At 40.0% G+C, this 57,671-nt stretch carries 46 protein-coding genes and 1 pseudogene (1 of these 47 running past the window's edge); 14 read left to right on the forward strand and 33 right to left on the reverse strand.

Going from position 1 to position 57,671, the window contains the following annotated elements; genetic code table 11:
* Positions 1-391 precede the first annotated feature (391 nt).
* From HWQ39_RS28000 to HWQ39_RS28025, 6 genes are all read right to left on the reverse strand, one after another.
* On the reverse strand, positions 392-2,170 hold the full coding sequence (locus tag HWQ39_RS28000) for an iron uptake porin (protein ID WP_292852657.1): 1,779 nt from the start codon (positions 2,168-2,170) through the stop codon (positions 392-394).
* A 369-nt stretch (positions 2,171-2,539) separates the two neighbouring features.
* Positions 2,540-4,657, reverse strand: a complete 2,118-nt coding sequence (gene pabB, locus HWQ39_RS28005; protein ID WP_292852659.1) for an aminodeoxychorismate synthase component I — start codon at positions 4,655-4,657, stop codon at positions 2,540-2,542.
* A 175-nt stretch (positions 4,658-4,832) separates the two neighbouring features.
* Complete coding sequence (locus HWQ39_RS28010; protein WP_292852662.1) at positions 4,833-6,293, reverse strand: hypothetical protein; 1,461 nt, start codon at positions 6,291-6,293, stop codon at positions 4,833-4,835.
* 99 nt (positions 6,294-6,392) lie between these two features.
* Positions 6,393-6,647 (reverse strand): hypothetical protein, encoded by a 255-nt coding sequence (locus HWQ39_RS28015; RefSeq protein ID WP_292852665.1) that lies wholly within the window; start codon positions 6,645-6,647, stop codon positions 6,393-6,395.
* A 166-nt stretch (positions 6,648-6,813) separates the two neighbouring features.
* Positions 6,814-7,212, reverse strand: coding sequence for a hypothetical protein (locus HWQ39_RS28020; protein WP_292852668.1), 399 nt, complete (start codon positions 7,210-7,212; stop codon positions 6,814-6,816).
* Between the two features lie 238 nt (positions 7,213-7,450).
* Complete coding sequence (locus tag HWQ39_RS28025) at positions 7,451-7,816, reverse strand: TrkA C-terminal domain-containing protein (RefSeq protein ID WP_292852670.1); 366 nt, start codon at positions 7,814-7,816, stop codon at positions 7,451-7,453.
* 766 nt (positions 7,817-8,582) lie between these two features.
* Here HWQ39_RS28025 and HWQ39_RS28030 point away from each other — a divergent pair.
* Positions 8,583-10,361 (forward strand): calcium-binding protein, encoded by a 1,779-nt coding sequence (locus HWQ39_RS28030; protein ID WP_292852672.1) that lies wholly within the window; start codon positions 8,583-8,585, stop codon positions 10,359-10,361.
* Positions 10,362-10,490: 129 nt separating this feature from the next.
* Here HWQ39_RS28030 and kdpC read toward each other — a convergent pair whose 3' ends face one another.
* From kdpC to HWQ39_RS28095, 13 genes are all read right to left on the reverse strand, one after another.
* Complete coding sequence (kdpC, locus tag HWQ39_RS28035) at positions 10,491-11,129, reverse strand: K(+)-transporting ATPase subunit C (protein ID WP_292852675.1); 639 nt, start codon at positions 11,127-11,129, stop codon at positions 10,491-10,493.
* Positions 11,129-11,398, reverse strand: a complete 270-nt coding sequence (locus HWQ39_RS28040) for a potassium-transporting ATPase subunit F (protein ID WP_292852678.1) — start codon at positions 11,396-11,398, stop codon at positions 11,129-11,131. The genes kdpC and HWQ39_RS28040 overlap by 1 nt, the downstream gene beginning before the upstream one ends.
* A gap of 6 nt (positions 11,399-11,404) precedes the next feature.
* Entirely contained in the window at positions 11,405-13,546 is a 2,142-nt protein-coding gene (kdpB, locus tag HWQ39_RS28045) for a potassium-transporting ATPase subunit KdpB (RefSeq protein WP_292852681.1), read from the reverse strand.
* 106 nt (positions 13,547-13,652) lie between these two features.
* Entirely contained in the window at positions 13,653-15,398 is a 1,746-nt protein-coding gene (gene kdpA, locus HWQ39_RS28050) for a potassium-transporting ATPase subunit KdpA (protein ID WP_292852684.1), read from the reverse strand.
* Positions 15,399-16,056: 658 nt separating this feature from the next.
* On the reverse strand, positions 16,057-17,178 hold the full coding sequence (locus HWQ39_RS28055; protein WP_292852686.1) for a hypothetical protein: 1,122 nt from the start codon (positions 17,176-17,178) through the stop codon (positions 16,057-16,059).
* 51 nt (positions 17,179-17,229) lie between these two features.
* Complete coding sequence (locus tag HWQ39_RS28060; protein ID WP_292852689.1) at positions 17,230-18,192, reverse strand: lysylphosphatidylglycerol synthase transmembrane domain-containing protein; 963 nt, start codon at positions 18,190-18,192, stop codon at positions 17,230-17,232.
* Between the two features lie 68 nt (positions 18,193-18,260).
* Positions 18,261-21,572: a glycosyltransferase family 39 protein gene (locus tag HWQ39_RS28065; protein WP_292852692.1), complete on the reverse strand. Its 3,312-nt coding sequence runs from the start codon at positions 21,570-21,572 to the stop codon at positions 18,261-18,263.
* Positions 21,572-22,930: a hypothetical protein gene (locus HWQ39_RS28070; protein WP_292852694.1), complete on the reverse strand. Its 1,359-nt coding sequence runs from the start codon at positions 22,928-22,930 to the stop codon at positions 21,572-21,574. The genes HWQ39_RS28065 and HWQ39_RS28070 overlap by 1 nt, the downstream gene beginning before the upstream one ends.
* A gap of 13 nt (positions 22,931-22,943) precedes the next feature.
* Entirely contained in the window at positions 22,944-24,467 is a 1,524-nt protein-coding gene (locus HWQ39_RS28075) for an efflux RND transporter periplasmic adaptor subunit (RefSeq protein WP_292852696.1), read from the reverse strand.
* Positions 24,468-24,507: 40 nt separating this feature from the next.
* Positions 24,508-25,734 carry a glycosyltransferase family 4 protein gene (locus tag HWQ39_RS28080; RefSeq protein WP_292852709.1) on the reverse strand — a complete coding sequence of 409 codons (1,227 nt, stop codon included), beginning with the start codon at positions 25,732-25,734 and terminating at the stop codon, positions 24,508-24,510.
* Between the two features lie 110 nt (positions 25,735-25,844).
* Positions 25,845-26,618 (reverse strand): 2OG-Fe(II) oxygenase, encoded by a 774-nt coding sequence (locus HWQ39_RS28085; RefSeq protein ID WP_292852711.1) that lies wholly within the window; start codon positions 26,616-26,618, stop codon positions 25,845-25,847.
* A gap of 263 nt (positions 26,619-26,881) precedes the next feature.
* The gene (locus HWQ39_RS28090; RefSeq protein WP_292852714.1) at positions 26,882-27,715 is read right to left on the reverse strand and encodes a glycosyltransferase family 2 protein; all 834 of its coding nucleotides are present in this window, start codon (positions 27,713-27,715) and stop codon (positions 26,882-26,884) included.
* Between the two features lie 639 nt (positions 27,716-28,354).
* Complete coding sequence (locus tag HWQ39_RS28095; RefSeq protein WP_292852717.1) at positions 28,355-29,335, reverse strand: D-glycerate dehydrogenase; 981 nt, start codon at positions 29,333-29,335, stop codon at positions 28,355-28,357.
* 117 nt (positions 29,336-29,452) lie between these two features.
* Here HWQ39_RS28095 and HWQ39_RS28100 point away from each other — a divergent pair, with 117 nt between their 5' ends.
* From HWQ39_RS28100 to HWQ39_RS28115, 4 genes are all read left to right on the forward strand, one after another.
* On the forward strand, positions 29,453-32,035 hold the full coding sequence (locus HWQ39_RS28100; protein WP_292852971.1) for a BsuBI/PstI family type II restriction endonuclease: 2,583 nt from the start codon (positions 29,453-29,455) through the stop codon (positions 32,033-32,035).
* 163 nt (positions 32,036-32,198) lie between these two features.
* Positions 32,199-33,254, forward strand: coding sequence for a glutathione S-transferase family protein (locus tag HWQ39_RS28105; protein ID WP_292852720.1), 1,056 nt, complete (start codon positions 32,199-32,201; stop codon positions 33,252-33,254).
* 52 nt (positions 33,255-33,306) lie between these two features.
* On the forward strand, positions 33,307-34,191 hold the full coding sequence (locus tag HWQ39_RS28110; protein ID WP_292852723.1) for an aspartoacylase: 885 nt from the start codon (positions 33,307-33,309) through the stop codon (positions 34,189-34,191).
* A gap of 412 nt (positions 34,192-34,603) precedes the next feature.
* Positions 34,604-35,587: a polysaccharide deacetylase family protein gene (locus tag HWQ39_RS28115; protein WP_292852725.1), complete on the forward strand. Its 984-nt coding sequence runs from the start codon at positions 34,604-34,606 to the stop codon at positions 35,585-35,587.
* A 105-nt stretch (positions 35,588-35,692) separates the two neighbouring features.
* On the opposite strand, the gene HWQ39_RS28120 is transcribed toward HWQ39_RS28115, so the two are convergent.
* Both HWQ39_RS28120 and HWQ39_RS28125 read right to left on the reverse strand, forming a co-directional pair.
* Complete coding sequence (locus HWQ39_RS28120; protein ID WP_292852728.1) at positions 35,693-36,097, reverse strand: response regulator; 405 nt, start codon at positions 36,095-36,097, stop codon at positions 35,693-35,695.
* Between the two features lie 381 nt (positions 36,098-36,478).
* Positions 36,479-36,880, reverse strand: a pseudogene (locus HWQ39_RS28125) (PPC domain-containing DNA-binding protein).
* A gap of 135 nt (positions 36,881-37,015) precedes the next feature.
* Here HWQ39_RS28125 and HWQ39_RS28130 point away from each other — a divergent pair.
* From HWQ39_RS28130 to HWQ39_RS28150, 5 genes are all read left to right on the forward strand, one after another.
* Positions 37,016-39,484, forward strand: coding sequence for a dynamin-like GTPase family protein (locus HWQ39_RS28130; RefSeq protein WP_292852731.1), 2,469 nt, complete (start codon positions 37,016-37,018; stop codon positions 39,482-39,484).
* A 188-nt stretch (positions 39,485-39,672) separates the two neighbouring features.
* On the forward strand, positions 39,673-40,698 hold the full coding sequence (locus tag HWQ39_RS28135) for an LD-carboxypeptidase (protein WP_292852974.1): 1,026 nt from the start codon (positions 39,673-39,675) through the stop codon (positions 40,696-40,698).
* Between the two features lie 567 nt (positions 40,699-41,265).
* Positions 41,266-41,721, forward strand: coding sequence for a CAAD domain-containing protein (locus HWQ39_RS28140; RefSeq protein WP_292852734.1), 456 nt, complete (start codon positions 41,266-41,268; stop codon positions 41,719-41,721).
* Between the two features lie 232 nt (positions 41,722-41,953).
* Positions 41,954-42,436, forward strand: a complete 483-nt coding sequence (locus HWQ39_RS28145; RefSeq protein ID WP_292852737.1) for a hypothetical protein — start codon at positions 41,954-41,956, stop codon at positions 42,434-42,436.
* 752 nt (positions 42,437-43,188) lie between these two features.
* Positions 43,189-44,802, forward strand: a complete 1,614-nt coding sequence (locus HWQ39_RS28150) for an NAD(P)/FAD-dependent oxidoreductase (RefSeq protein ID WP_292852740.1) — start codon at positions 43,189-43,191, stop codon at positions 44,800-44,802.
* 48 nt (positions 44,803-44,850) lie between these two features.
* Here the strand turns inward: HWQ39_RS28150 and HWQ39_RS28155 are convergent, their stop codons facing one another.
* The 5 genes from HWQ39_RS28155 to hemW form a co-directional block, all read right to left on the reverse strand.
* Positions 44,851-45,948 (reverse strand): alkene reductase, encoded by a 1,098-nt coding sequence (locus HWQ39_RS28155; RefSeq protein WP_292852743.1) that lies wholly within the window; start codon positions 45,946-45,948, stop codon positions 44,851-44,853.
* Positions 45,949-46,377: 429 nt separating this feature from the next.
* A complete protein-coding gene (locus HWQ39_RS28160; RefSeq protein WP_292852746.1) occupies positions 46,378-46,644 on the reverse strand; it encodes a hypothetical protein in 267 nt (88 codons plus the stop codon).
* A gap of 193 nt (positions 46,645-46,837) precedes the next feature.
* Positions 46,838-47,959 (reverse strand): THUMP domain-containing protein, encoded by a 1,122-nt coding sequence (locus tag HWQ39_RS28165; protein WP_292852749.1) that lies wholly within the window; start codon positions 47,957-47,959, stop codon positions 46,838-46,840.
* A gap of 97 nt (positions 47,960-48,056) precedes the next feature.
* Complete coding sequence (locus HWQ39_RS28170) at positions 48,057-48,944, reverse strand: UTP--glucose-1-phosphate uridylyltransferase (protein WP_292852752.1); 888 nt, start codon at positions 48,942-48,944, stop codon at positions 48,057-48,059.
* 10 nt (positions 48,945-48,954) lie between these two features.
* Positions 48,955-50,136 (reverse strand): radical SAM family heme chaperone HemW, encoded by a 1,182-nt coding sequence (gene hemW / locus HWQ39_RS28175; RefSeq protein WP_292852754.1) that lies wholly within the window; start codon positions 50,134-50,136, stop codon positions 48,955-48,957.
* Between the two features lie 384 nt (positions 50,137-50,520).
* Here hemW and HWQ39_RS28180 point away from each other — a divergent pair, with 384 nt between their 5' ends.
* Entirely contained in the window at positions 50,521-51,597 is a 1,077-nt protein-coding gene (locus HWQ39_RS28180; protein ID WP_179067375.1) for a PIN/TRAM domain-containing protein, read from the forward strand.
* Between the two features lie 332 nt (positions 51,598-51,929).
* On the opposite strand, the gene HWQ39_RS28185 is transcribed toward HWQ39_RS28180, so the two are convergent.
* From HWQ39_RS28185 to HWQ39_RS28200, 5 genes are all read right to left on the reverse strand, one after another.
* Positions 51,930-52,349 (reverse strand): GNAT family N-acetyltransferase, encoded by a 420-nt coding sequence (locus HWQ39_RS28185; RefSeq protein ID WP_366932305.1) that lies wholly within the window; start codon positions 52,347-52,349, stop codon positions 51,930-51,932.
* 50 nt (positions 52,350-52,399) lie between these two features.
* Complete coding sequence (locus HWQ39_RS28190; RefSeq protein WP_292852760.1) at positions 52,400-52,786, reverse strand: VOC family protein; 387 nt, start codon at positions 52,784-52,786, stop codon at positions 52,400-52,402.
* 74 nt (positions 52,787-52,860) lie between these two features.
* Positions 52,861-53,022, reverse strand: a complete 162-nt coding sequence (locus HWQ39_RS34475; RefSeq protein WP_366932306.1) for a hypothetical protein — start codon at positions 53,020-53,022, stop codon at positions 52,861-52,863.
* Positions 53,006-53,266 (reverse strand): hypothetical protein, encoded by a 261-nt coding sequence (locus HWQ39_RS34480; RefSeq protein ID WP_366932307.1) that lies wholly within the window; start codon positions 53,264-53,266, stop codon positions 53,006-53,008. The genes HWQ39_RS34475 and HWQ39_RS34480 overlap by 17 nt, the downstream gene beginning before the upstream one ends.
* The gene (locus HWQ39_RS28200; RefSeq protein WP_292852763.1) at positions 53,256-53,516 is read right to left on the reverse strand and encodes a hypothetical protein; all 261 of its coding nucleotides are present in this window, start codon (positions 53,514-53,516) and stop codon (positions 53,256-53,258) included. The genes HWQ39_RS34480 and HWQ39_RS28200 overlap by 11 nt, the downstream gene beginning before the upstream one ends.
* 176 nt (positions 53,517-53,692) lie before the next feature.
* Between HWQ39_RS28200 and HWQ39_RS28205 the strand changes: the two genes are divergently transcribed.
* Complete coding sequence (locus HWQ39_RS28205; protein ID WP_292852977.1) at positions 53,693-53,899, forward strand: DUF433 domain-containing protein; 207 nt, start codon at positions 53,693-53,695, stop codon at positions 53,897-53,899.
* Between the two features lie 210 nt (positions 53,900-54,109).
* A complete protein-coding gene (locus tag HWQ39_RS28210) occupies positions 54,110-54,751 on the forward strand; it encodes a type I restriction endonuclease subunit R (protein WP_292852765.1) in 642 nt (213 codons plus the stop codon).
* Positions 54,752-54,938: 187 nt separating this feature from the next.
* Here the strand turns inward: HWQ39_RS28210 and HWQ39_RS28215 are convergent, their stop codons facing one another.
* Positions 54,939-56,630: an AAA family ATPase gene (locus HWQ39_RS28215; RefSeq protein WP_292852768.1), complete on the reverse strand. Its 1,692-nt coding sequence runs from the start codon at positions 56,628-56,630 to the stop codon at positions 54,939-54,941.
* A 472-nt stretch (positions 56,631-57,102) separates the two neighbouring features.
* Here HWQ39_RS28215 and HWQ39_RS28220 point away from each other — a divergent pair, with 472 nt between their 5' ends.
* The gene (locus HWQ39_RS28220; protein ID WP_292852770.1) at positions 57,103-57,246 is read left to right on the forward strand and encodes a hypothetical protein; all 144 of its coding nucleotides are present in this window, start codon (positions 57,103-57,105) and stop codon (positions 57,244-57,246) included.
* A gap of 115 nt (positions 57,247-57,361) precedes the next feature.
* Here HWQ39_RS28220 and HWQ39_RS28225 read toward each other — a convergent pair whose 3' ends face one another.
* On the reverse strand, positions 57,362-57,671 hold the 3' portion of the coding sequence (locus HWQ39_RS28225) for a VWA domain-containing protein (RefSeq protein ID WP_292852773.1). Its footprint extends 971 nt past the window's final position; only the last 310 of its 1,281 coding nucleotides appear in the window; the start codon falls outside the window, past its right edge; the stop codon is at positions 57,362-57,364.

Here is a 57,671-nt window from a genome sequence, read left to right on the forward strand (position 1 = left end):
TGGCGATATTTAGTCATCTTCAGATGACTTTAGCTATGAGACGGGAATTTCAATTCCCGGCGGACAAGCGGTTTCACGTTAAGTTGACACCAATGGCAAGATGTCCACCCCACAAGATATTAATAAAATTTTAATAAGCAAATTAGATGTGTTTTAGCTTAGTCTGTCAAGCTGATTTTGAGGGTTTGTAGTCAAGACTTTAGTGTTTAGAAAATAAAGACTAAAGTCCTGACTATGAAATTGCTTACTATCAATTTAAACTTGACAGACTACTAATTGTCTGTCCCAAAAGTTTTGAGAGGTTAGTGGTGTTGAGAACCCCGACTTCTTCAAGAAGTCGGGGTTCTAGCAGCCCCGTAAAATTAGTAGTCCTGTAAATTGTTGTAAACCTTTAGAAGGTGAAGGTAGTTCTCAACGTACCAATAATTGCATCATCGTTAGCGCTGTTTTGACCAGGAGAAGTTAACCAGATAACACCAGGCGTGATTGAGATGTTATCTGACACGCGATACTTGTAGAAGCCTTCAAAGTGATAAGGTATATCATTACCAGTACCAGCAAAACCTGGTCGGTTAAAGGAATAGGGTTCTGCACCTGCAAAAATGCCCAATACGTTACCTTTTTTACCGAAGTCAGGTAAGGCTACCCCAAGACCGTAGCTCCAAGCTTCATAATCATCATTAGCACCAACGCCTGAGATATCGTGGTAAGAAACGAAGCCACTAATTGACAGTTTGTCGCTAGGTCTGAAGGCTGCTTCTATACCATAAGAATTACTGGAAGATGCGTTTAGGAGGGTGTTAGCTTGATTAGTACCTACGATGCGAGCAGTGCTAGTCAAACCACCACCTGCATCAAATAAACCACCAGTTCCAGCACCATTATACCCGTGAACGTAGGTAGCAGCGATCGCCAAGCGATCGCCAACACTAAAGTTCAACTGTCCAAGAGCTGCATAGTTACCTTCTAACAAACCTTGATTTGCGGTAGGATTATTAGCATTTGACGCCAAGTAGCCTATAGTCAGTGAACTTGGTTTGAAAAAACTGCCACCCCTACCAAAGGGTAAAGTCAGTGCTGCACCTGCACCACCACCAATACGATAGATGGGACTTTCAGAAGCAAAGGTAGACAATGCCCCATTACCTCCATCAAAGTCTTCAAAGTAAGGGTTGTTAGTGGCAACATAATCGCTATGAATACCTCCGGTGGCTGCCAAGTAAACTTCAGCTGGGCCTATGGGTACATAATATGCCAGCCAGTCTATATTGACACTGTTATTGTTGCTTCCACCGTTGATTTGAAATGTTTGTGTTCCTTCAGCAGTATTGATAGCACCGCCACCATTCCCTACTTGATTAAAGGCTAGTGCATTACCAGCTGCAAGACGGGTGTGTAAAACGTCTTTACCCGTGAAGCTGGTTTGCAAGTCTAAACGTACCCTATCCTGAAAGACAGTATTATTAGCATCGCCAGTATTACCGCCAAATATATCAGTCACGGCAAAAACAGCTTCACCTACCAATTTTGTGGTAGTAGAAAACTGATTTGCCTCTAGTTCAGCAGTCCGTGCTTCTAGAGAATCTACTCGACCACGCAGAGTTGCTAATTCTGCCGAGAATTCCTCTTGCAAACGCTGGAGAGTAGCCAAATCTTGTTTTGTTACCAAGTCAGCTGTTGCTGTGGCAATCAGTTCATTAACACGATCTAAACAAGCATTCAAACCTGCGGCAAACTCATAACGAGTCAGTGCCCGATTGCCACGATAAGTAGAATTGGGGTATCCCGCTATACAACCGTAGCGTTCAACTAGAGATTGTAAAGCTTGGAATGCCCAGTCAGTCGGTTGTACATCAGAAAATTGAGAAACTGATGTAACTTGAGACAGTGAATTCTGGTTCTTGCCTTCGGTGCTGTAGCGATTAACTTCTTCTAAAACTTTATTATCATCAGTCTTTTGGGCAAACAACTGCTGATTAACTTTTGGTTGCTCTGTTTGAATGAATATTGGAGCAGCAGAAGCTATTGGTGCTTCTGTTTGAGCAGCTTTTGCCTTTGTATCTTCAGAAGAGCTTGTTACTGAAGTAGCTATAGCTCTAGCGGAAACCAATACCGTTACTCCCAAAACTACTGGACTTAGTACCAGAGTTTTCCACAATAGATGAGACATTTTGTATTTTCCTTTCCCAAAAATAACCGAAATCAGTTGGTTCAAGAAAAAGAGAATAAGCGATTATTCTACTTGTTTGAAATCTTATCAGATTGCTGTTACTTCAGCCATACCTAATAAAATTTTAGCTGATGAAGAATCGTAAAGTATTGCAAATGGCTTATTTATCTCAGGTCGTATTTATCCGAGATTTTTGCTCGATTTTGTGCAATTTATAGACTTTAGCTTCTTGTTTTTAACAAGAATTTATGATAAACACTACCCAGTAGTCAGAATTTATAAGAAATATAGAATAATTAGTATATTGATTCATCAAATATTCTTCTTATTCTTTAATTCCTGAATTCTGACTCCTGAATTCTTATTATTTCAAGCAGTTAATTTTTCATTAATATCAGAGGTTCCATACATTGTCAAAACCATAGCGTCGATTAAAGCTTTGGCTTTTAGCAGCGTTTCCTGAAACTCCATCTCCGGCTCAGAAAGGGCTATAATTCCGCCACCAATACCAATGGAGGTTTGATCGGGAGTCAAAACAGCAGTCCGAATCACAATATTCAAATCGGCTGAACCATTTAAGCCCAAAAAACCAATCGCACCTGAATACACTCCTCGCGCCTCTTGTTCTAAGCGATCGATAATCTGCATAGTGCGGATTTTGGGCGCACCAGTCATCGATCCTCCGGGAAATGCAGCCTGTATGCAATCCACCGCTTGTAAATCTGAACGTAACCGCCCGCGTACCGTTGTCACCAACTGATGTACTGTTGGATATGTTTCGACATCCATTAATTTTGGTACGTGAATGCTACCAATTTCACAGACTCGCCCTAAATCATTGCGTAACAAATCCACAATCATCAGATTTTCAGCCCGATCTTTTTCGCTGTTGCGTAGCTTCTCACGGAGGACGAAATCGGCTTCGGGGGTTTCTCCTCGTGCTAGGGTTCCCTTGATGGGTTTAGTTTCTACCCAAGCTTGGCGATCGATGTGTAGAAACCGTTCTGGAGATGAACAGGCGATCGCAATTTCACCAAAGCGCAAAAATGCAGAGTAAGGAGCCGGATTGATTTTACGTAATGTGCGATAGAACGTCAATGGATCGGGGGTTGCATCGGTGTAAAGCTGATTAGTCAGGCAAACTTGATAGGTTTCCCCTTCGTGAATTTCGTCCAAGCATTGGCGAATATCTTGGATATAATTTTGATAACTGCGACTCAAACGGAACTTAACTGGCTGACAATTTTCTTGGGGTATAAGGGAAGAAAGAGGATTTAAAGTTTCGAGTTGTTGTTGGATAATATTAAACCAAGTTTCTACCTGTTCCGTTTGTCCTTTTTTAATCAATTGCAACAAATAAATACACTGTTCTTGATGGTCGATAGCAATCATGCGATCGGCGAGTAAGAAAATTGCATCAGGTAATGGTGAAGAATGCACCAATGAAGATCCACACTCAGCCTTAAGTTCATAGCCAAAATACCCAACAAATCCACAGTTGAAATCAAAAGGTAACTCATCAGATTGACAAAATCGGCAGTTTATTTCTCGCTTCAAATACTTAAAAATACTTTCGGTGCGACGAGTTACGGTATCTGACTGTGTGATGATGATTTCTTGCGTTTGGGTATGGTATCGCACCAATAAACTGTTTATCCCACTTCCATCACCCATAAACGAGAAGCGAGATAGACCAAGTTCTACACGGCTGCTATCTAACCAAAAAGCGTTCGGTGCATTCTCAAACAACTGTACAAATATTTGTTCTGTATTTGGGCAGATATCTAACTTGCGCGTATACAATTCAAATTTTTCTTCCTGTTCTTGGCAGGGTTGAACCATATCAGGAGTAACAGATTCATATCCAATCCAATACTGTTTTTCTGGACTTTTTGACGATTTTTTTGGAAATTGTAGCGTCATATCTCGAAAGTTTGCTAGTAATCTTTGCCCATATTCTGTACAAATAGACTCTGGGTGAAACTGCACACCCCAAAAAGGTAGATGCCGATGACGCAATCCCATCATCAATCCTTCTTCAGTCCAAGCAATTTTTTCTAGACACTCAGGTAGTTCATCAGCAACTAACAACGAGTGATAACGCACCACAGAAAACTGATTAGGAATGCCTTGAAATAATTCTGAATTATTATGATAAATTTTACTGAGTCTACCGTGTCGAACTTCCGGTGCGTGAATCACTTTTCCACCATGTAGGTAGCCAAGTCCTTGATGCCCTAGACAAACTCCTAGCAAAGGTACGTCCACATTCTCAATTATTTGCCGACAGACTCCAAAATCTTCTGCTCTTTCTGGACGACCGGGGCCAGGTGAAATCACAATGTTGTCAAATGCAATTTCTTTCAATTCATCCCAGTTAAGCTGATCGTTATAAATTACTAGAGGTAATTCACCATTTACCTCGGCAATCATCTGGTAAAGATTAAAGGTATAGGAGTCATAGTTATCAATAATTAACGTTTGCATACATAGTCAATTAGCTAGCACATATAGCAATCCTAAATCATTCGTGAAAAATTAGATCCCCAACTTCTTCAAGAAGTCGGGGATCTGGATTAAGTTCTATAGGCGCATCTTTAAAAAGAAAGGATTTAAGAAAATCTTCCCGCATGAATAATGGCTTGTTTGCCAAAGGTCACATTTATACGAGAATTTCGCTCGATTTTGTGCCATTTCTAGATTTTACCTTCTTGTTTTTAACCCTGATTTGTGGTAAGTCTTTTTTGTCTTTGTAAAAGTAGCAGATTTCTACTAGAGTTGGCCATATTTCTAGAGAACCGTGAAATTGGCTAATGACATCATCAATAATTCTGGAAACGTTTTGCTGAAAAAAATCTGGTTCAAATCCATAAAATACTCTTGATAAATTCTCAGCAAATAATTGAAGAGATAGCTTACGTTCTTCATTCTGGGCAGACATTGAGGCTTTGATTACCTGTCTGTGGATAGCAGCGATTTTTTCCAGGATTTCCTCAGAGTCTTGTAATGTTACCTCGCCAGAGTAATCGAACTTGATTCCCAAGTCATCAAGATGATAAACACTGCTTTTAATCTTCCTTTTAAGCAGACTACATATTTCCTCGTTAAAGAGTTCACTAGCGAGAGGATTACGCATATAGTTATTTCTAATATGGTTTTGGACAGCATCAACGTGTGCAGCCATGATGCCCTCTTGCTGTATCCAAATCCTGTAAATATAATCTTCAAATCTGAGTCGAGTTGGAAAAAATGGTGGTAAACCTAGCTGATTGTCATATCCAGCAACTCCACAATCCATTCTCCAGTTCTTATTAGTAATAACAGGTCGAAAATTAGTAAGAATATAAAAATCATTTAGGTCATTTGGACTAATTTGGTTCTCATCATTGAGATACATGTGAATAAAATCAAGTGTATCGATATCATTAGTTCCTGTGCGAAAAGTTTGGGCAATTTTGACGATGGCATTATTTAATACTCTCCCTGGTTGTAATAAGAGGCTGTTCTCTCGAAAGTAACCTTTAGTTGTGTTAGTTTCTAAATCCATTGCTGTATCAACAACCAATTCTCCAGCCTCGAAGTTTTCTGGTACATGGCTAGCTTTTTGACCGAGAACATCACCAAAAGCCGTGAGTAAGTCAAAAGATTTATGGACGTAGCCGCCTTGTTGGTTAGACTTGATTAATTTTCCTCGACATATTTCATCACCTGATAAAGATTCTGGGCTAGTTTCGATTAAGGCATCTGGTCGCATGTCATCATCGGCACTAACCATTAAATGACCAAGGGTATACATCAGCGTGAAGTTGCGATTTCCTCCATAACTAGGTCGGAATAGGTTTTTGACTAGTGATTCTAGCTTGCGATCACGCAGTCTTTCGTTTAAAAATGTAATAAATTGTTCTTTCTCTTGGGGCCCGACATAAAACACGTCATTGACTGTCTTAGTCTGCTCTAAAAGTGGGTAATATTTCTCATGGTTGGCAATACTAGAATCATCAAAAACGATAATTTTTACAGCATGACCATTTGCCCGGAAATTCTCATCATACTTTTCGATAGTCTCTGCTACATCTCTCAGTCGATGAGTCGGGATAACAAATACCGTTTCTTTCTGTTTCATAAAATTTGTTCAGATTTCTCAAGTAAATTTTTAACAATGCAAACTCTATTTCAGAGTTATCAGATTACTAATCGTTGTATCCAGAATTAGGAAACTAAATTAAACCGATAGGTCGCTACCAATTCCCAGCTTATTTTTGCTATCTTCCAACTGTTTCCAGAGTGCTGCAATTTTGCTGAATGCTTCTTCTGGAGATAGTTTTCCACCAGTTTCTAAGCTAGTTATGTAACTAACTCTTTGAGAAAATTCTTGGAGATTGGCATTAAAGACTAAGTTATTTGGCTGAAATTTACCGTGGTAGCGATCGCGGGGATAGAGAAAGCTATTTTTATCGTCATAATTGGGCTGTAACATTAATTTACTCCTGATGAAAAAGCTGAGTTGCTATTAGATAGTTGATTGCAGTGACCAAGTATAAATTTGCTAATACTGTTTCACAGAGATTCATTGTTTTTTGAAGCTGGCAATTGAGGCGGGTATGGTTGCCTGCATGACAGGATAAGCGTAGCGGGAAACTCACCTATTCAGGACTGTAATCAGAGCAATTGAGTGCTTGTTTCGTTAGAGCAATAGCGGGCTGTACTGCACACTTTAGATAACGGTTGTTGTTAAAGAAATGGCAGTTTTCACAGGGATATTGCTGTAAATGTTTGATGGTTACTATTTCGTCTTTCTCTTGTGCCGCATTTTCTGGGGGATCTTCTAGTGCTTTGCAGACAGATGAAACCAGAAAAACGACAATTGCCCAAACAATCATGAAGGAAATATGAGCCAGAAATACTGCTAAAAAAGGAATGTCTCCGTCCTGTGGTTTTATGTCACTATGTGTTGCCTTAGCCAGGTTAGCTTCAACCAGTGTAGATTGATGAACACTTTTTTGGGCGGATACATAAAGTCGGAAAAGCTCCGAAGTATGCATATTAAAAACCTTTAGTTAGTCGAACTCAGATCCAGTAAAATGATGAAAATGTTTAATTTTCATCAACTAGCAATAAACTACTACTTTGCTGATTCTCTTGCAGGCTTTTGCAGAGATTTACCCGGAAACTAAATATCACTAATTTCGTCCTGAAATTGAATTGTAATAGAAGTACCTAAATTTTATAATCATTTTTTGGTTAGGTACATACTCAGAGAATAAGTAAATTTTCATCTGTCTAATAATATGTGGAATTAAAGGCAGTTGGTAAGTCTGAGTAATCTGAATTAATAGATTGGCTGTCTGTTGGTCGAGCTTCTAATAAGCAACTGGTGAGGGAATAGTAAAGAGAATGGATTTTTTTAAGAGTAACTTTGAGAGCGGGAACCATCATGGGATGGGTTGCTATTGCTAAAATGTAGTCTCCAGCAAAAATAATCGGATTATCTGTTGCATAAATAAGTTTGCTTTCTCTTGAAATTCCCAAAAAAGCACATTTATCGGGTAACTGAATTTCAGTTAAATGAATGCTGCAGTAAATACTATTTTCTTGGATTAAAACACCCAATAGGTTCGGTTCTGAAACTTTTTTACTTTCTAACACAAAGTATTTTTATTTATCTCTAATAATATTGTCCAATACTTTAGAGAAAATTTGATTGTTCTCAGATATATTTTGAAGGTATATGAATTATATAGAAATAAATAAAAGATATATTTATTGACTAGTTAAAACGGCATATATTTAGAGATATATTTTTGATATATAGCCCTAATTAATCATTCGATCAAAAGCTTTAACTGCTAACGATAAAATTTTAGTCTGCGCCTGACACCCACTGGCTTAGATTGTTTGTAAATTATAATACCAGTAAATTCTGATCTGATGCTTTACAACAAGTATGACTCAGGTTTCAAAAGGCGATCTATACCTAGTTTTAAAAGCTTGTATAGCAAGGATATCAGCCGTCCATAGGTGTAGTTATACCAAGCATTGCCTTGAAGATAGCGATCGCTCGTCTCAGTAAAAATAATATTGTGTTTAACTAAACAGCACTCAGTAGCTACATCTAAAAAATATATAAATATTCAAATAAGGCAAATAAAAAAATATGGTTCGAGTAGTGACACTTAAGTTTCTACAGATTATAGTGATTAAATTAACTTGGGTTACTCTGTAAGTAGATTCCTGATTACTGCTTGTAAAGCTATATAAAGGCTTGATTCTATTGAAAAGCTAGTTTAGCAAAATACGTAAAAAATTATACTTAGATTTAAAATCTCGGCTAATTTTTTCTGCCTGAAAGCAGCAATACTGACGGGTTAATATCTCAAGTTTCCAAAACAATTAATTTAGGTAGGTAGAACTTATGGCAACTCTCAAGGGTACTAATGCTAATGATGTCCTCAATGGCACCACGAGCAGTGACATCATCTATGGCTTTGAAGGCGATGACTTTCTCAGTGGTGGAGCCGGTAACGACACACTAGATGGTGGTAGTGGTAATGATACATTGAAAGGTGGAGCGGGTAACGATATTTATATCGTTGATAGCACTGAAGATATTGTCAGTGAAGATAACGGCTCCGGTGGCGATGCAGGTGGTATTGATACAGTTAAGTCTTCTGTTAGTTACACCTTGGGTAGCTATATCGAAAACCTCATCTTAACCGGAACAACAGCCATAAATGGCTATGGGAATACACTAAATAATGTGATTACAGGTAATAGTGCCAATAATTACATCTCTGGAGGAGATGGTAATGACACCCTCTATGGTCTTGAGGGAGACGATACTCTCATTGGGGAAGCTGGAAACGACAAACTCTATGGTGGTGAGGGTAATGACAGCCTCTCTGGTGGCGAGGGAGATAACAGCTTATACGGCGATTTAGGTAACGATGTCCTCGATATTACTTCTTCTTCTGGGAAAAACGTCTTAGACGGAGGCTCTGGGAATGATTCATTTTATGCTAACTCTAGCACTGGCAACAACACCCTCAAAGGAGGAAATGGGGATGATAATTTTCGTATTGATTCTTCCTCTGGGAAAAACTTCTTAGACGGAGGCTCTGGGAATGATTCATTTTATGCTAACTCTAGCACTGGCAACAACACCCTCAAAGGAGGAACTGGGAGCGATGGTTTCAATATTTATTATTCTTCTGCAAATAACCTTTTAGACGGTGGCTCTGAGAATGATGCCTTATATGCTTACAATACCACTGGGAACAACACCCTTACGGGAGGAACTGGGGATGATTATCTAGATATTTCTTATTCTTCTGGGAAAAACGTCTTAGACGGAGGCTCTGGGAATGATGTATTATATGCTAACTCTAGCACTGGCAACAACACTCTGAAGGGAGGAACTGGGAGCGATAATTTTAATATTTCTTCTTCTTCTGGGAATAACCTTTTAGATGGCGGCTCTGAGAATGATTCTTTTAATGCTTACTATAGCACTGGCAACAATACCCTCAATGGAGGGGATGACAATGACTCCTTCTCTTTTTATGTCCCCTCTACTGCCCCTTCTTCCTTAGTAACTCAAACGGTAGATGGAGGTGCGGATGACGATTATTTATATCTCAATTTCGGCAATTATAATACCGAGGGAATCGCCTCGACTTTCAATGCAACCACCAAGCAAGGCTCGATTACATCTGGGACATATCGAGTTAGCTACAAGAATATTGAACGATTAGATATCTACGGTACAGCCAACGCTGACACTATTATAGGCAGTAATGGCAACGATAACCTGTATGGGAACGATGGCAATGATCTCCTGAATGGAGGAAAAGGTAATGATGTTCTGTACGGAGGATCTGGCACTGATACCTTTAGCTTTAATACATACAATCAAGGTGTTGATAGTCTTCATGACTTCGACACGACTGGTGAACTTATTCAGGTATCGGCTACTGGTTTTGGTGGTGGGTTAGTAACAGGTACAGTTTCATCTGGTCAGTTTACCATCGGTTCAGGCGCGACAACAGAGGCTCAACGACTTATCTACAACAACAGTACAGGTCAACTTTTCTTTGACAAAGATGGTAGCGGTACTGCGTTTACTCAAGTACAATTCGCACAATTAAACGGTGGACTCTCATTAAGCGAAGCCAATTTCGTTGTTGTTGCTTAATTGTAATATCAAATCTGGGCATTGCAGATTTATAGCGATCGCTAATAGACATCTCCGAAAATTAAATATACATTATCCAGAATCCTTGTAGAGACGTTGCATTGTAACGTCTCTACAAAAGTTTTGAAATCACCCTTTAATCTTATCCAGAGCTAAATTCAGCTTCAAAACATTAACTCCAGGTTCGCCAAAGATGCCGAGAAAGCGACCATCGGTATTTTGGGAAATCAAAGTTTCCAGTTGGTTCGGTTGAACTCCCCGCACCTTGGCTACTCGTGCAATTTGCGCTGTGGCAGCTTCCGGGGTAATGTGGGGGTCAAGGCTGGAAGCAGAGGTGTAGATTAAATCGCCAGTGGGTTGCACACCTGCTTTTTTCAGACGATTCAAGTCACCTTCAATTTTTTTGCTGGGGTCTGGGTCATCTTTACCTTTGATGCGTTCCAGTAATGCGGGATTACTGGGAGCCAAATTACTAGCACCAGAAACTCCGGTTTTCAAAACTCCCCCATCATCTTTTTTGGGATCGGCTGTGCTGTAGCTCGTGGTGCTGGGACGGCTGTTAAAATAGCGATCGCTAGTAAAAGGTTGACCAATCAGGGCAGAACCTACAACTTGACCTGTGGTATTTTTCAGTAGACTACCGTTTGCTTGAAACGGAAACACAATTTGCCCAATGGTAATCATCGCAAAAGGATAAATAATCGCGACTATTACCCAAAGTACCAAGGTAGAACGAATAGCTCTACTAGCTTCGCGTGCAAAACTCATTAGAATTTCTCCGGTACAAACATTACAAAGAATAAATAGATGGAAAGTCCTAGCGTTGTCAGTCCTAACAATCCCAATCCCCAAGATTGACTGCGGGAAAGTTCTTCACCAGTAGCGGCGTAGACCATAGGCGCAACCACTAGGTTGAAACACATCGCCAGGAACAAATACAGTGGTAGCTTTTGTCTACGCCATTGATACCAGATTTCAGTTATTTCTTCTAATACTTGGGATGCAATGATAGTGCGGCGGAGATGAACAGGTTTCATAGTAAATTAAGACAAAGGTAGGATAATATCTATCAGTTTGATGGCAATGAAGGGAGCAATGATACCGCCAAGTCCATAGATCAAGATGTTGCGACGTAGCAGTTGATCTGCTGTTAAAGGTAAGAACTTTACCCCTTTGAGTGCTAGCGGGATTAATGCCGGAATAATCAGGGCGTTGTAAATCAGCGCCGAGACGATCGCAGATTGGGCACTCTTTAATCCCATAATATTCAGTGCGCCGATGCCAGACGCAGCAAAGATCGTGGGAATGATGGCAAAATACTTGGCAATGTCGTTAGCGATGGAGAATGTTGTCAATGCGCCACGAGTAATTAGCAACTGTTTACCTATAGTTACTAAGTCAATTAACTTTGTGGGGTCAGAATCTAAGTCCACCATGTTAGCAGCTTCTTTGGCAGCTTGCGTCCCAGAGTTCATTGCCACACCCACATTTGCTTGAGCGAGGGCAGGTGCATCGTTCGTACCATCTCCGGTCATTGCTACCAGCTTACCCTGAGATTGTTCCGAGCGAATCACCTCAATTTTGTCTTCTGGAGTTGCTTCCGCAATGAAATCATCCACCCCAGCCTCTTCGGCAATTACCGAAGCCGTAATTCGGTTGTCACCTGTAAGCATGACGGTGCGAACACCCATGCGGCGGAGTTGGTCAAACCGTTCCCTCAGTCCGGGTTTGACAATATCTTTGAGGTAGATGACACCATAAATATCGTCATTTTGGCAGACAGCTAAGGGTGTACCTCCTAACCGAGAAACTCGCTCATAAGCTGCGTCTATATCATCAGGAACCTGACCGCCACGAGAACGGACAAACCCTTTAATCGCATCTACCGCCCCTTTGCGAATTTGTTTGCCATCAGGTAAATTCGTGCCGCTCATCCGGGTTTTTGCAGAAAATTCCACACCTTCGGCTTTGTCGATATTGAAATCTACCCCAGCCTGAGACTTTTCTGCTAGTATCACAATTGATTTCCCTTCTGGCGTTTCGTCAAACAAGCTAGCAGCTAGGGAAACTCGCGCCACGTCTATTAGTGAGTGGTTATTCAAGGGAATAAACTCGTCAGCCATCCGATTACCCAGCGTGATAGTGCCTGTCTTATCTAGCACCAGGGTATTGATGTCGCCGCAGGCTTCTACCGCTCTACCAGAAGTCGCAATGACATTAAATTGGGCAACTCTGTCCATCCCCGCAATACCGATCGCACTGAGCAAACCACCAATAGTTGTGGGGATCAAAGCTACCAGTAGGGAGATGAGAATGGCAACGCTAGCACCTGTACGCAAACTGTTTCCCGCCTCAGCGCCAAAGGCTGTGCTGATAAAGGTGGCAATGTAGCCCACGTAGGGGGGAATGGTTGACACTACAATCAAGAACACCTGTGTTAGTACTGCTAGCAATACCGTCAAAGCAATTTCATTGGGCGTCTTGCTGCGTTGCGCCCCTTCTACCAGGGCAATCATGCGATCGATAAAGCCTTGACCAGGATCGGCACTAATGCGAATCGTCAACTCGTCGGAAAGTAAGCGTGTACCTCCTGTCACCGAACTGGCAATATCTGTACCTGGTTGCTTCAATACAGGGGCAGATTCCCCGGTAATGGCCGACTCATCCACTGAGCCAATGCCTTTAATGACATCCCCATCGGCGGGAATCATGTTATTGGCAACCACCTGAACTATATCGCCCCGTCGCAGTTCTGTAGAACTGACTTTTACTATGGAACCATCAGGGAGGATTTTGTTTGCGATCGTATCCGATCGCGTCGATCGCAGTGAATCAGCCTGTGCTTTACCGCGCCCTTCCGCGACGGCTTCGGCAAAGTTTGCAAAAACGAGTGTGAAAAAGAGAATGAAGGTAATCAACCCATTCAAGAGGCGTTGTTGGTTGATATCTGCCTGAATTGTGCCAAACAGATTTGGGTTAAGGGTGACAAGAAAGGTGACAATTGTCCCTACCCAAACAACGAACATAACTGGGTTTCTGACAGTAATTCGAGGATCGAGCTTGAGAAATGACTCACGAATTGCCCTCTGGTAAAGTCCCTTCAAATCAGCTTTGGGAGTATGCTTGCGCGAGTCACGAGTTCCAGATGGAATCCGGGATGAAGGAGAATCAGTAGTAGTTGGCATAGATTAAATTTTAGGGATTAGGGATTGGGGATGGAGAAGAGGCAGAGGGGCGGGGTGCGGGGGGCAGGGGAAAATTCTTCTCCCTTGCTCCCTGCTCCCTTGCTCCCTACCCGATACCTTTGGCGATAAAAAAGGCTTCACCGATGGGCCCCAATGCCAGCACTGGGAAGAATGTGAGTGCGCCCAAGATTAAAATTACGCCTGCGGTGACACCTGTAAATAGTCCGGTGTCGGTTCGCAATGTACCAGTTGTGTAGGGAACAGCTTGCTTGCGGGACATGCTATCTGCTAGCAGCAGTAGACCGATGATTGGTACATAGCGTCCAGCTAAGAGGCTGAAGCAGGTGCTTAGGTTCCACCAGAGGGCGGTTACGGTAGTTTTCGTGCCAGTTGCGATCGCCAAGGGAGAGGGTTGTGAATCGCCTAAACCTTCAAACCCAGAACCGTTGTTAGCCGCAGCTGAGGCATATTCATAGATAACTTGAGAAAAGCCGTGAAAGCCAGGATTGCTAATCCCTGCCAGTTGGTCAGGAAAAGCTAAGGCGATTCCCCCTGGAATCAAAATGGCGATGGGATGAACTAGCAAAATTAGGAAGCTAGCCAGGACGACTTCACGCTTTTCAATCTTGCGTCCCAGAAATTCTGGGGTGCGTCCCACCATCAGACCTGTGACGAATACTGCTAGGATGCTATAGGCAAACAGGTAAGCTGTTCCAGTACCCTGTCCACCCCACATGATTTGCAGGAACATATTCGAGAGAAAAATAAAACCGCCTGCGGGCATGAAGGAGTCGTGGAAACTGTTGACAGCACCGCACATAGTACCAGTTGTACTTACCGCAAACAGCACGGATTCTGCCCAACCGAAGCGGACTTCTTTCCCCTCTAGGTTCGGTTGCTGACTGCCCAAAAGCGTATTTACAGCCGGATTGCCGTTATATTCTCCAATGGCGGTGACAATCAGAAATCCGATAAAAATTATACCCACCATTCCGTAGAGTAACCAGGCTTGTTTGGTGTTATTTGCAAACAACCCATAAGTATAAATCAGGGATGTGGGAATCGAAAGCATGGCTACAATCTGAATTAAATTAGAAAATCCGTTGGGATTTTCAAAGGGGTGTGCCGAGTTGATGGCAAAAAAGCCGCCGCCATTCTCGCCTAGCTGTTTGATAATCTCAAAGTGGGCAACTGGGCCAAGAGCGATCGCCTGACTAATGTTAGGGTCTTCTAAGGTCGGAAATACTGCTGGCCCAGCTAAGGTTTCTGGCACACCAAGGGCAATAAAGATGATGCCGCCAACAATACTAATCGGCAGCAAAATTCGGGTAATCGAGCGAATTAGGTCTACATAAAAGTTACCCAAAGGTCTACCCGTCAACCCTCGAATAAAGGCGATCGCGACTGCGATACCTGTTGCCGCTGAGGTGAACATGTGGTAGCCCAGCCCCAACATTTGACTACCGTAGCTCAAGTAGGTTTCACCAGAATAATGTTGCTGGTTGGTATTAGTAATAAAGGAAATAGTGGTATGTACAATCGTGTCCCAGGTTGGGGCATCTATCTTGGTTGGGTTAAGCGGTAGCCATCCCTGATTTGCAATGATGAAGAAAATCAGCAAACCCATGACTACATTGCTGTACAGGATTGCTCGCGCATACTGCCAACCCGTCATATTTTCTTGAGTTGGAACGCCAACCAAAGAGTAAAGCACTCGCTCAATCGGATTCAAAATCACATCGAGAAAAGTTCTTTGATCTAGGAATACACGCGCTATATATCTCCCGAAGAAGGGAGTAATCGCTACTATAATTAGTAACGTTAATGCAATTTGAATCCATCCTTGTAGCATGAGTTAGTCCAACTCCGACATGAGTACATTTGAGATTGTTATTAGATATTCTCTTGTTATGAATCGGAAAAATTTATGAAGTGTATCGGTATCATTATTAACTAACTAACCTATATCTATAGCGCTTTCTCAATGATGGAGCTTTTTTTTCAAGAAGACAAGGTATAATTTTATATTTGAACTAGACTATATAAGAAGTATATTTTTCTATATATAAAGTCTTCAGAGCGTTTATCTAGATATATATCTGCAAATATAGAAGGGCAGCTAAATCTTAAACAAATAGCTAGCTATTTTGCGCTAAAACTAACTGAGGCTTTGAGGATAACAGCAATTTTCAGGTTTATCAAAACGTAATTTATGAGTCAGTCTTCATAATTCAGTATGAAGTCTGGCGAATGTAGCTTGCTTCTTCGTAGGACTATAAAGGGCATTTTTGCAGCCTCAATAGGATCATGAGCCGCCTAAATTTATTTACAGCAGATTGCAGGTAAGTTAGATACAAATTTAAAGCACAAAGCCATATATCAAGAGAGTTTCAACCCTGTTCACTGTTGCCTATTCCCTGCTGTATGTATGAAAATTTGCCAATCACCTGAAAATACAACAAAGCTTCACTATGATTCTCTAATCCTTCTACAGAAAGTGTTTCAAGAATTTACCGAATTTTATAATAAAACGTTGCTATTTTGCGAGCGATCGCTTCCCACTTGTCGTCACCAGTTACCGATCCCCAGTAAGCAAAAACACGTACTGCTGACCTAGACGATACCGTTTTCACCTTACCAGTTCGTCTACGTTCTTGCCCCGCCGTGCGTCTATTTCCCTGAGTGCTAATTTCCCCAGAAGGTAAAATTCTTGTCTGTTCCCAAGAGAGCGCCTTATTTATCATCGCTGCAACTTTGGGCGTTAGGGAGTCATTCTGGAAGTATGTCACCCACCGTTGAGCATACATAATACCTACTGTTTGGTAACTGCTGTCATAGCCACTTTTTTCCGGGTTAACACCATCTGAGCGTTGCAGCGCTAAACCATCCTTAATAGACATACGAGCATAGTTGATTAATTCTTGATCGCCAGTGAGTTTGCCAGTCAATCCTAAAGCTGCTGCAACTAGGTAGCGACGATGGGTATAAGGTCTGTTGTGTACAATTCCTCGTTTCCAGATTTGCGGCGAAATCATCCAGCGAGCAGCACGATGTACTAAAGGCTTGTATTTAGCAACTTGGTTGGCATATTGTTTTGAATATGGAGATTGTTGTATGACTAGAAGTGCGTGGGCGACAGCTTCCACAAAAAAAGAGGTGCTGTGAAAGCCATCCCCTGTTAAGAAAAAACTGCCATTATAAGTTTGGTGAGCAAATCCCCAATCAAACATTTTAAATCCAGCGTCAATAGCTTGTGGATCATTTTTGATTAACCCAGCAATGACTAATTCTCCACCATTTCGTTGTTCTTCGATGTACCAATACTTTGCCTGGTTACGTTCCCAAAGAACGTTTGCATCACTAGCGCCACTAGGTGCCATAGACTTATACAAACTAGAGGGTTTTCGATAGAGAACATTGGCAATCAAATCGGTTGATTCATGCTCAAAGTCTGTTTTATGCAATATTGGAGCCTGAAATTGGCTACTTTGCACTGCTCCTATACCCGCTTCAAACTTTCCATTGAGGTAATTGCTAGGCTGTTTAGCAAAGACTATAGTAATTGTGGTAACAGACAGTAATAACAATAGTACCCAACCTGTTAAGTATTGCCTTTTAATCCACCGTTTCATCTCAACTTCCTGTTTCTATCTCATGCTTTATTATCTCACAATCTAACTCTTTTACTCCATCCTCCCCTGCCTTGCTAACTTAAATCCTGTAGAATCTAATAGCAAGATTAAAGCTCCTGGTAAACTCAACAGCCAGCTGAGGGCTGTCATAGTTAGGGATAATAGTAGAGCCTGTTCGGTAGTTAGACCAATACGATTAAACAGATAAACCCATAAACCCTCTTTTAGCCCTAGTCCTCCTAAAGAGATGGGAAGTAGAGTAACTACTACGATAATGGGAATAAATACTAAAAGTTGTAAATAGGAAATGGGAATTTTCAACTGTTGTGCCACTAGGTAGTGGTAATAAACTATAGCTAGCTGAAGTAACATTGAAAGACTCATTGATAAAGTTAGGGCTATGCGGTTCTGGGCAAATTTCCGTAACAAAATTTGAATTTTGGCAAAACGAGCAGCCACATTACTGAGGTGAAATTTTTGTAGCCAAGGTTCTGCCAAAATTAATAGTTTAGGACTTGATATTAGTAGGACTGCTCCTACCAAACTGCCCACACAAACAAGAAATAATAAAATAATATCCCAGCGTCCCACTAACTTAAAAGCAGGAGGCAGACCAATTAAAGCCAAAGCGGATAAAGCGGCAAGACCTGTAAATCTTTCTAAAAATACAGATACTACTGCTACTTCAGAATCTTTGGTTTCTTGTGCAACTCGATAAACACGATATACATCTCCACCTAAAGCCCCAGGTAGAAAAATATTGAGAAACATCCCAGCAAAATAGCTGCTAAGTAAACTGCTCATTGGTGCTGAATGACCACTGGAATTGAGAACAACTTGCCAGCGCCAACAACTCAACCATTGACAGCCAGTGTAGAAAATTAAAGCTAGGACTATAAAAGGTAAAGAAAGGTTCTTAAATTGATTATAAGCTAGACCCAAGTCTATTCGAGTAAATACAAATACAAGTAGACTAACGCTTACAACGGTTTTGATAATTGTTTTTATTTTCATATTTTTTCAGAGTCAATATACACTTTTTTGATTAATTATTAGTTAATAGCTGCAATTCAAAAATCCAATCAATAAGCTCCTAAGTCTTTACCTTGATTAGGTATATTATTTGGTAATCCATCTGACGGTTGCCATATTCGTAAACGAGTACCAAAAGTTTCAAAAATTGGTTTCCCTAAAGTTTGAACATATTGACGCAATTCAGGGAGAACTCTATTATGTCTAACATCATCTATCTGAATCCAAACATGATTAGACTTTTCCAAAATATGATTTAGTTTATCTACACTATTAACTATTTCTCCACCACCCCAACGGTCTATTAACTTACCATCTTTCCAATAAGCTAAATCAAAGTTTTCATTTTTTAAAGGTGTAAATAGAAAGTAATCTAATTTACCTATGCTAATTGGTGCAAAAGATGGCATTGTCGATAAGACAACATCTCCAGATTTTTTGTGAGTGCGAATATACTCGAAAAGAATAGTATTTTTTCTATTAATTGCCTCTTGATAACCAGATAATACTCTTTCTGGTTGTAAATTGCATATTATTACTAGGACAAAGCAAGTTACAAAAATTGTTTTTAACGGTAGAAAGTTATGTAGCAAAGATTGCATTATTCTCCCTAGAGACTCTATCATGCAAATACCACTGTAAATAGATAGTAAAATAAATATTGGATACATGCCATAAATATATCGCTCTTGTAAGTTATAAGCTAAAACAGTAACTAATAATATGTTCATATATATACTGCCAAATAGGAAAATTATTTTACTATTTTGATTTAGTTTAATAAAATATAGAATACCAATTATAAAAAGTAAGCTATAAATTGTACGCATTCTATCAGGGCCAATCATATAAGTCGCTAATAATCCTGTAGTATCAGAGAAATGAAGTCTAAGATATGAGGCTGTAGCATCAGATAAAGCAGGTAAAGGAGTTAAAAGTTTTATGACTGCAAAACCCAAATCAAAAGCAAAAATAATTAGCATCATTATGCTACCCAAAATAATCTGCCAGTCATGAAATAAGTTAAAAGGTCTATAAAAGTAAAGAAAACCGAGAATAAAAATCGGCAAAAGTGTTAAGTTAACTTCCTGAGTCAGTAAACTCATAGTTAAAGCAATGAAAAAAATAAACTGATATCGCCTTCCCTCCCTATCAATAAAACCTTTCAAGAATGACCAAAAGCAAAGTATAGTCATGAATTGTAGAACGGGATAGAAACGGATAAATCGAGAATACCAAATCTCCCAAGGGTCTATAGCCAAAACTGCTATTACTAGGAGACAAATCCATACTTTTATAGTTAGTTGACGCGCAAAAATATAGACCAAAACTAGAGTAGCAGTCCCCCAAAGTACAGAAAGAAAGCGAGCATTAACTATAGAATCTCCCACTAGCCGTAACCAAAAAGCCAGTAGGTAATGATAGAAAGGGCCACGAGTGTACCAAATACCTGAAGTTGCTATAGGTACACCTATGCGGAGGATGCCTCTAGTAGCATCTAAAGAAGTATTTTCATCAGCATCTAAGTCAATAAAGCTTAAATGATAAACTCTCAATCCAAAACCCACACCGACAATCAGGATAATAAATGCCCACTCACCCCAAATAGCCCATTTTTGTTGAATGGTATTGAATGCATCTTCAAGAACTAAGATTGGTAATTGTTTCTGTCTATGCAACCATCCAAAAATGAAGGCAGTAATTGCTGCTACAACAGCTAAACTAAGAACTACAAATATATTACCTCTTACTGCCAAGCTAAAACTCATACAAGTAACTAAACCTAGTAATAACCAGAGAAAAGATAGAGGTAACTTTTTAATATTTAGCTTGACAATATTGAAAATTAATGTTGATACAACTATAGCTATAAATCCAAGTAATATTAGATAATTGCTTTGTGGTTGGGCAAAAAGCAATCCCACTTCTGCTTCTGCAAAACGGTGTTTGAGTAAACCGATAACTATTAAAAATAAAGTTCCTGGCGATAATATTGCTGCTCCTGTAGCAAAGTTCTTCCACCGACTATCTTTGTATCCCAGCCATAAGCTTAGAAGTGAGGCATAAATCACAGCAAAGGTAATTCCTCCTAGTTGCCAAAGACTTTGATGCCATAAGTAGTTTGGGTAATTAAGTAGATAAGCATCGCCTTCAAAGTTTCGCTGAAATTCTTGTTCTTTGGGTAAACTCAGAAGGGTTGCAGATTGACTTTTACCTGCACCCAATACCCAACCAGATACAGGTTGATTTATAGTTTTCCAAATATTATTGGTAGTAATTACTCCTACAATTTCACTTTTTTGTGTTTCTGCCCAACCATCTAAGAGAAAATCGAGAGAACTATTTGGACTAACAAGATTGCTTCCTCCCGATGCAGCCTCCAAAGAACTAGCCAAACTTACTGCTAAGAAGTTATTCCCAGGTTGTAAAAGTTTTGTTACTTCCATTAAATGTAACTTACTGCCATCCTCGTCTCTATAACGGTTAACCAGATGACCGTTTAGCAACACGGAATACTGCCCTTCTCCTGCAAATCTAATGTAAGCATGAGCAATTGGAGTTTTTGGTATCTGCCACGCACCCCTCAACCATTGCTCTCCTTTACGACTGGGAATTCCAGTTATCCAATTTCCCTCTAAGTTGCGATCAAATAAATTTTTACTTAACCGACTATAGGTAGCCTCTTTAGTGAAACCAAGTAACTTAGCTTCTGACCAACTTGTATCTGGAAAATCTAGGTCATACCATTGAAGCGAGTGATGGGTTTCCGAAAGATTTGAGATACGCCAAGAAGTTTCACCCGTTGTTAAGTTAACTGGCGTGGTATTGGCAACAGGATAAACAACCCCTTCAATCACCACACGGGGATTAGTTTGTCCTTTCTGAATTTCTAACGCAATGACATTTTTACCTGGACGCAAATTATGAGTTAGGTCTACATAAGTTGTTAATTTCCAGTCTTTAGAACTACCAAGTAAATAACAGACTGATCCTTTATTACCGTAGCGACTACTATCATTGATATTTTGAAAAGGTACTCTCAATCCTGCACCAATACCACTAGGACTATTGAGAACACTATTTTCTCTCGCTATTTGCCTGCTATTGACGTATATAGTAAAGTCATTATCAGCACTTATTCGCAACCAACCTGCTTTTACACTGGTAGGTAAATCGAAGGTATGACGTGCATAAAAACGGTAAGTTGGTACTTGAGGAGCAATCCATTGAGCTTGTTGCGACCAAACTACACGTTCTACAGGAATGGGCGTTTTTTCCCAAATAGAAAAACCTAATAACCCCATTAAAAGACCCAAAATTAATACTAGTCCTAATGGCAACCAACGACCTGAACGATGCATTATTCTTCCTCTACAGCAGATTTATTCCAAGCTTTAGTATCAACTGATTGGCGATAGCGTTCCCAGGTTTGATTAACATTGCTATTACTATATTCATCCCAAGCTAAATGTAGGTAAGCTTGACCTAGTAATCCAATTCTCGGCTCTTGAAAGTATTGCTGTCCATTTATGATTTGTTTAGCAACCTCGGCTGATTTATGAAATTCCCCATTCACAACCCTAGCCAACATTAGGTCATAAAGGGCTTCTATATTACTAGGATAAATACTTACCGCCTTCTCAAAAATATCTGCTGCTGCTCCTGGCTTTCGTGTGTTTGATTTATTGAGATAATTAACCCCTTGATTCAGGATTGCTGCAACGAGATATCCCCTGGTTAAAAAGTGATGGGGTTGAATATCTAAAGATTTTTGAAAATAGTTTTCTGCTTCCTGAAAATTACTAATCCTATATTTTTCCAACCCTTTAACAAAGTTAATTAAAGCAATATCTGGTATATCTGCATAAAACTCTGCTCTTGCTAATCGCTCTAAAAATACTTCATCTCCTTGTAAAGGAGGATACCATAATGTTAAAACCTTACTAGTATTCGCAACCTGAAAATATTCACCTTTGGCAAACTGGGTATCTAATTTAGAATTAACAATATTAATACTTATTATAATACTTAAGATTAACACTAATAATAAAACTGCTCCTGGTAAAAACAGCTTCATATCTTGAATAAAAATATTCAAACTTGCATTTCTTTCTCCTAAATAAAACCCAAATAAACTAATAATTAGCCCGATCAGAGCAAAACTCCAACCCTTGCCTATAAAGGTAAAAAAGCTGTTTTTGTAGCCAAGTCCATAAAGTACAATTTTCTCCCATGATGGCATCTGGAAAAATAGGCTATCTTGAATTGATATTTCAAAGATAGAGGGAGGAGTATCTGGCGCATCTAAAGATATATTCTGTTTCCATTGGGATTGGATCTCAGAGAAATTTTTGTCAACATGAGTAGATACTTTTTGCCCCTGCTTGTAGTAACTTGACGCTATAAAATCAACAGTAGGTGACCAAGTTGTGATGAAATAAGGAAAGAGCAAAGCTGTCAACAACGCTGTCCACAAGGATAACCGGGCAGCACGACTTATATTCAATCCAATAGCTAAGGCACAACCGACAATTATAAAGAAAGCTACCGTGAATCTAGCCAAATTTGCCCAAAATAGATTTGTACCAAATGTTTCTAAAGCTTGAGGTGGTAAACGATACCAGGGAAATATTACTCCTAGTACTAAAACTATAAAACCGATGAAAATAGTAATTTTTTGTCGATTAAACCAGCTAAACCAAGAATGTAACTTGTTCATAACGAATTACTTCCTAGCGTTGTTGTGCAATTGGCATTTGTGCAGATTGTGCTTCGATGCGATCGCCTGGATTTAAAGCTCTGGCAGAAGGTACCACCTGTTCTCCAGGTTTTAAGCCTTCTAGTACTTCGCGCTGATTATCAAATATCCTCCCTAGCTTGACTTTTCTGACAACAGCTTGACCGGCTTCGGCAACCATTACCATGCCTTCACCAGCAGACAAATGAGTGACAGAACTTTCTGGAATAACTAAGGCTGTCTTGCCTTGATTCATAAACTGAACATAACCCTGTAACCCAGGGGGCATTTGCAGATTATTAACAGCAATCCAAGCAGAATAAGTATACTGTCGATCAATGCCCACTCTACCAGGTCGAGTTGAATTGGTTTCCACTGTGGGATTAAGTTGAATAACCTGTCCCTCAAATGTACGTCCAGGATACGCTATCAAACGCACTGTAGCCTTGTTACCGACTTTTATGGCGTTCAGTCGCGCTTGGTCAATATAAGCCTTAAATACAATATTCTGAGTCAGAGTCATTAGAGCGTCACGGTTACGTGCATCCGCTATTTCTCCACTATGAATATTGACTACACTAACCAATCCATCGGTACTGGCATAAATTACTGTTCTATTCAAGTCTCTAAGAGCTTTCTGTAGGTCTATTCTTCTGTTTTCGACAGTCAAGCGAGCATTTGCCAAATCTTTATCTAGATTTTCCTGAGCTAGTTTCAGAGCTTGTTGAGCAGAAATTAATTCATTTTTACGACTGAGGTGAAAATCTTTATTAATAAATCGCTTATTTTGGGTATCAATAACTCCTTGTTGAGCACTCAACAGTTCTCTTTTCCGAGTTGCATAAATATCTTGCATGTCATATAGCTGAAATCTTGAAATTGCTCCCTGATCTGCTAACAATTTAATTTGGTTAAGTTTCTCTTCAGCGGTAGTTAACCTTAATTGAGCAGCCTGAACATTGTTGTTTACTTCCTGCTCTGCTAGATTGTCGATTTCTTTTTGTTGAGTTTGAGATGCATCAGCTCTTTCTTCAGCAAACCTCAAATTTGCTTGTAAATCTAGCAACCTCCCTGGTGCGGAACTTTGCAAAGTTTGGATGTTTTTCTCAGCAGTGGCAAGGTTATTTCGAGCTGTATTTACTTGGTCTTCAAAGGGAGCTTTTTGTAAAACAAGCAGCGGTTGACCTCGACGCACCCACTGTCCTTCCTCAACGTCCACTTTTTCTACCAGCCCTGATATCTGAGAGCGGACATCTACTTGTTGCATAGCAACGGATTCGCCCGGTGCTGCTAAACTATCTTCTAAATTTTTGGTTTCCACTGCTACAGTTTCAACTTGGATGGGTTTACCAGCCATACGTTGCAGAGCAGGATAACCAAAACCTGAAGAGTAAAATCTTGATTCTGGATCTTTCAGGGCGGGTAAAAGCACTCTTACAGATAGAATCCCCATTAGACCTAAAGGTGCTACTACCAATGTAGTCAGAATTGCACGAGATAATAAGAGACGGGCTTGCATAGTTTTTATACAAAATTAGTACTAAATAGGACACTTATTATTAAGTAAGAGTTGCAGTACTTTTTTCCGTAAAACAGCTATCTAGAGCTTTAGCAAAAACCTGTTGCCACATTGGAATAATGCGATGCCAGCTAAAACGGACTTGCACATCTGCCAAACCTTTTTGCCCCATTTGTGTAGCTCTGATTGGGTCTAATAACAAACTCAGGATTGCTTGTGCTAGAGCTTCTGGAGCTTTTTCTGGTACTAGCAATCCTGTGATACCAGATTGAATCACATCAACAATTCCGCCGACAGCACTGGCAATTACAGGTTTTTGATGGGCTAAAGCTTCAATCATGACGATTCCCAAACCTTCAGTATCACCTTTACTATCTACGATGGCTGGTAATACAAAAATGTCACACTCAGCATATTCTGAAGCTAATTCTTCTTTACTGACAAAGCCCAAAAAGTCTATTACGTCATCTAATAAGAGTGTATGGCACTGTGATTTAATTTCTTGTTCCAGAAGACCCTTACCGACAATCCTTAAACGCACAGTTTGTTGAGCTAATACTAAAGGTAGAGCCTCCAATAAATATCGTAAACCTTTGCGCTCATCTAATCTACCAACAAATAAAAGTCTCGGAACTTCCAAAGGTGGGCGTTGTTTAGGTGGCTTGGCTTCAATAGTTAGACCATAAGGAATTACGGTAATATCTCCATCATAAAGTTTTTGAATCAACCCAGCAGTAAAAGAAGAATTTGCTGTTACACCTTTGGCAATAGGCAATAACCAACGAAGAATATTAGTTACAAAGCCAAACTTATTTGCTAACATCAGTTCGGCTCCGTGGAAACTAAACACCATTGGAATGCCTAGTAAAATACTTGCGGGTAAACCCATCAATCCATGTGGGAAAGGCCAGTGAATTTGGAGTAAATCTGGCTTTTGTTTACGACATACCCAAAGCAATTGTAACGTACCTAACAAGATATACAAAGCAGCAACTAACAAATAAAGAGGTTGTCTTTGCAATTTTGTAGGAGCGCCATCGCGTACCAAATTTTCAAATTTTTTGGGAAAATAGCGAAAACGATAGACTTTAACTCCATCTAAATCATGACTTTGAGAACCTTCGTATGCTGGAGCAAACACTGTAAATTTGGCTCCTGTTGGTTGCAAACGCAAAATCGCTTCTCTGACGAATGCACCGTGATTGGCATCAGCCGTCATTGGATAGACAGAAGTGACAACCAAAATGTGTTTTCCTGTAATATCCATACATTTTTACTACAATCTTGTTTGGAATACTTTGGCTATAAATATCAGCAATTCAGGGTATTTAAGGTAATTTAGTAAATATTATATGCAATTAGATGCAGAATAACTGACTAAAATAACTTAGCTTTGAGTCTTGCTTTTAGACTAGTGATGGAATTGTATAACTTAGCGAATCTAAATTTTAGAAGGGAGTCCTTTTCAGGAGCAAAACTTGCTAGCTTTCTCACAGGTAATCTATCAAATAATTCTTCCTTATAGATAGGGATAAGAATTACTTTACGAGTTAATCCTTCAGGTAATCTTAATTGCTCAAAACCATGATAAGTAGTCTCATCTGATTGCATAATAATACAGCGATTAAATTGAGGAGCAATTTCACTAGTTAATCCTGTTAAACCTGAACGCAGTAAAAGTTGTCCTCCGTATTCTTTTTTCCAGTCTTTATTTAGATAGATGAGAATGTTCAAACAATGTAGCCAGTTATGTTTTGATGGATGTAGGTTGAAGTCTGTATGCATTTCTAGAAAACTACCATTAACACCTTGGTGAATATCTCCACCAAATTCGCAATCAATAAATACATTTTCCCCTGCAAGTTTGCTAAGAAATAGTTTTAACCTACTAGATGTTACTTCTTTATAAAGTGCAGTAAATGAATTAGAAATTTGATTCCACTTTGATAATACATATTTATTAGGAGAATAAATATAGTGGTGAGAGCGACTCATAGCCGAAATACCTGGAAAATCCCGCAATAAATCTTCTGCTAAAGATTCATCTAAAAAATTGTCAATCACAATATGAGGAAAGGGGATTGCTGCATGATGCAAAGACACCCATTCTTTATATTTATCATATACAGTTAGATTAACTGCACAATGCATAAGCTTATGTTCTCATAATTGAATGACGTTGGCTCAAATAATTATCTATGCTGATACTGTATTTAGCTAATAAGCTTGTTTGGATACTAAACAGAAAGTTGCTAGCTCAATCCATCTCAGACTAGGAACAATTTTAAATTTCCCAATCGCTGAAGTCAAAACTTAGGAATGGGTAGGCAGCAATCAACAAGTAAAGAGTAGGAATTATCATTTGTGTTACTGCCTCAATTACCAAAAAAAAGCTATCTATAACAACAAGTTAACTACCGACCTGTTTCAACATCCATCTGCATATCAAAAGCTTCTCGACCAGCTCGAAATCCTACTTTTAAGGCTGCTAAAATTGCTAAAAGATACCGCAAGGGAAGAATGGGACGGTGTTGAAAATAGAACCACGACAAAGCTCTAGAAAAATCGATCGCAGATGAAATTAAGCGCTTGCGACCAAATTTGCTTTTACCCGAAAAGCGGGGATACCAAGGTGTTGGCACTTCGATAATGTGATGCCCTTTGGCTGCTAAAATTGCTAGCAGATAGCGGTGGGTAGTTACTTCAATTTGTAAATCAACTAGCAAATCCCGACGTACCAGTTTAATCCAGTTCATATCATGGATATTGAGTCCAAAAGCTAATTTACAGGCAGTATTGGCAAACTTCGATGCCAAAATTTTGCCATCTCCTCGTTGTTGTCTCCAACCTGCAACACCATCTATCCCAGGTTTGCAAGCATTCAAAAGTATTGGTATATCGGTTGCTGGATCAGATTCTAAATCAGCTTGGCTCCAGCAAATCCAATCTGTTCTAACATTAGCGATCGCTGTCTTCCAGACTTCAGTTACGCCTCGTCTCTGGGAATGAGAAATTACTTGCAGAAAAGGGTATTGCTTAGTCAGTTTTGTTAATATTTCAGGACTATTATCTGTGCTGCCATCATCAATTAGCAATACTGGGAAAGTAAAGCCAAGCTTTTCAAAGGCTTTTTCCACAGAAATTAGCAAAGGCTCTAAGTTACCTTCTTCGTTAAGAGCAGGAATCACAACCGTGACAGAGCGACTCTCAACAGGTGTTAGTGACAAATCCTTTTTGAGCGAGGTCATAGGTATCTCCTTAATTTCCTAGTGAATAGCACTGCTCTTGCTTGCCGGCTGGACAGTGCTATTTTCTTTAGTTATTCAGGCTGGTGATGAACTGCGAGTTGAGCTTGATCACCATCTCTGAAAATCTCTGTTTCAAAGTAGTTAAACTCTTTGCTTCGTTTTAACAGTGGCAGTTTCATTATGGTTAGTTATAGTTATAATATAACTTACCCTGGTTTCCTAGGGAAATGGGCACTGCTCTTGCTTGCCGGCTGGGCGGTGCCCTCAATTTTATTTCCATTGATTATGTTATGTTAATTTAAATTACCTTAATTAATTTACAACATTGTTCTCATTAATACCTTTGTTGAAAAGCTAAAAGCGTATTTTGGTAATGTTTTCCAGGTTCTAGTTTTTGGCGTTGCATAGATGCAATATGAATTGGCATGTTGAAACTATCGAAAATTAGTTTCAAATCGGGCAAAATCATTAAATAAATAAGCAGCCAGTTTTTTATATGGCCAAAATGTTTGTTTATTAAATTATTAAAATATCCATGTGGTGACTTTACCTTTGGATAACTTTTTGCTTTGTGAAAATTTTATGATAATTTACTGGATTGACCCTCTACTAACTGGTTAATATGCTACATTACTTTCATTAATTGTGCAATATAATTTCAGGGTTGACACAATTAGCCAAGCGATCGCCCCTCAATCCCGCGATTAAATTAGTGATCGCCATTGTTGCCATTTTTGAGCGCGTTTGACGGCTGGCACTGCCAATATGCGGCGCAATAATTAGATTGTCTAAGGTTAACAACAGGCTATCGCTGGGAATTGGTTCAGGTTCGGTGACATCTACAGCCGCAGCAGCAATTTGACCACTGGCAAGGGCACGATACAGAGAATCTGGATCTACAATAGTTCCTCGCGCCGTGTTAATCAAAATAGCTGATCGCTTCATCAATTCAAATTGGCGATCGCTAATTAGATGATAAGTATCATCAGCCGATGGTGTATGCAGTGTCACAAAATCCGACTCTTGCAATAAATGTTCTAACGTAGCAAACTCCACACCTAGAGATTGTTCTAATTCTGGGCTGCATCGTTGCCTACTCGTATACAAAATCTGCATTTCAAACCCTTTGGCACGACGAGCAACTGCTTGCCCAATCCGCCCAAAACCAACAATCCCCAAAGTCGCACCTGTAACATTTGGCCCCAACAACAAATCTGGTTCCCAAGTCTGCCACAAACCTGCACGAGTAAACCGATCTGCCTCCACTACTCGCCGTGCAGCTGCCATTAATAATGCCCAGGCAAAATCTGCGGTAGCATCGGTTAACACCCCAGGAGTATTACCAACGGGAATTTGTCGTGCCGTAGCGGCGGCAATATCAATGTTATCGTAACCCACCGCCATTTGACTGATGACTTTGAGTTTCCCGGTTTCTATGAGTTGGCGATCGATTTGGTCAGTCAGCAGACATAGCAAACCATCTATTTCCTTAACCTTTTCTAGTAAAATTTCGTATGGAGGGGGTTGGCGTTCTGGCCAAACTTCGACAATAGCGAGCGATCGCAGTTGCTCTAATTCGATGGGTAGGCGACGAGTAATGAAGACTTTAGCCTGAAGCATAGTTTTAAAATAATTTTTGGATAAAGGGACGCTTCTTGCATCAGTTCTCCTTAAAATATCATGCCGTAAATTCAAAACCTGATAAAGTTGATTTTTGTTCTGTGAAAATGAGCCGTGATGTTCCAATCAAGCAGTCGGGAGTCTACAGACAATCATCACAAGCCGTTGGAATTCAAAAGCTTGTCGAAATGTTCTGCCAGAAACTTACTTGGTGAAGTAGACTTTCTGAGAATTGCTGCAACCTTGAAACAAGATCAAAAGCAAAAAGGAAAACTGGGCCAATTTTTGACTCCTGCTCCAGTAGCAGAATTAATGGTTGGGATGTTTGGCAAACTCGATCTTCCTCAAATATCTTTACTTGATGCTGGAGCAGGAGTTGGCTCATTACTTGCAGCCTTTGTAGCTAAACTCTGTCAGAGCCAACAACGCCCAGCTAATTTAGATATTGTTGCCTATGAAATTGATCCTTTTCTGATTGGGTATTTGCATCAGACATTGAAATTATGTGCTAGAGAATGTCAAATAGCTGGTATCTCTTTAAATTATGAGATTCGGAATACGGATTTTATTGAGGATGCAGTCAGACTTCTTGGCCCTAGTTTGTTCGATAATCCTGACAATTGTAGATTTACTCACGCTATTCTCAATCCACCATATTTAAAAATTAAGGCTCATTCCAAAGTTCGTGATTTGTTACGTTCTATAGGATTAGAAGCCAGCAATCTATATACAGGTTTTATCGCTGCTACAGTTCAGCTTCTTGAATCAAAAGGAGAGCTTGTAGCTATTTCGCCGCGTAGTTTTTGTAATGGGCCATATTTTAGAGACTTTCGTAGAATGTTTTTGGAAATGATGGCTTTAGACCAGATACATCTTTTTGAATCCAGACAAAAAGCTTTTAATGATGATGAAGTTTTGCAGGAAACAATGATCATCCATGCTGTCAAACAAAAACCAAAATTTGACAATGTAATCATCAGTACAAGTTCAAATGCCGATGATGATTTTATGTTGTCCAATTCATTAGCTTATGCAGAGATAGTTCTTCCCCACGACTCACAACAATTTATCCACATTATCCCCGATACATTAAGTCAGCAGGTCATTGAAAAAATGGCTAATTTTATCTGCACATTAAAAGACTTAAAATTAACTGTATCAACGGGACGTGTTGTAGATTTTCGTGCTAAAGAATATCTGTGTTTAATGCCAAAACAAAACACTGTTCCCTTGATTTATCCCTTGAATTTCTCAGCAGGATATGTTGAGTATCCCAAGGTAACTAAAAAACACCAAGCTCTGGTCTATGCAAAAGAAAGTATGTCTCTTTTAGTACCCAATGAACATTATGTTTTGACTAAACGATTTTCCTCTAAAGAAGAAAAAAAACGAGTTGTTGCTGTTGTGTATGATGCTAATCAAATTAATTGTTCTTGGGTAGGCTTTGAAAATCACCTGAATTATTTTCACAAGGATGGAAGAGGACTTAATCTTACCCTAGCACGTGGTCTTGCTGCTTATCTTAACTCTAGCCTCGTTGACGCATTTTTTCGGCTATTTAATGGACATACTCAGGTTAATGCAACCGATTTACGAAATTTAAAATATCCGACAATAGCACAATTAATGAACGTAGGGGTATATATTACTGAGCATTTTCCATCACAGAAAGAAATTGATGAACTTTTGCAAGAAGAGTTACTGAGTATGAGCAATCAGTCTGAAAACAACCCCTTAATAATTAAAACCCGTATTGATGAAACACTGCAAATTCTAATTGAACTTGGACTTCCACGGGCACAACTTAATGAGCGTTCAGCCTTAACCCTGCTGGCTCTACTTAACTTAAAGCCGACTGATCCTTGGGAAACTGCTGCATCTCCCCTAATCGGAATTACGCCAATGATGGAATTTATGGCACTGCACTATGGCAAAACATATAAACCTAATACACGGGAAACTGTTCGCCGCCAAACAGTCCATCAATTCTTAGATGCGGCTTTGATAATTGTAAATCCAGATGCACCTGAACGCCCCGTTAACAGTCCGAAAACAGTATATCAGATTGAAGAAAGTGCGCTTGAACTCTTACGTACTTATGGAACTACTGAATGGGAAAAGAGTATTCGTACTTACCTGGCTTCAGTTGAAACTTTGAAAAAACGATATGCTCAGGAGCGTGAACTATCACGTATTCCGATAGTAATTGAAGGAGATGTGAAAACTCTATCGCCAGGTGGACATAATATTCTGATCAAAAAGATTATTAAGGAGTTTGCAGAACGTTTTACACCTGGGGCAAAACTGATTTATGTTGGTGATACAGATGAGAAATTCGTGCATTTTAATCAAGTGGCATTGAGAGATTTAGGTGTTACTATCGATTCTCATGGAAAAATGCCTGATGTGATTATCCACCATCTAAAAAATGATTGGCTAGTTTTAATTGAAGCTGTAACTTCTCATGGGCCAATTAACCCTAAACGTAAGAAAGAACTTGAAGTTGTTTTTGCTAATATAAAAATTCCCCTTGTAATGGTAACAACCTTTTTAAGTCGGAAAGCAATGGTGGAATATTTGGCTGAAATTGCTTGGGAAACCGATGTTTGGGTTGCAGAAGATTCTACTCATCTCATTCACTTCAATGGAGACTATTTATTACAGGCTTACAAAGTAGATAGAGACTCTGAAACTAAATAAACTATTCTTAAAAATAAGCGATCGCTAGCTTATGAGTTGGCTTTAAAGCAATATCCATATCAACAATATTGTCATATAGATCCAATAGTTCATGCAAAGCGTAGTAGAGTTAAAGTAAGAAATATGAAGGTATGTCGATCGCTCCCAAAGCAAGATTGTCACCATGACTAACTCAACTCCAATGGATGACGAGAAAAAGCTCCCTAAGAAGAAAGGCAAGTCGCTTCCTCCCAAGCTGATTATCTGGTTAGGAAAGTTTGTCTGGACGAGTATGTGGCAGATAATGATGTCAAACCTTGCTCCTCGCAATCAGTCGGGAGCATATATTCGTCCTAATAGTCAGTTTCGCAAGTTCATCGGCACAGATGAAGGGAATCCCCACCCACCAGCCACGGGGCGCTACAAACTCTATGTTGGGCTGGGTTGTCCTTGGGCACATCGAACCTTGGTTGTGCGATCGCTTAAAAAACTCGACGCGGTAATATCAGTATGTATTGTCTCTCCTTCTCCCATTGAAGGCGGTTGGATATTTAATGATGAAGTTGAAGGTTGTCGCACACTGGCTGAATTTTATCAGAAAGCAGAACCCGGCTACAGTGGGCGCTCTACAGTTCCAGTACTATGGGATAACCAAACAAAAGCGATCGTCAATAATGAGAGTTCAGAGATTATCGTCATGCTGAACTCTGAGTTTAACGAGTTCGCCAACAATCCGACGCTAAATCTTTACCCAGAAGAACTTAAAGAGAAAATCGACTGGTGGAATGAGAAGATTTATCACGCGGTAAATAATGGCGTGTATCGCTGCGGCTTTGCCCAGACTCAAGAAGCATACAATCAAGCCTGTAATGAACTGTTCGCAACTCTCGATGAAATTGAGATTGCATTGCAGACTAATCGCTATCTCTGCGGTGAACATCTGACACTCGCAGATGTGCGTTTATTTACAACATTATTTCGGTTTGATAGTGCCTACTATGGGTTGTTTAAATGCAATAAGCAGCGAATTCGAGACTATCAGAATCTTGGAGCTTATCTACGTGATTTGTATCAGCTTCCGGGTGTGGCTGACACTTGCGACGTAGAAACCGTGAAGCAAGACTACTACGGAAACCTATTTCCACTGAACCCCGGAGGAATTATTCCCAATGGCCCTGATATGTCTTATCTTAATCAACCACATGATCGTGATCGCATCGGCAAAGTGAATGCTTCATAAGGTACATTAAGAACTGATACCTCGATGGCTGCATTGCGGAGTTAGTGTAATTGTGAACCAGATTAATCGAGTTGCCATTGTCGGTGGAACTCATGGCAATGAGTTTACAGGAGCCTACCTGATCCAAAAATTTGCCCAGTTTCCTGATTTAATTACTAGATCGAGTTTTGAGACAGTCACCCTGTTAGCAAATCCCAATGCTTTTGCCGCAGGAAGGCGATATGTAGAAAAAGATTTAAATCGCTGTTTTCTCAAGCAAGACTTACAAGATCCTACTCTGAAAAGTTACGAAGAATTGCAAGCTAAATTAATTCAACATACCCTAACATCAAATGGGGATAAACAAGCCGATTTCATCTTAGACTTGCACAGTAGTACGGCTAATATGGGTCTGACAATTATTCTTGATAACAGTCATCCCTTAAATTTGAAATTGGCTGCTTATCTGAGCCAGATTAATCCTTTGGTTAGGATTTATCGCTGCTCTTTTAAATCTATTGAAGAAAATCCATTTGTAAATTCTCTCTGCGAATTAGGCTTTGCAATCGAGGTTGGGCCAATTGCCCAAGGTGTCTTAAAAGCAACACTATTCCAACAAACAGAGGAACTTGTTCACGCGCTTCTAGACTATCTAGAACAGTTTAACCAGGGTGAAATCCCATCAACTAACGAAACCTTGACTCTCTATGACCATTTATCAACTGTGAACTACCCAAAAAAATCCGATGGGACAATCTTTGGGATGATTCATCCAGAACTTCAGGACAATGATTATCAAGCCTTAAACCCAGGAGATCCGATTTTTGTAGCTTTTGATGGTAAAACAATTGTTTATGAGGGTGCATCTACCGTTTGGCCGATTTTTATTAATGAAGCAGCTTACTACGAAAAGGGAATCGCAATGTGTTTAACCCAGAAGCAGCAAATCAATATATAGGATGTGAATAAAATTTTTTGTATGATTGCTTTTGATTGGAAGCGATTGTATAAACTCAACACTCAAATCATTACTTGCTAAAACTTGCTTGTATAAGTTGAAATGTATCTTGGTTATGATATATTAATTACCAGTACTTAAGTATAAGGGTAAAAACTTGTCCAAAGAACTGATCGAGTCAAGTCAAAGGAGTGCTAGAAAATTATTATCTAAATTCACCCGGAATATTTTTCAGAGAAGCAGAATTTCTTTATAAATATGGGACACTAATCTCGGCAATGTCGATTATGGGCTACGCCCACAGAATTTTGTCTTTGCATACAGCCCTAAGTGGAAGTATGAAACTTTACCGATAGCACTTAAAAGTAAGACTATATTTACGCTTAAAATTGTCCAAATACTTGAACTAATAATGAAAACCAAGCAAAAAGGAAACAGACCAATAGCCAGTCTTTCTTTAGACTTGGATAATATTTGGTCTTATCTAAAAAATCAGGGCGCTTCGGGTTGGGAGACTTTCCCATCTTACCTAGATATCGCAGTGCCTCGTTTCTTAGATATTCTTCAACAATGGGATTTGACAATCACAGTGTTCATTGTAGGTCAGGATGCAGCGCTAGAAAAGAATACTAAGGCAATACAAGCGATCGCTAACGCTGGTCACGAAATTGGCAATCATTCATTCTATCACGATCCTTGGCTACACCTATATTCAGAGAATGAAATTGAAGAAGAGGTTGCCCTCGCCGAACAACATATCAAACGCGTTACTCATCAACATCCTATCGGTTTTCGGGGGCCAGGATACAGTTTTTCTCCAGCAGTATTGAAAGTTCTAGCACGACGGGGATACGAATATGATGCTTCAACTTTTCCCACATTTTTGGGGCCAATAGCACGAGCTTATTATTTAATAACCTGTAAATTAAGCAAAGAAGAACGTAAGAAACGGGAAGCACTTTTTGGCGGTTTTAAAGAGGGTTTGCAGCCTCTAAAACCTTATCAATGGCATCTGGGTAAGGATAAACTAACAGAGATTCCCGTTACCACCATGCCAATTTTCAAAGTGCCAATTCACTTCAGTTACATCATGTTTCTGAGTACATTTTCTTCGGAATTGGCGTTACTCTATTTGCGAATTGCTCTGTGGCTGTGTAAACTTACAGGCGTCCAGCCTTCTTTGCTACTCCATCCCACAGACTTTATCAGTCAAGAGGATGTGCCAGAATTATCATTCTTTCCTGGTATGAGTGTCCCTACCTACAAAAAGCTGGCAATAGTGAACAAAAGTTTAGGAATTATATCCAGTCAGTTTAATGTTTTGACTGTTGGACAACATGCCAAATTCGTAGCTGGTGCCCGCCAACTGCCTGTATTAGTCCCTCAAAAGAGATGAGGAGGCAGTTAAGAATATTTGTAGGTTGGGTGGAACAAAGTGAAGCCCAACATACCTTGTAATATGTTGGGTTTCGTTCCTCAATTTGGTAAAAATATGATCCGATTACCAATTACAAGAAGCAAACAAATTAGCGACAATCTCAACTAATTCTCCTGGAGAAACTGGCTTAGATACATGAGTCTGAAATCCAGCTTCCAAAGCGCGAATCCGGTTCTCGCTATCGCCATAAGCAGTTAAGGCAATAGCTGGAACTTTTCCACCCATGTCTGGCTTAAGCGCCCGTATTTTTCGGATAAAAGTGTAGCCATCTTCCCCAGGCATACCTATATCACAAATTAAGACATCAGGTTGCAATTGGGATAAAACTTCCCGTGCTGCTGGTGCTGATGGAACTGCTACAATGGTGGCTCCATCTGCTTCTAATACTGTAGTAATAAAAAAGCGAATATCATCATCATCTTCAACTACAAGAATATTTAAGCCAGCAAGAGGCAGAGAAGGTTGCATAACAAATTACATTTTAATTTTGTCTAACAACAAATGCCGACTTAAAGATTTTGTTTTACTTTAGCCGTAAGTACAACAATCTTGTAGCTAGCAATAACTTTTAACCATTTTCTATTCTATCTGTATAGTACATTACATAATGTTAATATTTGTGTGGTGTTTAACAATCTATAAAGATAGTCAATAACTCTGGTATCAATTCTCTCTAAGCTTGCACTTAATAATTACTCTTTCTCTCTTCTCTACGAGACGCTACGCGTTGGCATACTTGGCGGTTCGTTTAATAAATAATTAAGGTGAAAATCGAAAGACTCAGATCCCCGACTTATGAAATAAGCCAGGGATCTTATTGTTCATGAATGATTTAGGACTGCTATATATTCATAAATTATCAGAGATAATTTCTAGTTCTTGATAACCTGTTTGTTGGTCAAAAGTTCTATTAAAAGTAAATTTTTCACTTGCACCAATAACTATTTCAGCAGTTGCGTAGATAACGCATCCATCGTCGAGATGTCCGCCGATAGTTTTGCCTTCTCGATCAGAAATAGCAATGTGCAAATGTACACCTGTGGTTGCTATTGTACCGTTGAGAGCGATGATTTAAAATTTTCCAGTTAATAATATACTAACGTTTTGATTAGCAAAGCGAATTTTTGCTGCTTTTAGGCTACCAATTCCACTTAATATAAATCCTGCTTTCATGTCTTTCTGTTTGACCAAATTCTTTAAGCTTTGTCTTAAATCGTCGTGAGGTTTCAATCCGATCGCAAAAACTTTCATTAGTCAATAGTCATTAATTGGTTGTTTAAGTAATATTCAGCAATTAAACCACGTAAAAATTATCAGGATTTTTACTGAACCATCAAGACAATAAATATTACTAATATATAGACAAGTATTATCAGGATGCAGAATATGTCAGATTTGCCGCTTCAGTGCAAAAATTTGAAAGAGCAGGTTGAATCTATATTACAACTTTTACAACAAGAACCAACGCTACGTTCTGAAGATATTACACCTGTACGAACTTCTTTAAGTAAAGCGATTTCTCCCAAGTTTGAGATTGTGTTTGCAGGTGCGTTTAGTGCTGGGAAATCAATGCTAATCAATGCACTATTAGAAAGGGAATTACTCTACAGTGCAGAGGGACACGCTACAGGTACAGAATGCAAAATCGAGTATGCAGAAGTAGATAAAGAACGTGTTGTTTTGACGTTTTTAAGTGAAGCAGAGATTCGGGAACAAGCAGTTTCTTTGTGTCAGCAACTAGGATTTCAGACAGTCACTAATATTAACCAAGCTGAGGTAATTAACCTACTACGTCAAGGTTCTGAAGCGATTATTCAGCAGGAGGGAGGTGAAAGTAAATCAGAACGTGCAAAACAGGCGAAGGCGTTGATGTTGTTGCTAGAGGGATATATGGCAAACCGCGATCGCATCTACACTGTGACTAATGCTACATATTCAATGGAGCAATTTAATTTTTCCAATCTCAAGGAAGCTGCGGGATATGCGCGTCGTGGTAGTAATAGTGCAGTATTGAAGCGAATAGAATATTACTGTAATCATCCACTACTGCAAGATGGAAATGTAATTATTGATACACCTGGTATCGATGCGCCAGTAGAGAAGGATGCACAGCTAACTTATGCCAAAATTCAACATCCTAATACTTCAGCGGTGGTGTGTGTGCTAAAACCTGCTTCGGCGGGTGAGATGACAAAAGAAGAAACCGAACTTTTGGAATTAATGCGAGAGAACACTGGAGTACGCGATCGCGTCTTCTATATCTTCAACCGCATCGATGAGACTTGGTACAATACCCAACTACGGCAACGATTAGACGATTTAATTAGCGGGCAGTTTCACAATTCCAGCAAGGTTTATAAAACCAGTGGATTATTAGGATTTTACGGCAGTCAGATTAGACAGACAAGCCAAAAAGATAGATTTGGTTTAGACTCTGTTTTCGCAGAAAGTATTAAAGGTTTAGATGGGAAAGAAGAAACACCACAGTTCGTCTATGCGTTTAACAACTACTGTGTAAATTCAGGAAAACTTTCTTCCACTAAATTTCGTGTCTCTGTGAATGGCTTTGAAACCCCAAATCAAAATTATGTGCGGATTTTGGGAGATTGGGGAAATGAACTAATACAACAGCTAATTCAAGATAGTGGGACTGAAGAATTTCGTACAGCAATTACTCGCTATCTTACCGAAGAAAAACGCCCACAATTATTTAAAAATCTCGCCGATGATTTGGAAGATGTTTGTATTAAACTGAAGAAACATTATCAGAGTGTCCAACGCAATTTAGATAGTCAGCCTCAAGAAATAGAGACGATGAAGGCGCAAGAATTGCAAGGACTAAATCAGCAACTCCAGCAAATTGGCAAAGATTTTAGTGAGCATATCATAGAAGAAGTTAACCATGTAATTAATAATTCTTGTGATAGTTTTGAAGCCGATTTTAAGCAATTGCAATCACGAATGATTCGCCGTTTAGATGAATTGCTAGATACTTTTTCTGTAGCTTATGCTTATCGACGTGCAACCATCAGCCATCCCCGCAATGCTACTGCACCTTTGATTGCTATTTTAGTAGAGGCATTTTATTACTTAGCAAATCAATTAGAAGATATTTTGGTTGAATCTTCTCAGCAAGTAGTTGGAAATTATTTTCAGCGGTTGATTGAAAAGATTCGCAAGTCAGAATATTATCGCCAACTGTATCGTTTATTAGATAATGATGGTGGAATTGAACAAGAGATCAGAAATTTAGAAAAAGTAGTTACTCAAGCATTAGTAAGTGCAGCTAGTGTAGAGTGCGATCGCTTCGTGCGAGAAAGCCCCAGATTCTATGATGAAGGCACTTTTTCTATATATCAATTTCGCCAAACTCTATTACAAACTTCTCAAGGTTACGATGCTGAAAGTATCATAGAAGCAGAGCCAGCAATTAGACAGTTATTGAAGTTAGATTTTGAACCCAAAGTTTCCCAAACTATTCGTAAGTCTTTCCGTCAAACCATCAATCAAATGCTCAAAACTCAGTTGTTACCAATGGCAGAACAGCAAGCAGATGAGATTTTGCAGCAATATCCACAGGCGCGTGCTTATCTAGAAAAAACACTAGAACAAGAGGCTGAAGAAAAAATTGCGAATAATCGCCGATTATTGAGTGTTGTTGAAGAAAATATTGCCGCATATAATTCAGCAGCTTCTAATATTAATAGTTGTTTACAGGCGATGCAATTATCCGATCATCTTTTGCCTGTGATTGGGAATGCAGATTTTATATATGCTACTCCTGGTTCATTCAATAATGATGGCAAATCTGCTAGTAATGGATTTGTGATTTCAGAGAAGGTAGCAGAGGTTTAGTATTAATATCAGGTAAATACAGATAATTTGGGAGTTTTGTAGCTTGTAGTTAGTGACTTTAGCGCTCACTAACTACAGTTTTGCGTAAAGGAGAAACAATTCAAAAATTGAGGCTTGCTATAACTACTCTGTACAGAATTGGGTATTAAATATTAGGTATTAGGAAAACAGTCCCTAACTCAATGGTTATGCTTATCAAGCGTCGGGAATTTCTCACAACCTGTGGACTAGTTACCTTAGCCACCCAGATACCAGTACTTACCGCCCAAGGTAAGCCATCTCCAAACACCATCCGCAAGCCGCCCTGCCTGCAAGTAGGCGATACTGTAGGATTAATTTCTCCTGCGGGGATCGTTGATGCCAAAGACATCGAAACAGCGCAGAAATCAATTTCACAGTTAGGGTTAAAAGTCAAGCTGGGGAAGCATATTCTAGACCGTTATGGCTATTTAGCGGGTAAAGATGGCGATCGCGCCGATGATGTAAACTTGATGTTTAGCGATCGCACCATCAAAGCAATTATTCCCATGCGTGGAGGTTGGGGCTGTAATCGCATTTTACCTTTACTCAACTACTCGCTGATCCGCTCCCATCCGAAAATTATCATCGGTTACAGCGATATTACGACGCTGTTGTTAGCAATTAATGCCCGTAGTCAAATGATTACTTTTCATGGGCCAGTTGCTACATCTACCTGGAATCAGTTTACAGTGGATTACTTCAAGCGCATCTTATTTAATGGTGAAGCGGTAACTATGCAAAATCTCAACCCTAGCGAAGTGCGGGTGGAGATAATCGCACCGGGAAAGGCGAGGGGTAAACTTGTAGGTGGAAATTTATCAGTGCTATCAGCAATGGTAGGTTCACCTTACCTACCTACTTGGAACAAAAGCATTCTGTTTGTGGAAGAAGTTGGCGAGGATGTTTATCGTATAGATAGGATGCTGACGCAGTTAAAAACTGCTGGGATACTTAATCAAATTGCTGGCTTTATCTTTGGGCAATGCACTAAATGTAATCTTGGGGATGAACCGTCATTTACATTAATGCAAGTATTACAACAACACATACTTCCTTTAGGTATTCCTGCTTGGTATGGTTCAATGATTGGTCATATTAAGGATAAATTTACCTTGCCAATCGGTGTAGAAGTGGAAATAAATGCTGAACTTGGGACAATACGAATGTTAGAGGCGGCTGTTAACCTTGTGTAAATGAGGCAGGAGGTTGGAATAAAAATAGTGGCTCACATTTTATCTAAATTGCAAGCCACTAAATTGGAGATTTTGGTGTTCGTGACTTTAAATATATTTTCATAACCCACAAGTATGATATAAAACAGCTTTTGAGTATTAATGTATTACTACTTGCCAAATTTATTTAAACTAATTTTTGTAAATACTGTGACTAGTTTTTAGGAGTAAATATCAAAACTAAACTTAGCTAAATCAATACATACCATCAAACCTAGCTACTTTGATATGTTTATTAACACCTTACACTTAAATAAAATATCCTTATATTATTAAAGATTTATTTGCTTAAGTTGTAATACTCGACCCATCACTCTTTTAGAAGATAAAATCTATGCCAAAAGATTGATGAGAAGGAAATTTAAAAATGCCTAAATATTATTAAAGTCCTAATAAATTTGCAAATAAGTTTTTAGCTGTGCCGCTAAGGAGTAATAAATCTAGTTACAAAGCAAGTGTTGCAAAAATTGACAATAACAAAGTCTAAACTTTAAAACTGCTCTCATTGCAGAAAATCAGGAGATAATTATGGATACCGAATTACAGCAAGATCAGTATGTTGATACTGCCTCCCCAAACCAGATAGAAGCACTTAAAGGTTCAGAGTCTGGAAACTTGGCAATGTTGCCACCCGCCTCGCAAAATGAAGAACAATGGCAAAAAATTGGTAGCCAGATTTCTATATTTTTGGCAAAAATACCTGAGTACATAAGTAGATTCTACCAAGAATACAAATCGCTGATTATCAGCTTTGCGTTGCTTGTGATAACAGTTACGGGACTAAGAATTTTTCTGGCGGTACTCAACGCCATAAATGATATTCCCCTACTTTCTCCATTTCTCGAATTAATTGGACTTGGTTACACAATTTGGTTTACTTTCCGCTATTTGCTCAAAGATTCCACTCGGCAAGAATTAACAGCAGAAATTCGCTTGCTTAAAAAACAAATTCTAGGCATAGAAGAATCACAGACTTTAAGCTAACTAAAGTATCGTGGCGGATACATTGTATCTGAACTTTTGGTCAAGTAAAAAGTTGAGTTTTGCTTGACCATTGTATAAAACTGTAGATTATTGGTGTTCTTCTCTAACGAGACGCTACGCGTTGGCGGAAGCTTCTCGTAGAGATGCTGGTTCGATAAATGAAGCTTTTTAGCACTTTTGCGTAAGTCCTATCTTATACCACATTAGCTAAATTAGCCGGAAAAGAAAATGTATGATCAAGACAAATAGATTAGCTTCGCTGACAACAACAGTACTTCTTTCAACATTGCTAACAGTCCCGCTGCTTAATAGCTGCGGCGGAGGTTCCCAAAATGCTACGCCACCTCCAATTGACGATAGTATTGGTAGAAATTTAAATAATCGCGCCCCTGTAAATCAACCCCAAGCTAACAGGGGATTAAGTACAGGGCAGAAAGTGGCAATCTTGGCAGGAGCCGCTGGACTTTACTACCTCTACAATCAGCGAAAGAATGCCCAAGGAGTTGGAGCGCAGGGGAAACACTACCTTTCTAAGAATGGGCGTGTTTACTATCGAGATGCTCAAAATCGCCCAGTCTGGGTAACACCGCCACAAGAGGGCATTCGTGTTCCAGAGGAGGAGGCACAACAATACCGTGACTTTCAAGGATATAATAATAGTCCCACAGGGCGAGACTTAAGAGGTTTGGGTGCAAGTACTGCTCCGACAAATTAATTCCTGTAGAGATTATAAATAGATGGCGTTTAACCGTCATTCTATTTTTTAATAGAAGCTTTTTCCGTATTTAAAGTTAAAAGGAAATTTCGGGCAGTATGGTAACGTCCGCCCAGCTAGCGAAGACCCGTATGGCGATCCGGCTGACCAACAGTACCGCTAGTAACTTCAAGCAATTACAATCAGTGAAATCTTAAACTCATCATTGATAATTATGGTCAAGTAAAAAAATCATTTTTTTTACTTGACCACTTTTTATTAGATTAGTATCACCTGATGGAAAATCTCTTGCATTGTTAGTGGTTGTTTAAAGCGACGGAAGGCGGTTGAGACTTATATTTTGGCAAGGTCAAGTAGAAGAAACTTAGGCTTTATTTAATCATTGTAAATTACCTACGTGAGCAACTGATTGGTAGAAAAATAAAACAGTTAGTAAAAACATTTTCTGGGTTGATGCAGTCGAGACGGGTACACGTCAGGTTTCTCAAAAGAACTTGCCTAAGTTGCTCAATACACTGGAACTACACCTTCACAGGTATTGATTTGAACTAAACTTTTCTTTTTTCTCCGAGGTAATTTTTGCTACGTATTATTTATTGCAATTACGTCGGGAGGGGGGTTAGGTTTTTCGTGGGTTTTTCCATGACGTGAAAAGTCAGTCTTTATGTAAGGTTTCGCCAAAAGGCAGTATTCGTCCTGCTTCCTGCCTCTCTTGTTAATATTTTCATAGACAGTATGAATTTCTCCTCGCTATGTTACGACTAACTGAAGTAAAGCTCCCGCTCGATCATCCTGAAGATGAGATTAAGATTGCCATCCTCAAAAAGCTGCAAATCACGGACGAAGATTTGATCGGTTATTCCATCTTCAAGCGTAGCTACGATGCCCGTAAGAAAGGAGAAATCGCCCTTGTTTATATTCTGGATGTAGAAACGGCTCAGGAAACTCATCTACTCAAGCGCCTGAAAAAAGATCCTCATGTAATGATCCCGCCAGACATGAGTTATCGCCCAGTGGCAAAAGCACCAAGCAATTTGACGATTCGCCCCATCATCATTGGTACTGGGCCTTGTGGATTGTTTGCGGGTTTGATGCTGGCGCAAATGGGCTTTTGTCCAATCATTTTAGAACGTGGGAAACAAGTTCGCGATCGCACCGTTGATACTTTTGGCTTTTGGAAGAAAAAATCAGACTTCAACCCAGAATCTAATGCCCAGTTTGGCGAAGGTGGGGCGGGTACATTCTCCGATGGCAAACTCTATAGTCAAGTCAAAGATCCTCAGCATTATGGACGCAAGGTATTGACCGAACTTGTGAATGCGGGAGCCTCGCCGGAAATTCTCTATATCAATAAACCGCACATCGGCACATTTAAACTGGTGGGAATCGTCCAAAGTATGCGTGCCAAAATCGAATCCCTCGGCGGTGAAATTCGCTTTGAAAGCCGGGTGGAAGATATCAATATCGAAAATGGACAGGTGCGGGGAGTTACCCTCGCCAGTGGGGAATATATCGCCAGCGATTATGTAGTTCTCGCAGTGGGTCACAGTGCCCGCGATACCTTCCAAATGCTATACGATCGCGGGGTTTACATCGAGCCGAAACCTTTTTCCATCGGCTTTCGGGTCGAACATCCCCAGACTCTCATCGACAAATGTCGTTTCGGCGCTCAAGCTGGTCATAAGCTTTTAGGTGCTGCCAATTACAAACTGGTTCACCACTGCCAAAATGGTCGTTCTGTCTACAGTTTTTGTATGTGTCCGGGGGGTTTGGTGGTTGCAGCTGCATCAGAACCGGGGCGACTTGTTACCAATGGCATGAGCCAATATTCTCGCAATGAGCGAAATGCCAATAGTGCGATCGTTGTGGGCATCACACCTGAAGATTATCCGGGAAATGCCTTGGCGGGGATTGACTTTCAACGGCGCTTGGAAGAAAAGGCTTTTGAGTTGGGCGGTGGAACTTATGAAGCTCCAGGGCAGTTGGTGGGAGACTTTCTCAACCATCGCCCTTCTACAGCATTGGGAACGGTTAAACCTTCTTATACACCGGGGGTACATTTGGGCGATTTGAGTGAGAGTTTACCAGATTATGCGATCGCAGCTATCCGTGAAGCCCTTCCCGCTTTTGACAGACAAATCAAAGGATTTGCAATGGATGATGCCGTGTTGACTGGGGTAGAAACCCGCACGTCATCACCGATTCGGATTAAACGCAGAGAAGATTATCAAAGTTTAAATACAGTCGGTCTTTATCCAGCTGGTGAAGGCGCGGGATACGCAGGGGGAATCCTCTCGGCGGGTATCGATGGGATTAAGGTAGCGGAGGCGGTGGCTTTAAGTATTTTGAGGAATTGCGTAGTTTAAATTTAAAAAGTTTTTGCAACACAACTCGCACAGGCGTTGTGATGCCACTCAATGGAGTTGCGACAGGGTTTGATAGTCTGTGTAGCCATGTTCACTACCACCATAGAACGCCGTCACATCACTTTCGCTCAGGGGGGCATTGAGCCGTAGCCGATCCACTAAGTCAGGGTTAGAGATGAACAGTCGCCCGAAAACTATGGCATCAGCCCGCACGCTTGTAATTGCTTCATCACCTCGTTGTCGATCAAACCCACCCACAGCTATCAGTGTTCCTTGGTAAACGGAACGTAGGAGATCAATGGGGTTAAACTTCGGTGCAGTTCCTCTGGCGTAACCTCGGTCATACCCCACGTGCAAGTATGCCAAACCCAATGGACTGAGTGCTTTTGCGACATAGGTGTAAGTTTCGGCAGGATCGTCATCAAATGTGTCGTTGACTGTGAAGCCGGGGGCAATCTTGACCCCAATCTGCTCCGCTCCCCGGACGCTACACAGAGCATTGACTACTTCGAGCGTGAAGCGAGTTCGATTCTCCAATGTGCCACCATAGGCATCCGTGCGTTTGTTGGAGCTGCTGACTTGGAACTGGTTGGGTAGATATCCTGTTGCTGCATGAAGTTCTACACCATCAAAACCTGCTTCAATAGAGAGTTCTGCCGCTCTGCGGTACTCCTCTACTATTTCGGGTATTTCGTCCAACTCTAACGGACGGGGTATCTCGAAAGGGACTTTGCCATCCCAAATGTGAACTTCTTCGGACACCACCGGGACAGCCGAAGGTGCGATCGGTCGGGCATGGTTAGGTAATAAGGAGGAATGCGACACCCGTCCAGCGTGCATCAGTTGCACAAATATCCGACCTCCAGCAGCATGAACTGCATCTGTCACTTTTCGCCAGCCTGCAACCTGCTCCTCGTTGTGCAACCCAGGACAGTTTGTGTAACCTCGCCCCATTGGACTTGGATGCGTCCCTTCCGTAATAATGAGTCCTGCCGAAGCTCGCTGTGTGTAGTATTCAACCATTAGGGGGGTAGGTACACATTCAGTAGTTGCCCGGAGACGGGACATCGGAGACATGATGATGCGGTTGGGAAGGTCAAGCGAACCTAGTGTAACTGGAGTGAACAGTCCTGATTTTTCTGGCATTGGCATTTTTCCTCTTCTAGAATCAGAGCGCTAGCGAGTCCACGAGCATCTACCTGTGGCGGTAAACTACGCTCTACCGACAACCTCAATAATACTGCCCTACAGATAATTTCAGGGTAACTGAATCTGGAACGCTGACAAATAGCTCTGATTAGTTGTCTCCATAGATCGCCTTGCTGCATCACTATTTATTATATGGAAAGCTTGCATATAATCTTTTTCTTGATGACGAAAAATAGAGCATTACAGCCAACGCCTATCATTTGCCTTTTACACCATTATCTGGTATTGCCAATATCAATTTTAATATCAAGCCCCACCTAGATACTTTCGAGGCAGGGCTTTGATTTTTATGGCTGGAGTGGATATGCAATCATGCATCAAGTGCGATGGCGTACACGCCCGCCGTAGGCGATCGCACTGGGGAATTTAGCCGAACGTTAAAGCTGGTTCTTCACAGAAGTTAAATACGGCTGACTCACTTTCTGATTCATCTTCAAATACAGCAGATATATACCATTCACAGGGCGAATCATTCGTATATTCAGCCCAAGCAATTGTTATTGTTTCACCCGATGGAATCCCTGAATCACTCAAGGTAAATGAAGCCCACTCTTCATCATCGACAGATACCCACAACTCTGTAATTGCTTGTTCGGTATCATTGGTAACGGTAAACGTGAATTGGTCTGACATAAATAGCCCCTTAGCTATAAATAAATTGTAGGTTGTCAGTCACCGATTATACTGCCACTTTTTTTAACCGTTGTCATCATAACTGCCAAAATATAGACTAATAGGTGGTTTCAAGCTTTTTGTGACTAAATTTAAATTTGTTAAAGAGTATTAAAAATATCACAGGTAAGACGCGATTCATCGCGTCTTTGTCTTAATACAATTCATATTTCATTAACTGACAAGGCAACGTTCCGTTGTACACGGCTATTCGTTGGGATGATTTTAGCCCTATCGATTGAGACAGTTCCTTGTTGCCACTCAGGACAAACGCAGTCCACCCTTTAAAGCGTTGTTTCAGTACATCGCCCAAAAGTTTATAGAACGCCCCTAAATCGCTATCTCGTCCCAGCCGTTCGCCATAAGGCGGATTGCAGAATAAAATCCCACTGTCTGCGGGGGCGACAACATCAGCAAGTTCCATTTGAGAAAACCATACATGATTATCAACGCCGCAGTTTTGAGCATTGTTAATCGCTTGCTCAATTATATTTTCATCGCGATCGCTTCCCCAAATAGGCGCAGGCAGGGTATCTATTTGGCTATCTTTAGCTTCTTGGAGAAGTTTTTCTAAAAGGGACAGGTCAAAATCGAGCCAATTTTCAAATCCAAAGGATTCACGAAATAGCCCTGGTGCGATGTTGAGAGCCTTTAAGCTAGCTTCTAGAGGTAAAGTGCCAGATCCACAGAGAGGATCGTAAAACATCTGGTTTGGCTGCCAACCCGAAAGTTGAATGAGGGCAGCAGCTAGAGACTCCTTGAGAGGGGCTACTCCAACCGCAGGGCGGTAGCCTCGGCGGTGCAGACTATTTCCAGAACTATCGAGTTTAACGGTACAAAAATCGCGTTCAATATGAACATTGACCCGCACATCTGGGTCATGAAGTTCCACATTTGAACGCTCACCCAGATTTTCTTTCTGTTGGTCAACGATCGCATTTTTGACCTGTAGAGATGTGAAGTGGCTGTGGTTGAGGCGATCGTTTTTGCCCGTGACATTCACCGCCAGCGTCATGTCTGGCGTGAGATAGTTTTGCCAATCAATAGCCTGAATGCCGCGATAGAGATCCTTAGCATCAAGGCATGGAAACTCATGGATATGCACCAAAATGCGGAACGGTAGCCTAGCCCAGAGGTTGACACGATAAAGCAGAGTGCGATCGCCCTCAAAGGCTACACCGCAAAATCCTGGCTCTACGGAGTGGGCACCCAGTTGCTCTAACTCCTGAGCCGCCAGGGTTTCTAATCCGCGAGCAACCGTTGCAAAATAATTCATAATTCGTAATTAATGGCTACTAGTAACTCAATTTATTGCTGGAGATAAAAAACATTATTTCTTTTTCAGAGAGGCGACTTTTTGAACGAAGATTAATCTAGAAATTTCTAAAATCAATCATTGTCTGACGATAAGTATCTGGTAAACCTGTATCAAAACACTTCCCTTTAACAACATATCCTGTCATTCCCTCTTCCTGAGACAATCTATCAAGACAAGATGTTAACTGAAATTCGCCTCGTTCTCGGAAATTTTGGTTGATGTGTTCTGCTAAAAAGTCAAAAATTTTCGGCGTTAGTAAATACAAACCAAATATACATAAAAACTCATTTTCTGCCATTCTCTGTACGCGCAAATATTGTTGTGCAAACTCAATAGTAGGTTTTTCATAGAGTTGTGTAACTTCTAAAATAGAGTTTAACTCTTGCCAAACTCCTGCTACACATCCAGATGTATGAAGATTTTCGGCTGGCGTTGTAGTTAAGCTAACAACGCTTTGATGAACTTGTTCATAAACATCTAAGAGTTGACTAGCACAAGATTTTTCAATATCAGATGCATAAATGTGGTCGCCCAACATGAGTAAAAACGGCTCATTTTGCACCCAATCTTTGGCACAAAATACCGCGTGGCCATAGCCTAATTGCTCTTCTTGTAACAGAATGGTAATTCTGCTACCTAAATCTTCGAGATATCGGCTATATTCTTGATTATGCGGTGAAAGTTTATCTAAAAGCTCTTTTTTGGGTGGGTTTTTCAATAAATCTTCAAAGATTTCTTTGTCATCTGGCTGCACCACAATCCCTACTTCTGCAATTCCAGCACTAATCGCCTCTTCAATAATTGCTAAAATTACAGGTTTTGCCCTACCATCTCGATCGATAATCGGGAAAAGTTCTTTTTTCACAACCTTGCTAGCTGGAAACAAACGAGTACCGAAACCAGCTACCGGAATTACAGCTTTTCTAACTTTATTTTTTTGCATAAATGCCTTGTCACCCCAACTTTTCAAACAACTCCGCCAACACCACATTAGAAAACAAAAAGCCTTGGGGATCAATCAAACGCAACCTTCCCTCTGCAATTTCTACCCAACCATTCTCAAAATATTCTTGCAAATACTTGCAAATTTCCTCTACTTTCTTTTCGCCAAAGGCCTCCGCCAACGCTGCCAAACTCACACCCTCCGCTAAACGCAACCCCAACATTAACGTTTCTAACAATACTTCCTTTGGGGGAGTCACATCACAATCAATCACACCGCCAGCTTGCACCCACTGGTAATACTCCTTAGTTTTGCGCGGACGAGTGAAGCGTTTGCCGTCAACATAACTCGCTGCACCCATACCAAAGCCGTAATAAGGGCGATTTTCCCAATAAACTCGATTATGTCGGCATTGATGACCAGGTTGAGCATAATTAGAAATTTCATAATGCTCATAACCTGCACTAGTTAAAACCTGCTGCCCCATCTGGTACATTTTGACTGTGGCTTCATCCGTGGGTAAAGGAGTATCACCAGGTTTGTAGTAACGACCAAAGGCTGTACCTGGCTCAATAGTGAGATCGTAGATGGAAATGTGAGTGGGTGCGATCGCCACCGCTTTTAAGAGAGAATCCTGCCATTGATCCAAAGACTGATGCGGCAACCCAGAAATTAAGTCTAAGCTAAATACGGGAATCTCCACTTGGTGAATCAGTTCCACAGCTGCAAAAATATCTGCAACTGAGTGCGATCGCCCCGCCCTCTGCAATAATTCTGCTTGAAAGGCTTGTACACCCAAACTTACCCGGTTTACGCCCGCACTGTGATAGCCTGCTATATGGGCTAAATCAAAGGTGGCTGGGTCAATTTCCATAGAAATCTCTGCACCAGTTGCAATCCCAAAATGCTTTTGTAGCTCTCTCAGTATACGTTGTAGCTGCTCTGTTGATAACAGCGAAGGAGTACCACCACCGAAGAAAATTGTCTTCAGGGGTTGACCAAATGCTGGAGTCATGGCAATTTCTTGACATAGCACCTCAACATATTGGGAAATAGTACCAGATGTTTCGCCCCGCAAGCGATCGCCCACAACAGACACCGGGAAATCACAATAAAAGCACCGCCGTCTGCAAAAAGGAATATGCAGATAAGCAGAACTCACAATTCCAGAAATACTAAATTTTTGACTCATTTTGAGAAAAGTTTGGAGTTAACCCAACTGCAAATTAGAGACAATAAAAATGAGGTAACAATTCAGGAGCCAAGAGCCAAGAGCCAGAATAATCGCAAAATCAAGCGCGCAATAACTTCTTGATTTTATTAAACTTATTAAAGTTGGGTATCAAAGTCTTCTGGATTCTAAATTCTTACAAAATAAGTAGTTTATTTACAAATTTTTGTTGTTTTACAAAGAAATAATGAAAAATATTAAGATAAGAGCCTTTAGTTATAATAATTGCAGATATTGTCAGCCTAAACCCTTAGTGTAAGTCAATATTCATTAGTCTATCTTACCGATACAATAAAAAATACTTAACTGGATCGGTGAACACAGTTGTAGGAAAACAAGACAACCATGCTTGACGCAATTATCATTTTCTCATTTATCCTCGCAGCGTCGGGAATAGGGTTCTACAGCATTGAACTACTACCCAATGGGGCGCTAGATCAGGTAACGAATCTAGAAGCTTTACGCCTAGTTGTTGCCGTCTTTGCCGCTATTATTGGTGGTGCGATCGGGCTGAGTTTCCAGACGACATATCGTCGTTTGGAGGCACAAGTTAAAGAAATGCCTCTAGAAGTAATTTTAACGCGTGCGATCGGCTTAGTGATTGGGCTATTGTTAGCTAACCTCATGCTAGCCCCACTATTTTTACTACCCATCCCGGCGGATTTTGGATTTATTAAGCCATTGGTGGCAGTTGTCGGTAGTATTATCCTATCTGTCACTGGCATGAATTTGGCAGATACCCACGGGCGAGGCTTATTGCGGTTCATCAATCCCAACACCGTCGAATCGATGGTAGTGGAAGGAACATTAAAACCAGCCAATACCAAAGTTTTAGATACTAGCTGTATTATTGATGGTCGTATTGAAGCCTTACTAGAAACAGGGTTTTTAGAAGGACAAATTCTCGTACCGCAGTTTGTCTTGCAAGAACTTCAACAAGTAGCCGATGCTAGCAAAGATCAAAAGCGGGTGCGGGGAAGACGAGGGTTAGAAATTCTCAACCGCATTAAGGAAGATTACCCCGATCGCATCCTGATTAATGGAGTTGACTACGACGATATTCCCACAGTAGATGCCAAATTAGTCCGCTTCGCCCAAGAAATCAGCGGTACATTGTTAACCAACGACTACAACTTGTCTAAAGTCGCCAGCGTTCAGAAAGTACCAGTTTTGAACGTAAATGATTTAGTGAACGCCGTTCGTCCCAGTTATTTACCTGGTGACAACCTGGATTTAAAAATTCTCAAGGAAGGCAAAGAACCCAGTCAAGGCATTGGCTACCTAGACGACGGCACAATGGTTGTTGTTGAAGAAGGCAGCAATTATGTGGGTGGTGAACTACGAGTAGTAGTCACAAGTGCTTTGCAAACTACAGCAGGAAGAATGATTTTTGCCAAACCCCAAGCTTCAGCATTGGCGTGAAGGAAATGTCCGGTGCAATTAGAGTTAAATTGTGCGTAGCGCAGCATCGGTGCAGGTTGACTGCACCGATTATTTTTTAATTTGGATTCATCAGACTCAGTTATAGCAACGGACAAGGAGGTGAGGACATTAACTGATGATAAAACCTTATACAAATAGACTTTCAACCCAGTCCCCAGTCCCCTGCTATATCTGTAAATACTGTTGTTGCTTCTCGTAGAGAGCTAAGAATTAATTAAACTGGTGTTATCAATAATGAGCAACAAAACACTTGTAGAGACGGCGATTTATCGCGTCTCAGAAACCAAAAAATTGTTGACAATTGTCAAAATTCATAGGTATTTTTCCATTACATAGTTTTGAAACCAAACTCCCCGCAGTTCTACTTGCTGTTCCCTGACTACGCTAAATCCCATGTTTTCAAAAAATGGCTTCGCAGTAATACTCGCTTCTGTATATAGCCGTTTAATTCCTTGGAATTTGGCAGCATCTTCTATATGAATTAAGAGTTTTGAGCCAATACCCTTTCTTTGGTATTTGCTATGACAATAAAAACAATCAATGTGACCATCTGGTTCTAATTCTGCAAACCCAACTATCTCACCATTATTGTCAGCAATATAGGGAAGCTTGGCTTGTAATCTTTTGTGCCAAACTTCATAATCCATATTTTCGGGTGCCCAAGCATTGACTTGTTCTTGGGTGTAATCGCAAATATTGATTTCATGAATTGTATCGTAGAACAGTTTCATGATTGCCTTGGTATCAGATAGTCTATATTCTCTGACTAACATATTGAAGTCTAATTTTCATAAATCTCTAACGGCAAATTATCAGGGTCTTTAAAAAAAGTAAATTTTTTACCTGTAATTTCGTCAATTCTGATATTCTCTGTTTCTACACCTTGCGAGTTTAAGTAAAAAACAGTTTCCTCGATATCATCAACTTGAAAAGCAAGATGTCTTAAACCACAAGCCTCTGGACTACTAAATCTTTGCGGGGGATTTAGGAAAGAGAATAACTCTATTTGATCATTTTCTCCAACTCGTAAATCTAATTTATAAGAATTTCTCTCGGCGCGAAAAGTCTCTTGAATAATCGAAAAGCCTAAAGTTTCAACATAAAATTTTTTGGAGCGATTATAGTCAGAACAAATAATAGCTATATGATGAATGCCAGTGGTTTTCATGTGTAATTCTCAAGCTATTGGCGTGGAAATTAAAAAAGCTTATGGCTTTCTTGAAACTTTATATTTAATAAGCTTTATATTGAAATAATCTGGATTTTCGTTACTCGATGCATTGGTTTAGTTGGCTTTTCAGTAGTGATCATTTGATCGGCTTTAATTTGCAAAGCAGCCGCCACATGAAGTGCATCCATCGCAGCTAAACCGTAAGTACAGGCAATTTCAGAAGCATTCTGCATAATTTGCTCTAAGATAAGTTGCCCAGTGGATAACAGCACTAAAAAATGTTTCGTAAAATTCTGCTTCGTCTTGTTGCTTGTTAAAAGTTGCTTTAGGCAAGACTTCCAGCTGAACGAAGCTACTTGAGGCAAACTCCCGATTTTCATCGTTAAGAATCTGATTCGCTCTGATGCTGACTGGCTGAATGCCACAGAAAGCGCTGATCAGTACACCAGAGTCTATGTAAGTCTTCTTACGACTCACGGAATCCACCGCGACGTTCAGCACGTTCAAGTTCAATTTCGTCTTCGTTGAGAAGTTGCAATCCAGCAGCGATCGCTCGTTGTCGGATCGACCATAATTTTTTAGCTAAGGGTGTTTGTGGCACAAAATTAGATTCGGTGGGTGTTGTTTCTGGCTCAGATTTAAGTAGTTCAACAAACTCCAAAACTTTTTGTTGCTTTTGGGGTGTGAGTTCTCGCCAGTGTTCAAGTAGTTCAACTTCATTACCCATAAGTACAACGCTCGTGAATGATTTTTCTATTTTAGTGGCACAAGCCTTATTTCCTGTTCCCTGCTATAAAATTTTGCTTGGAGTAGAATCGTCTTTTATCAACTTGGCATGAAACAATATACATTGACGATGATTTTCGCAAGGAGCTAGAGTTACTTCCATGCGATTGAGATCGCATTACCAGCAATCTCAATCGCATGAATGGACAACCCTCTATTCGTAATCTTCGGCTTACCGTTCGTCGGGTGATTGAGTTATTAGCTACCTACCCTAATCGTGAAGAATTGCTTCAGGAGTTTCCCGAATTAGAAGATGAAGATATTCAGCAAGCCTTAATTTTTGCATCGTCCTACTTGAGCGATCGCTATTCCTGTGAGTGGTGATAGGCGATCGCCTCAATTATCTATCTGCTAAAGGCTTTGCGGTATGCGATCGCATCAACAATCTATCTCCTGAAGGCGATCGCTATTCCTGTGAGTCGTGATTTCTGGGCGATCGCTCTTTTGCTCTTAATATATCGTATATTAGGTATTGGAGCCTAGATAAAATGTCTAGACTTTTAAACTTCATGTAATTACTACAAGAATTTAACCGTGATTACAAATGCTAGTAGCCTTACCCTTGGCGCTCTCCGTCAAACTTTTGGCTTGAGACTAGACTCTAGCGATCGCTTTTTTGATGAATGGTTAAATAATGCGCCGACTCTAACCGAAGCGGAACTACAAGGACTAGATCGCCTCACTCGAAACTATAACTATCTCAGTCAAGAAGAACCACCTCTCGAAGAAATTGTTAAGCTTGTAGTTATATCACCATTGCTAGATTTAGCAGGTTTCTATCAGTTTCCTTTTTTGGTAAAAGCAGAAGTAAGTACCAATATCGAAGTTGCAGACGAAGCTAATGCTATTGCAGTTCAAGGCAGGATTGATATTTTGGTGATTCAAGATAGTTTTTGGATTTTGGTAATCGAGTCAAAGCCTGCAAGACTAGACGTTACGGCGGGAATTCCCCAAGCACTTACTTATTTGTTGAGCGCTCCCAACTTACAGTCAAGTTGTTATGCAATGGTTACAAACGGAAGAGAAGTATTGTTTTTGAAATGCGATCGCCACCAAAATGTCCCTCAATATACTAGATCCCATACTTATCGGTTACTTGAAAATACATCAGAACGTATCCAAGTTTTGCAGGGACTTAAACAAATTGGGGCTTATATTGGCGATTTGAGGAGTTAGGCGATCGCTATTCCTGTGAGTCATAATTTTTAGGCGATCGCTTAATAATTATTGGTCTTTGCTACAAGAAGTTGGCGATTACGAAGCTAAAAACTGTCTGCCAGCAATGAACTTGATACGCAGAACAAAGCTTCGTTTAACCACTGAACCGTCAATTCCTTGTAAGTACTGTTAGTCATTTTTTTCGTCATGCAGTGAACTGTTGAACAAACTGTCTTGCTACCTCAAGTTCAGGGTCATTCTTTAAGTCTTTTGCTAGCACTTCACTTACCCATTTCGGCCCGTGGTTTCCGATACTTTTAACGAAACCTTCTAATTCACCTACTTCTAAAACTAGTAGGCCAATAGATTTAAGTTTTATTTGTAATCTGTCAAATGCTTGAGTTGCGTCTCCATTAGGGATAAATGGTTTACCTACTTCCTTAGCATGTGCCCAAGCAGAAGCTTTTTTTAAAGACTTCTGAATTTGTCTAATCTTTTCCAAAGGAAAGATTTGCTCTTTCGTACTCTCAAAAATTTCTTCAATTTCATTTTTCAGTTCTGTTGTTTGCAATTCAGGTCTTTTTTTATCAATGGAATTCTTGACAATTCTCCAATCTTTTTCTATATCCTGCCAATCCCCTCCTAGTTCACTATAAATATTCTGTAACGGATTACTATCATTTAAAATATCAAAGTCTGAAACAACTTTCATTGGAACATTTAGCTTCTTTAATGATTTTATTACTACTGGAATTCTATGCTTGCCGCCGCAATGAATAAAAAGAATATCAGGGAGAATCTCATTTGTATTGTCGTAAAGACTAGATAGAATTGCCGAATATAATCTACAATCAGAATCACTTTCACAAATAACTACATTGGTATGGAAAAGTCCATTAAGTACGTTAGAATGTCTCAGTAACGAGTCATTCCAAATACTTTTAATGTCTTGACTATCCAGAACACTTACTGTATTGATTGACCCGCTTCGTTGAATTCTAACGATTCTCAAATTAGAAACATTTGCATCAAGTAATCCTTTTAAAAAATCTTCGCTATGAGTCGCCAAGAATAGTTGTCTCTGGGAAGGTAAATTTTTCGCTAACATTTTCCCTAAAAGTCTTGCCTGAGGTGGATGAAGAAATGCTTCTGGTTCATCAATGAAAAGCATAGAATAATGAGAAATAAAGGCTGTGAGCAAAACCCCGACAAAACTTCTCATTCCGTCTCCTTGTTCATCCAGACGAGCTAGTTTTTCAATCTCATTCAAATAGTTAATTGAAATTCTATCTTCACCATTAGGCAAAACTGGTTTTTCTCCTACATAAAGTGGCACCTCACTTCCAGCATTTCTATGAACAATAAGGTCTGTTCCAAATGCTTGTTTAAAATAATTACTGAATTCGGATTCTAAGTTGTCATTTTTCTGAAGAAAATGAATTGGATGTTGAATTGGTTCAGTAATTAATTTAATATTAGGGGCGGGATTTGCTGCTTTCAGCCTATCTTCTGTTCCTAACATATTTGCAAAAACTGCCGTTAATTCGCCTAAGCCATTGTCAGAATTAATCCAAAAGCCTTCAATACTAGGTCTATAAATATTAAAACCAAAACCTTGAAGCTGAGGCTCTGGATTGCCTTGATATTTCTCTATAGATATTTTTTCTAGAAAAGATTTAAAACCCGCTTCATCACCTTCCTTGCAAATTGTTAAATCCCTTAGAACTTTTGCGTTTTGTTTACCATTGAATTTTGACTTTAAAAGGCTTAATGACTCTTTCAAGGTAGCACTTTTTCCAGCATTATTTGGTCCAACAAATACTACTATTTCATTCGCCTTTAGTACAATCTTAGTGCCATCGTTAAACTCTATTTCGCTTATCGAAATTTTTGTCATATAGCAATCTGAAATGAGTTATATAGCGGTTCCCGACCTAGTGAGGTACGTTTTCAAAGCTACTAACCTTGGTAAATAAGATTTAGGTGTACCTCAGTAGACCAGGAAACGCTACAGCTTAATTGACTTATGTGAAAACGCCCAAGATAATCGTTACCCAATTACAAAGCGGACGATTAAAATTGGAGTTGTAACGCAACTGCGGTTTAAGTACAGCTTGTTTAGGCAATTTAATAGTTAAACAAGCCGTTTGGATAAACTACCACAGGTTATACTCTAAGTCAAACGCGATCGCCTCAATTATCTATCTGCTAAAGGCTTTGCGGTATGCGATCGCTATTCCTGTGAGTCGTGATTTTTGGGCGATCGCCTCAATTATGTAACTGCTAGAGGTTTTGCTGATAACTTAAGAACAAGGAAATAGGCGATCGCGTAACATAGAATTATAACTGACTTCAAAACAGCAAATTATATGCTAGAAGCAAATATACGCGACAACCAAGAGCTTTCTCAGCTAATCCAACAAGCCAACTCTAAGCGAGAAGCGATCGCCTTAGTCCAAGAAGGGCAACCAAAAGCAGTGCTGTTAAGTTTCATCAGAGGTTTGACTTACTAAATTGGCTTGTTTATTTAAGTAATTCACGTATTTATTTTGGTGTATCGTTTATTTGTAGTTAATTAATTCTGCTTAATTTTTGCATCGTCCTACTTGTGCGAATTCAAAACAGTTACTATTCCTGTAAAACAGTCTTTGATACAATCCTAGTTTTCTTCAGGTCAGCTTCAGAAAGTTGTTCCCCAGCTTGCAGGCGAGTGGCGGAAGTTTGCAATACTGTCGCCGCCCCTTTATCTCCTATTTGTAAAGCGGTTTTGGCTGCTGTTTGTAGCATCGTGGCTGCACCTGTGCGATCGCCTTGTTGCAATTTCGCCTCGGCTAACTGGGTTTGCCGATACTTCGCTAATGCTAAAATAGACTGTTGCACCTGGGGATTAGATGTCGGTTGATACGCCCGCACTACATCTGCATACACTGGCATCAAG

Origin of the sequence: Nostoc sp. NMS8 (genome assembly GCF_017115045.1) — a bacterium.
GTDB lineage: Bacteria > Cyanobacteriota > Cyanobacteriia > Cyanobacteriales > Nostocaceae > Nostoc.

Excerpts from the sequence above, each read along its gene's own strand:
- HWQ39_RS28160 (WP_292852746.1), bottom strand. The coding sequence starts at position 46,644 with ATGTCAGACCAATTCACGTTTACCGTTACCAATGATACCGAACAAGCA.
- kdpC (WP_292852675.1), bottom strand. The coding sequence starts at position 11,129 with ATGAGTTTTGCACGCGAAGCTAGTAGAGCTATTCGTTCTACCTTGGTA.
- HWQ39_RS28000 (WP_292852657.1), bottom strand. The coding sequence starts at position 2,170 with ATGTCTCATCTATTGTGGAAAACTCTGGTACTAAGTCCAGTAGTTTTG.
- HWQ39_RS28150 (WP_292852740.1), top strand. The coding sequence starts at position 43,189 with ATGTTACGACTAACTGAAGTAAAGCTCCCGCTCGATCATCCTGAAGAT.
- HWQ39_RS28040 (WP_292852678.1), bottom strand. The coding sequence starts at position 11,398 with ATGAAACCTGTTCATCTCCGCCGCACTATCATTGCATCCCAAGTATTA.
- HWQ39_RS28215 (WP_292852768.1), bottom strand. The coding sequence starts at position 56,630 with ATGACAAAAATTTCGATAAGCGAAATAGAGTTTAACGATGGCACTAAG.
- kdpB (WP_292852681.1), bottom strand. The coding sequence starts at position 13,546 with ATGCCAACTACTACTGATTCTCCTTCATCCCGGATTCCATCTGGAACT.
- HWQ39_RS28065 (WP_292852692.1), bottom strand. The coding sequence starts at position 21,572 with ATGCATCGTTCAGGTCGTTGGTTGCCATTAGGACTAGTATTAATTTTG.
- HWQ39_RS28100 (WP_292852971.1), top strand. The coding sequence starts at position 29,453 with ATGTTCCAATCAAGCAGTCGGGAGTCTACAGACAATCATCACAAGCCG.
- HWQ39_RS28030 (WP_292852672.1), top strand. The coding sequence starts at position 8,583 with ATGGCAACTCTCAAGGGTACTAATGCTAATGATGTCCTCAATGGCACC.
- HWQ39_RS28165 (WP_292852749.1), bottom strand. The coding sequence starts at position 47,959 with ATGAATTATTTTGCAACGGTTGCTCGCGGATTAGAAACCCTGGCGGCT.
- HWQ39_RS28190 (WP_292852760.1), bottom strand. The coding sequence starts at position 52,786 with ATGAAAACCACTGGCATTCATCATATAGCTATTATTTGTTCTGACTAT.
- HWQ39_RS28095 (WP_292852717.1), bottom strand. The coding sequence starts at position 29,335 with ATGCTTCAGGCTAAAGTCTTCATTACTCGTCGCCTACCCATCGAATTA.
- kdpA (WP_292852684.1), bottom strand. The coding sequence starts at position 15,398 with ATGCTACAAGGATGGATTCAAATTGCATTAACGTTACTAATTATAGTA.
- HWQ39_RS28120 (WP_292852728.1), bottom strand. The coding sequence starts at position 36,097 with ATGCAACCTTCTCTGCCTCTTGCTGGCTTAAATATTCTTGTAGTTGAA.
- HWQ39_RS28105 (WP_292852720.1), top strand. The coding sequence starts at position 32,199 with ATGACTAACTCAACTCCAATGGATGACGAGAAAAAGCTCCCTAAGAAG.
- HWQ39_RS28140 (WP_292852734.1), top strand. The coding sequence starts at position 41,266 with ATGGATACCGAATTACAGCAAGATCAGTATGTTGATACTGCCTCCCCA.
- HWQ39_RS28080 (WP_292852709.1), bottom strand. The coding sequence starts at position 25,734 with ATGGATATTACAGGAAAACACATTTTGGTTGTCACTTCTGTCTATCCA.
- HWQ39_RS28130 (WP_292852731.1), top strand. The coding sequence starts at position 37,016 with ATGTCAGATTTGCCGCTTCAGTGCAAAAATTTGAAAGAGCAGGTTGAA.
- HWQ39_RS28020 (WP_292852668.1), bottom strand. The coding sequence starts at position 7,212 with ATGCATACTTCGGAGCTTTTCCGACTTTATGTATCCGCCCAAAAAAGT.
- HWQ39_RS28010 (WP_292852662.1), bottom strand. The coding sequence starts at position 6,293 with ATGAAACAGAAAGAAACGGTATTTGTTATCCCGACTCATCGACTGAGA.
- HWQ39_RS28070 (WP_292852694.1), bottom strand. The coding sequence starts at position 22,930 with ATGAACAAGTTACATTCTTGGTTTAGCTGGTTTAATCGACAAAAAATT.
- HWQ39_RS28180 (WP_179067375.1), top strand. The coding sequence starts at position 50,521 with ATGCTTGACGCAATTATCATTTTCTCATTTATCCTCGCAGCGTCGGGA.
- HWQ39_RS28135 (WP_292852974.1), top strand. The coding sequence starts at position 39,673 with ATGCTTATCAAGCGTCGGGAATTTCTCACAACCTGTGGACTAGTTACC.
- pabB (WP_292852659.1), bottom strand. The coding sequence starts at position 4,657 with ATGCAAACGTTAATTATTGATAACTATGACTCCTATACCTTTAATCTT.
- HWQ39_RS28015 (WP_292852665.1), bottom strand. The coding sequence starts at position 6,647 with ATGTTACAGCCCAATTATGACGATAAAAATAGCTTTCTCTATCCCCGC.
- HWQ39_RS28155 (WP_292852743.1), bottom strand. The coding sequence starts at position 45,948 with ATGCCAGAAAAATCAGGACTGTTCACTCCAGTTACACTAGGTTCGCTT.
- HWQ39_RS28075 (WP_292852696.1), bottom strand. The coding sequence starts at position 24,467 with ATGCAAGCCCGTCTCTTATTATCTCGTGCAATTCTGACTACATTGGTA.
- HWQ39_RS28170 (WP_292852752.1), bottom strand. The coding sequence starts at position 48,944 with ATGCAAAAAAATAAAGTTAGAAAAGCTGTAATTCCGGTAGCTGGTTTC.
- HWQ39_RS28220 (WP_292852770.1), top strand. The coding sequence starts at position 57,103 with ATGCTAGAAGCAAATATACGCGACAACCAAGAGCTTTCTCAGCTAATC.
- HWQ39_RS34475 (WP_366932306.1), bottom strand. The coding sequence starts at position 53,022 with ATGCAGAATGCTTCTGAAATTGCCTGTACTTACGGTTTAGCTGCGATG.
- HWQ39_RS28115 (WP_292852725.1), top strand. The coding sequence starts at position 34,604 with ATGAAAACCAAGCAAAAAGGAAACAGACCAATAGCCAGTCTTTCTTTA.
- HWQ39_RS28200 (WP_292852763.1), bottom strand. The coding sequence starts at position 53,516 with ATGGGTAATGAAGTTGAACTACTTGAACACTGGCGAGAACTCACACCC.
- hemW (WP_292852754.1), bottom strand. The coding sequence starts at position 50,136 with ATGAGTCAAAAATTTAGTATTTCTGGAATTGTGAGTTCTGCTTATCTG.
- HWQ39_RS28185 (WP_366932305.1), bottom strand. The coding sequence starts at position 52,349 with ATGAAACTGTTCTACGATACAATTCATGAAATCAATATTTGCGATTAC.
- HWQ39_RS28055 (WP_292852686.1), bottom strand. The coding sequence starts at position 17,178 with ATGAAACGGTGGATTAAAAGGCAATACTTAACAGGTTGGGTACTATTG.
- HWQ39_RS28085 (WP_292852711.1), bottom strand. The coding sequence starts at position 26,618 with ATGCATTGTGCAGTTAATCTAACTGTATATGATAAATATAAAGAATGG.
- HWQ39_RS28060 (WP_292852689.1), bottom strand. The coding sequence starts at position 18,192 with ATGAAAATAAAAACAATTATCAAAACCGTTGTAAGCGTTAGTCTACTT.
- HWQ39_RS28145 (WP_292852737.1), top strand. The coding sequence starts at position 41,954 with ATGATCAAGACAAATAGATTAGCTTCGCTGACAACAACAGTACTTCTT.
- HWQ39_RS28090 (WP_292852714.1), bottom strand. The coding sequence starts at position 27,715 with ATGACCTCGCTCAAAAAGGATTTGTCACTAACACCTGTTGAGAGTCGC.